At 60.3% G+C, this 57,226-nt stretch carries 52 protein-coding genes, 1 tRNA gene and 1 pseudogene (2 of these 54 cut by a window edge); 20 read left to right on the forward strand and 34 right to left on the reverse strand.

Annotated features, from left to right (window positions below; genetic code table 11):
• The 3 genes from mmsB to chvE form a co-directional block, all read right to left on the reverse strand.
• Nucleotides 1–577, reverse strand: partial view of a multiple monosaccharide ABC transporter permease gene (gene mmsB / locus MUU55_RS05595; protein WP_244759756.1) — the beginning only. The gene continues 632 nt to the left of window position 1, outside the view; only the first 577 of its 1,209 coding nucleotides appear in the window; it begins with the start codon at nt 575–577; the stop codon falls past the left edge of the window.
• Nucleotides 577–2,112, reverse strand: coding sequence for a multiple monosaccharide ABC transporter ATP-binding protein (gene mmsA / locus MUU55_RS05600; protein WP_244759757.1), 1,536 nt, complete (start codon nt 2,110–2,112; stop codon nt 577–579). The genes mmsB and mmsA overlap by 1 nt, the downstream gene beginning before the upstream one ends.
• Nucleotides 2,113–2,233: 121 nt before the next feature.
• Nucleotides 2,234–3,307 carry a multiple monosaccharide ABC transporter substrate-binding protein gene (gene chvE, locus MUU55_RS05605; protein WP_244759758.1) on the reverse strand — a complete coding sequence of 358 codons (1,074 nt, stop codon included), beginning with the start codon at nt 3,305–3,307 and terminating at the stop codon, nt 2,234–2,236.
• Between the two features lie 250 nt (nt 3,308–3,557).
• Between chvE and MUU55_RS05610 the strand changes: the two genes are divergently transcribed.
• The gene (locus MUU55_RS05610) at nt 3,558–4,565 is read left to right on the forward strand and encodes a LysR family transcriptional regulator (RefSeq protein ID WP_244759759.1); all 1,008 of its coding nucleotides are present in this window, start codon (nt 3,558–3,560) and stop codon (nt 4,563–4,565) included.
• A gap of 15 nt (nt 4,566–4,580) precedes the next feature.
• A complete protein-coding gene (locus MUU55_RS05615; protein WP_244759760.1) occupies nt 4,581–5,081 on the forward strand; it encodes a hypothetical protein in 501 nt (166 codons plus the stop codon).
• Here the strand turns inward: MUU55_RS05615 and MUU55_RS05620 are convergent.
• Genes MUU55_RS05620 through MUU55_RS05640 form a run of 5 tightly spaced genes read right to left on the reverse strand, consistent with a single transcriptional unit; the run spans nt 5,078 to nt 8,836 of the window.
• Entirely contained in the window at nt 5,078–5,299 is a 222-nt protein-coding gene (locus tag MUU55_RS05620; RefSeq protein ID WP_244759761.1) for a hypothetical protein, read from the reverse strand. The two genes, MUU55_RS05615 and MUU55_RS05620, sit on opposite strands and share 4 nt — an antisense overlap.
• 60 nt (nt 5,300–5,359) lie before the next feature.
• The gene (locus tag MUU55_RS05625) at nt 5,360–6,154 is read right to left on the reverse strand and encodes a 3-methyl-2-oxobutanoate hydroxymethyltransferase (RefSeq protein WP_244759762.1); all 795 of its coding nucleotides are present in this window, start codon (nt 6,152–6,154) and stop codon (nt 5,360–5,362) included.
• Nucleotides 6,155–6,174: 20 nt separating this feature from the next.
• Nucleotides 6,175–7,398: an NAD(P)/FAD-dependent oxidoreductase gene (locus MUU55_RS05630; protein WP_244759763.1), complete on the reverse strand. Its 1,224-nt coding sequence runs from the start codon at nt 7,396–7,398 to the stop codon at nt 6,175–6,177.
• A 9-nt stretch (nt 7,399–7,407) separates the two neighbouring features.
• Nucleotides 7,408–7,722: a MocE family 2Fe-2S type ferredoxin gene (locus MUU55_RS05635; protein WP_244759764.1), complete on the reverse strand. Its 315-nt coding sequence runs from the start codon at nt 7,720–7,722 to the stop codon at nt 7,408–7,410.
• A gap of 28 nt (nt 7,723–7,750) precedes the next feature.
• Entirely contained in the window at nt 7,751–8,836 is a 1,086-nt protein-coding gene (locus MUU55_RS05640; RefSeq protein WP_244759765.1) for a fatty acid desaturase family protein, read from the reverse strand.
• Between the two features lie 161 nt (nt 8,837–8,997).
• Between MUU55_RS05640 and MUU55_RS05645 the strand changes: the two genes are divergently transcribed.
• The 6 genes from MUU55_RS05645 to iolG all read left to right on the forward strand — a co-directional run bounded on the left by MUU55_RS05645 (nt 8,998) and on the right by iolG (nt 16,005).
• The gene (locus tag MUU55_RS05645) at nt 8,998–10,029 is read left to right on the forward strand and encodes a LacI family DNA-binding transcriptional regulator (protein WP_244759766.1); all 1,032 of its coding nucleotides are present in this window, start codon (nt 8,998–9,000) and stop codon (nt 10,027–10,029) included.
• Between the two features lie 162 nt (nt 10,030–10,191).
• The gene (locus MUU55_RS05650) at nt 10,192–10,998 is read left to right on the forward strand and encodes a TIM barrel protein (RefSeq protein ID WP_244759767.1); all 807 of its coding nucleotides are present in this window, start codon (nt 10,192–10,194) and stop codon (nt 10,996–10,998) included.
• Nucleotides 10,999–11,252: 254 nt separating this feature from the next.
• Nucleotides 11,253–12,182 carry a sugar ABC transporter substrate-binding protein gene (locus MUU55_RS05655; protein ID WP_244759768.1) on the forward strand — a complete coding sequence of 310 codons (930 nt, stop codon included), beginning with the start codon at nt 11,253–11,255 and terminating at the stop codon, nt 12,180–12,182.
• A gap of 104 nt (nt 12,183–12,286) precedes the next feature.
• The gene (locus MUU55_RS05660) at nt 12,287–13,825 is read left to right on the forward strand and encodes a sugar ABC transporter ATP-binding protein (protein WP_244759769.1); all 1,539 of its coding nucleotides are present in this window, start codon (nt 12,287–12,289) and stop codon (nt 13,823–13,825) included.
• Nucleotides 13,826–13,888: 63 nt separating this feature from the next.
• Complete coding sequence (locus tag MUU55_RS05665) at nt 13,889–14,908, forward strand: ABC transporter permease (protein ID WP_244759770.1); 1,020 nt, start codon at nt 13,889–13,891, stop codon at nt 14,906–14,908.
• 104 nt (nt 14,909–15,012) lie between these two features.
• The gene (gene iolG, locus MUU55_RS05670) at nt 15,013–16,005 is read left to right on the forward strand and encodes an inositol 2-dehydrogenase (RefSeq protein WP_244759771.1); all 993 of its coding nucleotides are present in this window, start codon (nt 15,013–15,015) and stop codon (nt 16,003–16,005) included.
• A 67-nt stretch (nt 16,006–16,072) separates the two neighbouring features.
• Here iolG and MUU55_RS05675 read toward each other — a convergent pair whose 3' ends face one another.
• The 4 genes from MUU55_RS05675 to MUU55_RS05690 form a co-directional block, all read right to left on the reverse strand.
• The gene (locus tag MUU55_RS05675; RefSeq protein WP_244759772.1) at nt 16,073–17,005 is read right to left on the reverse strand and encodes a M10 family metallopeptidase C-terminal domain-containing protein; all 933 of its coding nucleotides are present in this window, start codon (nt 17,003–17,005) and stop codon (nt 16,073–16,075) included.
• Nucleotides 17,006–17,751: 746 nt separating this feature from the next.
• On the reverse strand, nt 17,752–18,687 hold the full coding sequence (locus MUU55_RS05680) for an HNH endonuclease (RefSeq protein WP_244759773.1): 936 nt from the start codon (nt 18,685–18,687) through the stop codon (nt 17,752–17,754).
• Between the two features lie 63 nt (nt 18,688–18,750).
• Nucleotides 18,751–20,751, reverse strand: a complete 2,001-nt coding sequence (locus tag MUU55_RS05685) for a DNA cytosine methyltransferase (protein ID WP_244759774.1) — start codon at nt 20,749–20,751, stop codon at nt 18,751–18,753.
• A gap of 132 nt (nt 20,752–20,883) precedes the next feature.
• Complete coding sequence (locus MUU55_RS05690; RefSeq protein ID WP_342346046.1) at nt 20,884–21,381, reverse strand: very short patch repair endonuclease; 498 nt, start codon at nt 21,379–21,381, stop codon at nt 20,884–20,886.
• 310 nt (nt 21,382–21,691) lie between these two features.
• Here MUU55_RS05690 and MUU55_RS05695 point away from each other — a divergent pair, with 310 nt between their 5' ends.
• The gene (locus tag MUU55_RS05695) at nt 21,692–23,335 is read left to right on the forward strand and encodes a DUF6119 family protein (RefSeq protein WP_244759775.1); all 1,644 of its coding nucleotides are present in this window, start codon (nt 21,692–21,694) and stop codon (nt 23,333–23,335) included.
• 257 nt (nt 23,336–23,592) lie between these two features.
• The gene (locus tag MUU55_RS05700; protein ID WP_244759776.1) at nt 23,593–24,162 is read left to right on the forward strand and encodes a tyrosine-type recombinase/integrase; all 570 of its coding nucleotides are present in this window, start codon (nt 23,593–23,595) and stop codon (nt 24,160–24,162) included.
• Between the two features lie 28 nt (nt 24,163–24,190).
• On the opposite strand, the gene MUU55_RS05705 is transcribed toward MUU55_RS05700, so the two are convergent.
• The gene (locus MUU55_RS05705; RefSeq protein ID WP_244759777.1) at nt 24,191–24,598 is read right to left on the reverse strand and encodes a DUF4158 domain-containing protein; all 408 of its coding nucleotides are present in this window, start codon (nt 24,596–24,598) and stop codon (nt 24,191–24,193) included.
• Nucleotides 24,599–24,689: 91 nt separating this feature from the next.
• Here MUU55_RS05705 and MUU55_RS05710 point away from each other — a divergent pair, with 91 nt between their 5' ends.
• The gene (locus tag MUU55_RS05710) at nt 24,690–25,283 is read left to right on the forward strand and encodes a hypothetical protein (RefSeq protein ID WP_244759778.1); all 594 of its coding nucleotides are present in this window, start codon (nt 24,690–24,692) and stop codon (nt 25,281–25,283) included.
• A gap of 326 nt (nt 25,284–25,609) precedes the next feature.
• Complete coding sequence (locus MUU55_RS05715; protein ID WP_244759779.1) at nt 25,610–26,278, forward strand: HNH endonuclease; 669 nt, start codon at nt 25,610–25,612, stop codon at nt 26,276–26,278.
• Between the two features lie 34 nt (nt 26,279–26,312).
• On the opposite strand, the gene MUU55_RS05720 is transcribed toward MUU55_RS05715, so the two are convergent.
• The 4 genes from MUU55_RS05720 to MUU55_RS05735 form a co-directional block, all read right to left on the reverse strand.
• Complete coding sequence (locus tag MUU55_RS05720) at nt 26,313–26,918, reverse strand: hypothetical protein (RefSeq protein WP_244759780.1); 606 nt, start codon at nt 26,916–26,918, stop codon at nt 26,313–26,315.
• A gap of 52 nt (nt 26,919–26,970) precedes the next feature.
• Nucleotides 26,971–27,816: a hypothetical protein gene (locus MUU55_RS05725; RefSeq protein ID WP_241605453.1), complete on the reverse strand. Its 846-nt coding sequence runs from the start codon at nt 27,814–27,816 to the stop codon at nt 26,971–26,973.
• Nucleotides 27,817–28,141: 325 nt separating this feature from the next.
• Nucleotides 28,142–28,918, reverse strand: coding sequence for a DUF2958 domain-containing protein (locus tag MUU55_RS05730; RefSeq protein WP_244759781.1), 777 nt, complete (start codon nt 28,916–28,918; stop codon nt 28,142–28,144).
• Between the two features lie 312 nt (nt 28,919–29,230).
• Nucleotides 29,231–29,677 carry a hypothetical protein gene (locus tag MUU55_RS05735; protein WP_244759782.1) on the reverse strand — a complete coding sequence of 149 codons (447 nt, stop codon included), beginning with the start codon at nt 29,675–29,677 and terminating at the stop codon, nt 29,231–29,233.
• Nucleotides 29,678–29,832: 155 nt separating this feature from the next.
• Here MUU55_RS05735 and MUU55_RS05740 point away from each other — a divergent pair, with 155 nt between their 5' ends.
• Nucleotides 29,833–30,534 (forward strand): endonuclease NucS domain-containing protein, encoded by a 702-nt coding sequence (locus MUU55_RS05740; protein ID WP_244759783.1) that lies wholly within the window; start codon nt 29,833–29,835, stop codon nt 30,532–30,534.
• A gap of 130 nt (nt 30,535–30,664) precedes the next feature.
• Complete coding sequence (locus MUU55_RS05745; RefSeq protein ID WP_244759784.1) at nt 30,665–30,892, forward strand: sunset domain-containing protein; 228 nt, start codon at nt 30,665–30,667, stop codon at nt 30,890–30,892.
• A gap of 5 nt (nt 30,893–30,897) precedes the next feature.
• Here MUU55_RS05745 and MUU55_RS29460 read toward each other — a convergent pair whose 3' ends face one another.
• On the reverse strand, nt 30,898–31,875 hold the full coding sequence (locus MUU55_RS29460; RefSeq protein ID WP_437441361.1) for a flagellin: 978 nt from the start codon (nt 31,873–31,875) through the stop codon (nt 30,898–30,900).
• A 135-nt stretch (nt 31,876–32,010) separates the two neighbouring features.
• Nucleotides 32,011–32,577 (reverse strand): annotated as a pseudogene (locus MUU55_RS29465) (flagellin N-terminal helical domain-containing protein); the annotation flags it as partial.
• 271 nt (nt 32,578–32,848) lie between these two features.
• Between MUU55_RS29465 and MUU55_RS05755 the strand changes: the two are divergent.
• On the forward strand, nt 32,849–34,507 hold the full coding sequence (locus MUU55_RS05755) for a recombinase family protein (RefSeq protein ID WP_244759786.1): 1,659 nt from the start codon (nt 32,849–32,851) through the stop codon (nt 34,505–34,507).
• 10 nt (nt 34,508–34,517) lie between these two features.
• On the opposite strand, the gene MUU55_RS05760 is transcribed toward MUU55_RS05755, so the two are convergent.
• From MUU55_RS05760 to xylF, 5 genes are all read right to left on the reverse strand, one after another.
• Nucleotides 34,518–35,903, reverse strand: coding sequence for a tyrosine-type recombinase/integrase (locus MUU55_RS05760; protein WP_244759787.1), 1,386 nt, complete (start codon nt 35,901–35,903; stop codon nt 34,518–34,520).
• 279 nt (nt 35,904–36,182) lie between these two features.
• Nucleotides 36,183–36,259 (reverse strand) — tRNA-Arg (locus MUU55_RS05765).
• A 169-nt stretch (nt 36,260–36,428) separates the two neighbouring features.
• Nucleotides 36,429–37,217: an ATP-binding cassette domain-containing protein gene (locus MUU55_RS05770; RefSeq protein WP_244759788.1), complete on the reverse strand. Its 789-nt coding sequence runs from the start codon at nt 37,215–37,217 to the stop codon at nt 36,429–36,431.
• A 14-nt stretch (nt 37,218–37,231) separates the two neighbouring features.
• Nucleotides 37,232–38,545, reverse strand: coding sequence for a sugar ABC transporter permease (locus MUU55_RS05775; RefSeq protein WP_244759789.1), 1,314 nt, complete (start codon nt 38,543–38,545; stop codon nt 37,232–37,234).
• Between the two features lie 173 nt (nt 38,546–38,718).
• Nucleotides 38,719–39,762 carry a D-xylose ABC transporter substrate-binding protein gene (xylF, locus tag MUU55_RS05780; RefSeq protein WP_244759790.1) on the reverse strand — a complete coding sequence of 348 codons (1,044 nt, stop codon included), beginning with the start codon at nt 39,760–39,762 and terminating at the stop codon, nt 38,719–38,721.
• A gap of 243 nt (nt 39,763–40,005) precedes the next feature.
• Between xylF and MUU55_RS05785 the strand changes: the two genes are divergently transcribed.
• Complete coding sequence (locus MUU55_RS05785; RefSeq protein WP_244759791.1) at nt 40,006–41,226, forward strand: ROK family transcriptional regulator; 1,221 nt, start codon at nt 40,006–40,008, stop codon at nt 41,224–41,226.
• Nucleotides 41,227–41,232: 6 nt separating this feature from the next.
• Here the strand turns inward: MUU55_RS05785 and MUU55_RS05790 are convergent, their stop codons facing one another.
• On the reverse strand, nt 41,233–42,141 hold the full coding sequence (locus MUU55_RS05790) for an AraC family transcriptional regulator (protein ID WP_244759792.1): 909 nt from the start codon (nt 42,139–42,141) through the stop codon (nt 41,233–41,235).
• Nucleotides 42,142–42,238: 97 nt separating this feature from the next.
• On the opposite strand from MUU55_RS05790, the gene MUU55_RS05795 reads away from it, so the two are divergent.
• Entirely contained in the window at nt 42,239–42,982 is a 744-nt protein-coding gene (locus MUU55_RS05795) for an SDR family oxidoreductase (protein ID WP_244759793.1), read from the forward strand.
• 58 nt (nt 42,983–43,040) lie between these two features.
• On the opposite strand, the gene MUU55_RS05800 is transcribed toward MUU55_RS05795, so the two are convergent.
• The 4 genes from MUU55_RS05800 to MUU55_RS05815 all read right to left on the reverse strand — a co-directional run bounded on the left by MUU55_RS05800 (nt 43,041) and on the right by MUU55_RS05815 (nt 48,179).
• Complete coding sequence (locus MUU55_RS05800; RefSeq protein ID WP_244759794.1) at nt 43,041–44,603, reverse strand: GumC family protein; 1,563 nt, start codon at nt 44,601–44,603, stop codon at nt 43,041–43,043.
• 174 nt (nt 44,604–44,777) lie between these two features.
• Nucleotides 44,778–45,821, reverse strand: a complete 1,044-nt coding sequence (locus MUU55_RS05805; RefSeq protein ID WP_244759795.1) for a glycoside hydrolase family 5 protein — start codon at nt 45,819–45,821, stop codon at nt 44,778–44,780.
• Nucleotides 45,821–46,876 carry an acyltransferase family protein gene (locus MUU55_RS05810; protein WP_244759796.1) on the reverse strand — a complete coding sequence of 352 codons (1,056 nt, stop codon included), beginning with the start codon at nt 46,874–46,876 and terminating at the stop codon, nt 45,821–45,823. Before MUU55_RS05810 ends, MUU55_RS05805 begins: the two co-directional genes overlap by 1 nt.
• A gap of 46 nt (nt 46,877–46,922) precedes the next feature.
• The gene (locus MUU55_RS05815) at nt 46,923–48,179 is read right to left on the reverse strand and encodes a hypothetical protein (protein ID WP_244759797.1); all 1,257 of its coding nucleotides are present in this window, start codon (nt 48,177–48,179) and stop codon (nt 46,923–46,925) included.
• A gap of 273 nt (nt 48,180–48,452) precedes the next feature.
• On the opposite strand from MUU55_RS05815, the gene MUU55_RS05820 reads away from it, so the two are divergent.
• Entirely contained in the window at nt 48,453–52,004 is a 3,552-nt protein-coding gene (locus tag MUU55_RS05820; RefSeq protein ID WP_244759798.1) for a putative Ig domain-containing protein, read from the forward strand.
• 47 nt (nt 52,005–52,051) lie between these two features.
• Here the strand turns inward: MUU55_RS05820 and MUU55_RS05825 are convergent, their stop codons facing one another.
• The 3 genes from MUU55_RS05825 to MUU55_RS05835 form a co-directional block, all read right to left on the reverse strand.
• Nucleotides 52,052–52,606 (reverse strand): dual specificity protein phosphatase family protein, encoded by a 555-nt coding sequence (locus MUU55_RS05825; RefSeq protein WP_244759799.1) that lies wholly within the window; start codon nt 52,604–52,606, stop codon nt 52,052–52,054.
• A 61-nt stretch (nt 52,607–52,667) separates the two neighbouring features.
• Nucleotides 52,668–53,351, reverse strand: a complete 684-nt coding sequence (locus MUU55_RS05830; protein ID WP_244759800.1) for a GNAT family N-acetyltransferase — start codon at nt 53,349–53,351, stop codon at nt 52,668–52,670.
• Nucleotides 53,348–53,842 carry a MarR family winged helix-turn-helix transcriptional regulator gene (locus tag MUU55_RS05835; protein ID WP_244759801.1) on the reverse strand — a complete coding sequence of 165 codons (495 nt, stop codon included), beginning with the start codon at nt 53,840–53,842 and terminating at the stop codon, nt 53,348–53,350. Before MUU55_RS05835 ends, MUU55_RS05830 begins: the two co-directional genes overlap by 4 nt.
• A gap of 132 nt (nt 53,843–53,974) precedes the next feature.
• On the opposite strand from MUU55_RS05835, the gene arsC reads away from it, so the two are divergent.
• Nucleotides 53,975–54,397, forward strand: coding sequence for an arsenate reductase (glutaredoxin) (arsC, locus tag MUU55_RS05840; protein ID WP_244759802.1), 423 nt, complete (start codon nt 53,975–53,977; stop codon nt 54,395–54,397).
• A gap of 6 nt (nt 54,398–54,403) precedes the next feature.
• On the opposite strand, the gene MUU55_RS05845 is transcribed toward arsC, so the two are convergent.
• Nucleotides 54,404–55,381: a glycosyltransferase family protein gene (locus MUU55_RS05845; RefSeq protein ID WP_244759803.1), complete on the reverse strand. Its 978-nt coding sequence runs from the start codon at nt 55,379–55,381 to the stop codon at nt 54,404–54,406.
• Between the two features lie 464 nt (nt 55,382–55,845).
• Between MUU55_RS05845 and MUU55_RS05850 the strand changes: the two genes are divergently transcribed.
• The gene (locus MUU55_RS05850) at nt 55,846–56,862 is read left to right on the forward strand and encodes a LacI family DNA-binding transcriptional regulator (protein WP_244759804.1); all 1,017 of its coding nucleotides are present in this window, start codon (nt 55,846–55,848) and stop codon (nt 56,860–56,862) included.
• A 2-nt stretch (nt 56,863–56,864) separates the two neighbouring features.
• On the opposite strand, the gene MUU55_RS05855 is transcribed toward MUU55_RS05850, so the two are convergent.
• Nucleotides 56,865–57,226: the 3' portion of a Gfo/Idh/MocA family protein gene (locus MUU55_RS05855; RefSeq protein ID WP_244759805.1), read on the reverse strand. Its footprint extends 682 nt past the window's final position; the window shows 362 of its 1,044 coding nt (coding positions 683–1,044); its start codon lies off the right edge, out of view — the gene reads right to left on this strand; it ends in the stop codon at nt 56,865–56,867.

Raw genomic sequence — 57,226 nt, forward strand, 5'->3', positions numbered from 1 at the left:
CGAGCGCGACATAGTTCTTGATCAGGCTGGTCGAGGGATCCGTGATCGACAGGAAGTCCGGCACGAAGCCCGTCGACAGAACCTGGAATTCCTTCGGGAACGGACCGACCGGGCGACCCGACAGCACGACATAGGTCATGCCGCGGAAAACCAGCATGCCCGCGAGCGTCACGATGAAGGACGGGATCTTCTGGTAGGCGACCCAGTAGCCCTGCGCCGCGCCCATGATGGCGCCCATCAGGATGGCGAGCGGCACGACGACGATGGCCGGCAGCCCCCATTTCACCAGCATGATCGCCGACATCGCCCCGATGAAGGCGACGATGGAGCCGACGGACAGGTCGATATGTCCCGCCACGATGATCAGCAGCATTCCCAGCGCCATGATGACGATGAAGGAGTTCTGCAGCACGAGATTGGTGATATTGACGGGACGGAACAGCACGCCGTTCGTAATGACCTGGAAGAAGATCATGATCACCACGAGTGCGACCAGCAGGCCGTATTCGCGGATGTTCTTCTTGAGATATTCCCCCACCGAAGGCTGGGTCGTCTTGGTCGCGGTATCGGTGGACATTAGTGTTTCTCCCCGGAGCGCATGATGGCGCGCATGATGGATTCCTGGCTTGCTTCCGCCTTCGAAAGCTCGGCCACGATGCGTCCTTCGTTCATGACATAGATGCGATCGCAGGTCCCGAGCAGTTCCGGCATCTCTGACGAGATCATCAGGATGCCCTTGCCCTCGGCGGCAAGCTGGTTGATGATGGAATAGATTTCGAACTTGGCGCCGACATCGATGCCGCGCGTCGGTTCATCGAGGATCAGCACCTCGGGATTGGTGAAAAGCCACTTGGACAGCACGACCTTCTGCTGGTTGCCGCCCGAAAGATTGACCGTTTCCTGATAGATCGAATGCGAGCGGATGCGCAGCTTCGAGCGATAGTCGGAGGCCACCTTGGCTTCCTGCCGGTCGTTGATGACCATGTTCGACGACACGCCATCGAGATTGGAGAGCGTCGTGTTGTGCATGATGTTGTTGATCAGCACGAGGCCGAGATGTTTGCGGTCCTCGGTGACATAGGCGAGGCCGGCATCGATCGCCTTGGGGATCGTGCTGACATCGACAGGCTTGCCACGCATGGAGACGTCGCCGGTGATCTTGTGGCCCCAGCTCTTGCCGAAAATGCTCATCGCCGTTTCGGTGCGGCCGGCACCCATCAGGCCGGCAATGCCGACGACTTCGCCGGCGCGCACCGTGAAGCTCACGTCATGCAGGAACTGGCGGTCGCGGTGATGCTGGTGATAGACGTTCCAGTTCTTCACCTCCAGCAGCGTCTCGCCGATCTTCGGCTCGCGCGCCGGATAGCGGTCTTCCATCTCGCGGCCGACCATGCCCTTGATGATGCGGTCTTCAGAGATATCCTCGTGATGACAGTCCAGCGTTTCCACCGTGCCGCCGTCGCGCAGGATGGTGATCTGGTCGGCGACCTTTTTGATCTCGTTCAGCTTGTGCGAGATGATGATCGAGGTCATGCCCTGCGTGCGGAACTCCATGAGCAGCTTCAGGAGCGCGTCGGAGTCCTTTTCGTTGAGCGAGGCGGTCGGCTCATCGAGGATGAGCAGGCGCACCTTCTTGGACAGCGCCTTGGCGATTTCCACCAGCTGCTGCTTGCCCACACCGATATCGGTGATCAGCGTTCCCGGTGAGTCCTTGAGACCCACCTTGTCGAGCAGTTCCTGCGTGCGGCGGAAGGTCTGCTTCCAGTCGATAACGCCCTTGGTGGCGACCTCGTTTCCGAGGAAGATGTTCTCGGCAATCGACAGAAGCGGCACCAGCGCCAGCTCCTGATGGATGATGATGATGCCGAGATGCTCGCTGTCGGAGATCGTGGAAAAGTGACGGACCTGGCCGTCGAAATGGATTTCACCCTCGTAGGAGCCGGCCGGATAGACGCCGCTCAACACTTTCATGAGGGTGGATTTGCCGGCGCCGTTTTCACCGACAAGGGCGTGAATCTCGCCTTCGCGGACCTTCAGGTTGACGTTGTCGAGCGCCTTTACGCCCGGGAACGTCTTCGTGATGCCACGCATTTCGAGAAGGGTCTTGCTCATATACCAGTTTCCAGCGGCCAGTGATCGCCCTTCGACAGGGAGACTGAGCCTATTCGCTCTGCGATCCGGAGAAAAGAGGGTTCGCGCTCTCGGCGCGAACCCCGGAGAGATTTGAGAACGATTAGTTCTTCAGCTGGTCAGCCGTGTAGTAGGCCGAGTCCGTGACGAGGATCTTCTCGGCATTGGACTTGTCGACGGCAACCGGCTTCAGGAGGTAGGACGGGATGACCTTGACGCCGTTGTCGTAGGTCTTCGTGTCGTTAACTTCCGGTTCCTTGCCCTCGAGGATCGAGTTGACCATGCTGACAGTGACCTTGGCGAGCTCGCGCGTGTCCTTGAAAACAGTCGAATACTGTTCGTCAGCGAGGATCGACTTGACGGACGGCAGTTCGGCGTCCTGGCCGGTGACGACAGCCATCGGCTGGTCGCCCGAGCCGTAGCCGACGCCCTTCAGAGCAGACAGGATACCGATGGAGAGACCGTCATAGGGCGACAGAACGCCATCGACGCGGCCGTCGGTGTAGGTCGAGGACAGCAGGTTTTCCATGCGGGCCTGGGCAACGGCACCGTCCCAACGCAGCGTGCCGACGGTTTCCATGCCGGTCTGGCCGGACTTGACGACGATCGCACCGCTGTCGATCAGCGGCTGAAGAACCGACATCGCGCCGTCATAGAAGAAGAAGGCGTTGTTATCGTCCGGCGAGCCGCCGAAGAGCTCGACGTTCCACGGCTTGGTGTCCGGGAACTTCGCCTTCAGGCCGTCGACGAGGCTGGTGGCCTGGAGAACGCCGACCTGGAAGTTGTCGAAGGTGGCGTAGTAGCTGACATTGCCCGAATCGCGGATGAGGCGGTCGTAAGCGATGACCTTCACGCCGGCGTCGGCAGCCTTCTGCAGGATGTCGGAGAGCGTCGTGCCGTCGATGGCGCCGATGACGAGAACTTTGGCACCCTTGGTGACCATGTTTTCGATCTGGGCCAGCTGGTTCGGGATATCGTCGTCAGCAAACTGCAGGTCCGGCGTGTAACCGGCTTCCTTGAACAGCTTTTCCATCGTCTCGCCGTCGGAAATCCAGCGGGTCGAGGTCTTGGTGGGCATGGAGATGCCGACCATGCCCTTGTCCTGGGCGAAAACCGGGGCGACGAACGACGCGACGCTGATGGCAGCGGCCGCGAGAAGCGAGGTGATCATTTTCATAGAAAGGTCTCTCCCTTGTGCGCACTGGCCGTTGAGCCAGGCATTGTTCTGTGCACGGGCGGGGTCGCTTTCAGGCGACGGCCTGGACTGGTGAGCAAAAGCCCGCCGGTCCCCACTCCCAAGGACCCCAGCGCACATCGGCGAAACCTCTACCGAATTGCCATAACTGTCAAATGCAATGAGCTTCTAATTCGATACCAAAATTGGTATAGAGGGGCAGATATGTAATATTTTTACGACCGAGGGTGCGATGCGTTTGCACAATGATATCGACGAGCCGCTTTTTCCCGACGAGGGCGCCGACAATCTGCAGGGCGTCGGCCTGCTGCGCAGCGGCCTGAAACTCAACCATCTGCGCATGATCGTCGCCATCGAGGAGCACAAGCAGGTCAGTGCTGCGGCGGATGTGCTGAACATCACGCAACCGGCCGCCTCCCGCATGCTGACGGAAATGGAGACGATCCTCAAGGCGCAGCTCTGCGAACGCGTGTCGCGCGGCGTGGCGCTGACGGCCTTCGGCCGGGCCTTCGCGCGGCGGGCGCGCACCATCCTGCTCGAACTGCGCGAGGTCGACCGCGAGCTTTCGGCGCTGAAATCCGGCACCGGCGGTTCGGTCTATCTGGGTTCCGTCACCGCACCGGCGATCAGTCTCGCCGTGCCGGCGATCCAGCAGGTCAGCGCCGCCTATCCGGGCATCGAGGTGAATGTGCGCGTCGAGACGAGCAACGTGCTCGCCCGCGAACTCTTGGCCGCCCGGCAGGATTTCATCATCGCCCGCGTGCCCGACGACCTCAATCCGCGGCTGTTCAACGTCACAGAGATCGGCATCGAAAAGGCCTGTCTCATCGTGCGCAAGGGCCATCCGCTGACGGAAAAGCCGGTCGTGGGCCTTGCGGATCTGCCGCATTTCGACTGGGTGTTCCAGCCCGCCGGCACGCTTCTGCGCCGCCGCATCGAGGAACTGTTCATCGCCGACGGCGTGCCGCTGCCCTCCACCGTCGTCAACACCTCGTCGATCCTGCTGACCACCGCCATCGTCTGCGGCTCGAACGCCATTGCGCCCGTCGCCCGCGACATGGCTGTCTTCATCGCCGATGTCGGCGCGCAGGCCGGCGAGATCAGCATTCTCAACACGGATTTCGATATCGACATCAAGCCCTACAGCCTGATTTCCGTGAAAGGCCGGGCGCTCCCCCCGAGCGCCAAATTGCTTTATGATCTCATCCTGCAACGCAGCCGGATGCTTTCACCGGACTGAACGGAGAAAGACACCATGTTCGGCATGACCGTTTTCGAATCCGTGCTGGAAAGGCTGAAGGCCGAGGCGCGCCAGGCCGAGGAAGATGCAGCCGATGAGGCTGCGGACGACGACGGCCCTGGCGAGATTCGCGGCCTGACATCTGGTTTTGCCGGTATCGGCACGGGTGGCACCTTCGTCTCCGGCTCGCAGGCAGCCGCCGCCTATCTCGACCTCTACGAGGAGCCGCGCCCCGTGGAGCCCGAACCGCAGCCGGCCCCCGAGCCGCCCGCTGCCCCGCCGCATCTCCTGCGCGTCGCGCCGGAAGAGATTGCCGAGGACCTTGCACTCAACGGCAAAGAAGGTGTGGACGACCTTCTCGCCCGCCGTCGCAGCTTTGCCCGCGAAAACCATCCCGATCGGGCGCCGGAGGACCTGCGCGCCAACGCGACATTGCGCATGAAGGTTGCCAACATGCTGATCGACGAGACAATCCGGAGGCTAAAAGTGGAAGAGAGCCTTGGGCTTTCGCGCTAGCTCTTCGTTTCCTCCGGCGGCTTGGCGGCCGGGTCGGAGGGCTTGAAGAACAGGATGAGGTTGGCAAAGGCGTAGGCGGTCACGACGAGGAAGATCGTCGCCCAGGTCTGTTCGCCATTGTAGAACTCGACACCCGTCCACGCCGCGCAGGACCCGACCAGCAGCAGCCGCCGCCAGAGCGGACGGTAGAACGGGTGGTCGGGGTCGATGAATTTCATGAATGTCTCCTCACGCCTTCAGGCCTACATAGGCGGTTTTCCAGCGCGAGGAAACCGGCTTCATGATGGAAGGCGATCAAGAAAAGCGGCAAGCTCCGGAGGCTCAATCCCGACAAGGTGGCCTTTCTCCGGATAGGCGCCAGAACGCACATCATCGGCATATTCGCGGAAGGCGGCGATGCGCTCCTGCTGGAGGCGATCATATTCCGCCGCGAAATTGCGGTAAACCTTGGCATGGCGCGGGTAGTGGCCGCGATTCTGGCCGAGCACATCATCGGCAAAGAGATATTGCGCATCGCAGCCCGTGCCAGCGCCCATGGAGAGCATGAAGAGCGACGTCCTGGCGCTGATCGCCGCCGCGATCTCGCCCGGCACGACCTCGATTTCGGCGGCAAAGGCCCCGGCCTCCTCCAGCGCCTTCACCTGCCGGAAGATTTCCAGCGCACTGTCCGCCGTCTTGCCGACGGCGCGAAAACCGCCGGTCCAGGTGGCTTTGGAGGGAATGAGGCCGACATGGCCGCAGACCGGAATGCCCTCCTCACGCAGGCGCCGCACGGTGGAAAGGCCAGCCGCGCAATAGACGGCATCGCCGCCTGCCCGCATCGCCTGGAAGGCGCCGCGCAGATAATCGTCGGCGGTGATGAAATCGCCGTATTCGAGGCCCGGAAAGGCAAAGACAGTCGGGGCCGCCTCGCGAAAAGCCGGCCCGAGCAGAACGGGCGGCACGGAGACGAGGTCGATGCCCGCCTGTTCGGCGGCTTCAGCCTCTTCCAGCGTGACGACGCGCAGCATGGTGAGCTGGCGCTTGCCCTTCATCGCCTGGATATCGGCAACGGTCGGTCTTTTGGTCTTCATGATGTCCTCCGGGACGCCGTTTACGCGGCGAGCAGTTTCTTGAGCTTGGTCTCCGGTGCGGCGAGTTCGGCCGGATCGGGATGGATGCGGGCGGCGATCAGCATTTCGGCGAGACGGATGTCGCGGGCGACCGCATTGCCCGGCCCGATGCCGCTTGCCGCAATCAGCCGGCCCTCGGCATCGAGATGAAAGAGAATGAAGGCGCCCTCGCCCATGTCGCGGCGGACCGTGCTGACGGCACCATCGGCAAGGCCAGCGATCTGCAATGTCATGTCGTACTGATCCGACCAGAACCACGGCACGGCGGCATGGACATCCGCACCGCCCAGCATGTTGGCGGCAGCAAGCTGACCCTGCTCCTGCGCATTGCGCCAGGATTCAAGCCGGATTCGGCGATCACCATAAAGCGGTAGCGGATAGGACGTGCAGTCGCCCGCAGCAAAAATATCGGGATCGGAGGTGCGCAACAGGCCATCGACGGCGATGCCGTTTTCCACCGTCAAGCCCGCGGCTTCCGCGAGTTCCGTATTCGGCACGGCACCGATGCCGACGACGAGCAGATTGGCACTGACGACGCTGCCATAGCCCAGCGAAATCAACACCTCGCCTGCCCGCTCCTCGACACCGGCCACCTTGGCGCCACAGAGAATGTCCACGCCCTCGGCGGCATGACGGCTGGCGACGATTTCGGCGATCTCGGCCGGCACGCCACGGGTCAGCACGCGCGGCAGGCCCTCCACCAGCGTGACGCGCGCCCCCAGCTTGCGGGCGCTGGCGGCAAGCTCCAGCCCGATGAAGCCACCGCCGAGAATGGCGACATGGCTCCCCTCGACGAGATGTTCGCGGATACGCGCCGCATCGTCATGACTGCGCAGCGCAAGGATGCGCCCGCCATGGGCCGCACCCGGCAGGGTGCGCGGACGTGCGCCGGTGGCCAGCAGCAGCCTGTCATAGGGAACGACCGTGCCATCGCCCAGCACTACACGCTTCGCGTTGCGGTCGATCTCGGACACCGTGCGGCCGAGCAGCAGGTCGATACCAGCTTCGACATAGCGGCCGGGCTCGGCGACGAATTTCGGGCCAGCGCCGGCGACGAGCGCCTCCTTGGAGAGCGGCGGGCGCTCGTAGGGCAGATGGGGTTCGCTGCCGATCAGGGTCAGCGTGCCGTCAAAGCCCTTTTCGCGCAGGGCAAAGGCTGCGCGCGCGCCGCATTCGCCGGCGCCGACGATCACGAAATTCGCCATGATGGTTTCCTAAATTCCGATAAAGACCGTGCCGCCCTCGACCTTGACCGGATAGGTCCTGAGGTCGACGCAGACGGGGGCGCCCTTGGCCTCGCCGGTCTTGTAGTTGAAGCGGCCGTTGTGCTTAGGACATTCGATGATGTGATCCATCACCAGGCCATCGGCGAGGTGGATCTTCTCATGCGTGCAGAGCCCGTCCGTCGCGTGATAGGTGTCCTCGGGGCTGCGGTAGATCGCGAAGGTGCGACCCGCATGGTCGAAGCGGATGACATCCTCCTCGTCGATGTCGTCGGCTGCGCAGACTTCGATCCAAGTGTCGCTCATGGGTGTCTCTCCTCCAGGAAATCAGATGTTATTCGGCGGCGGCGAAGGCCGGTTCGGCGTGGAACTCTTCCTTGTAGGGTCGCGCCGTCTCGGGCAGGTCACGCTTGAGGAAGTAATCTTCGTTGCGCAGCTGGCGCAGGAAGGCCGGCAGCATTTCGCGGTAGCCGTGCCACATGGACGGGTTCGGCGCCGGCAGGTCATGCCTGATCATGGCGTGCAGCCGCGGCAGGGCATGATAGGGCACCATCGGGAACATGTGATGCTCCACATGGTAGTTCATGTTCCAGTAGATGAAGCGGCTCACCGGGTTCATGTAGACGGTGCGGCTGTTCAGGCGATGATCGATGACATTGTCGGCAAGGCCGCCGTGCTGCAACAGGCCGGTCATGACATGGTGCCAGGCGCCGTAGAGCCGCGGCAGGCCGATGAACATGGCCGGCAGGATCGAGCCGAAGGCGAAGCACGCAGCGATCGTCGCGAGATAGATGACGAGCCAGATACGGGCGATGCGAATCGCCTTGCCCTGCTCCATCTCGGGAACGAAGGTCTTTTCGGCTTCGCTCATGACGCCGGCCGCATTGCGCACCATGTCGATGACGGCATGCCAGGCATCGAGAATGCCGAAGAAGTTCAGCACGAGACGCAGAAGATCCGGCGGGCGCATGACGGCGATCTCGGGATCGCGGCCGACGATGACCGTATCCGTATGGTGGCGCGTATGGCTCCAGCGCCAGGTCACCGGATTGCGCATGATCATGAAACAGGCGATCTGGTAGACGGCGTCGTTCATCCACATCGTCTTGAAGGCCGTACCGTGGCCGCATTCGTGCCAGCGGCTGTCCGAGGCCGAGCCGTAGAGCACGCCATAGATCAGGAAGAATGGTACGGCGGCCCAGCTGCTCCAGAACCACGCGCCTAGCGCACCGGAGACGACCATGGCACCGAGCCAGATCGCGGTGTCGCGAATGGCGGGTCCATCGCTGCGCTGCATCAGCGCCTTCATCTCCTTGCGCGCAACATCGGTGTGGTACCACTCGGCCGCAGCCAGACCATTGGCAACGGCCGCTTCGGCGTCGCGCCCCAGAAGGCTATAGTCCCGCTTCGTCGGCTTCATCGCTGTTCCTCCCGCAAGGCGCTGTCCGAGGACCCGCCGTATCTGATGGGCAAACGATAGCGCTGCTGCTTGCATCTCTCAATCCTGCCATGATAGAATGCGTCAAATTACATCATTAGCTATCATTCAGTACTGATGGAAAGATTTCACGGAGGAGAGCCATGGCATCGCGACCGACGATTTCGGATCTTGCGCAGGCGGCTGGCGTCAGCGTCGCAACGGTCGACCGGGTGCTGAACGGCCGCCACAAGGTGCGCGAGGAGACGGCGCGCCGGGTCTATGAAGCTGCCAATGCCATCGGCTATCACGCGCTCGGCCTCATCCGGCAGCGCGTCTTCGAGGACCTGCCGCAATATCGGCTCGGCTTCAGCTTCCAGCGTCCCAACCAGGCCTTCTACCAGAACTTCGCCCGCGAAATCGAAATCGCCTGCAATGCGTGCACCGTTGCCCGCATCGTGCCGCAGATCGAGTTCATCAATGCGCAGACGCCATCCGCGATGACAGAGATGCTGCGCCAGCTTTCGACACGCAATCAGGCCCTTGCCGTCGTGGCACCCGACTATCCCGCCACGACAACCATGGCGGAAGACCTGAAAAACCGCGGCATTCCGCTGTTCTGCCTGCTCTCCGATTTCGCCATGGACATCCGCCAGGGTTATATCGGCCTCAACAATATGAAGGTCGGCCGCACCGCTGCCTGGATGATCGCGCGCGGCGCAAAGCGTCCCGGCAAGGTGGCGATCTTCGTCGGCAGCCATCGCTTCCATGGCCATGAACTGCGCGAGATCGGCTTCCGCTCCTTCTTCCGCGAGAAGGGCCAGGGCTTCGAGGTGCTGGACACGCTGGTCAATCTCGACACTAGCGAGATCACCCACGAAGCGACCGCCAACCTGCTCGCGCAGCATCCCGATCTTGTCGGTCTCTATGTGGCGGGCGGCGGCATGGAGGGCGCGATCTCGGCGGTGCGTGAGGAAGGTTTTGCCGGCCGGATCCAGCTCATCGTCAACGAACTCACGCCGGAATCGAAGGCCGGCCTTGCCGATGATGTCGTGACCATGGCGATCAGCACACCCCTGCCCGCGCTCTGCCGCGAGCTCGTCTCGCTGATGGTGACGGCGATCGAAAAGGGTGAAAATGCCGTGCCCGGCCAGACCTTCCTGCCCTTCGATCTCTTCACGCCGGAAAATATCTGACGCTCTTTTGAAAGAATTCCATCACGGCGTATTGCTAATCTTTCAGCAATGAGGGCGGCATCGCCACCTTGGCCTTTGACGACCGTCAAGCGCATCCCGATCCTCACATGTGCATGCGAGGCCGCCCTGTCGGTGGCCCCGAGACCGGAGGACACCCATTCCATGCCGACTTTCGCCATCAACCACATGACGGCGCCCGCCCTCGCGCTCGACGCCTTCTTCGCGCTCGCCGTCTCGCTCGGCACCAGCGCCGTCGAAATCCGCAACGACCTTGACGGCAACGCCATTCTCGACGGCACGACGCCCGACGAGGTGAAGGCGCTTGCCGAGCGCCACGGCATCACGATCATCTCGATCAATGCCCTGCAGCGCTTCAACGAGTGGACGCCCGCCCGCGCCGCCGAGGCCCGGGAACTGATCGACTATGCCGCTGCCTGCGGCGCCAAGGCACTCGTGCTCGTGCCGAAGAACGACGGCACCGGGCAGGCCGATGGCGAGCGGCAGGCTAACCTTGGCCAGTCCCTGACGGAACTCAAGCCGCTGCTCGATGCCGCCGGCATCATCGGCCTCGTCGAACCGCTCGGCTTCGAAATCTGCTCGCTGCGCTCCAAGCGTGAAGCCGTCGAGGCCATCAAGGCTGTCGGTGGGGAACAGACATTCCGTCTGGTGCACGACACGTTCCACCATCATCTCGCCGGCGAGCCCGAACTCTTCGCCGATTTCACCGGCCTGGTGCACATTTCCGGCGTCGAGGACCCGGCAGTATCGGTTTCCGATATGCGCGACGGCCACCGCGTGCTCGTCGGCCCGGCGGACCGCCTGGCAAATACCAGTCAGATCAAGGCCTTGCTTGCCGCCGGCTATACCGGCCCGCTCTCCTTCGAGCCCTTCTCGCCCACCGTGCACGGTGTCGCCGACCCCAAGGCCGCCATTGCCGAAAGCATCGCCTTCATCCGCGAAAACATCTGAAAATCCGGGGTGGCGGGGCTTGCCGCCGCGCCTTTTCCCCAGCTTCGGCGGAAATCCCGTCCTGCAAAATGGAACGGGCTTGACGCCATGAGCAGAAAATGGAATAAACATTCCGCAATACGGAATTCGCGGTTTGTTTATTCTGTTTTGGCTTTCGCCTCCCGGGAGGAGCGACGGCCGGGCCGCCCGCAAGGGTAGCCATCCGGATTAAGTGAGTGGCGCGGCCGGACGCCACGTTGAGGAGGAGAACGAACATGAAAAAATTGATCCTGAGCTCGGCACTTGCCGTGATGATGTCCACCGCCGCCCACGCTGAAACGATCGGCGTTTCGATGGCGCTGTTCGACGACAACTTCCTGACCGTTCTGCGCAACGGCATGACCGATTATGCCAAGACGCTCGACGGCGTCGAGCTGCAGATCGAAGACGCCCAGAACGACGTCGCCAAGCAGCAGAGCCAGATTCAGAACTTCATCGCATCCGGCGTCAGCGCCATCATCGTCAACCCGGTCGATACCGATGCGACGGCCGCGCTTTCGAAGGCTGCCGCAGACGCCGGCATTCCGCTCGTCTACGTCAACCGCGAACCGGCAAACATCAACGAACTGCCGGAAAAGCAGGCTTTCGTCGCCTCCAACGAAGTGGAATCCGGCACGCTGGAAACCAAGGAAGTCTGCCGCCTTCTGAACGGCAAGGGCAAGGTCGTCGTCATGATGGGCGAACTGTCCAACCAGGCCGCCCGCGTTCGCACGCAGGACATCAAGGACGTCATCGCGACCGACGAGTGCAAGGGCCTGACGATCGTCGAGGAGCAGACCGCCAACTGGTCGCGTACGCAAGGCGCCGACCTCATGACCAACTGGCTCTCCGCCGGCCTGGAATTCGACGCCGTCATCTCCAACAATGACGAAATGGCGATCGGCGCCATCCAGGCCTTGAAGGCCGCCGGCCGCTCGATGGACAGCGTCGTCGTCGCCGGTGTCGATGCCACGCAGGACGCCCTTGCCGCCATGGCAGCCGGCGACCTCGACGTGACGGTGTTCCAGGATGCCGCCGGCCAAGGCAAGGGCTCGGTCGATGCCGCGCTGAAGCTCGCCAAGGGCGAAAAGGTCGAGACCAAGGTCTACATCCCCTTCCAGCTCGTGACGCCGGCAAACATCGCCGACTTCCAGGCGAAGAACTGATCGGCCCAAGGGTCCAAACCAGCTAGACTAGGGTATGCAGGACGCGCGCACGCAGGCGTGCGCGCGTCCGATCCGTTTCAGATTGCTCCGGGAGGGAGGGGACGATGGTCAGTCCGACCACCATGGCCGCGGTTCGCGCAAGCGGCGCCATTCCGAATGCTGAATATCTCCTGTCCGCGGAAGGTGTCCGCAAGGAATTTCCGGGCGTGGTCGCGCTCGACGATGTGCAGTTCAAGCTGAAGCGCGGCACCGTGCACGCCTTGATGGGCGAAAACGGCGCCGGCAAATCCACGCTCATGAAGATCCTTGCCGGCATCTATACGCCGGATCAGGGCGAAATCCTCCTGAAGGGCCAGAAGATCCGGCTGCAATCGCCGCTCGACGCGCTGGAAAACGGCATCGCCATGATCCATCAGGAACTGAACCTGATGCCCTTCATGACGGTGGCGGAAAACATCTGGATCCGCCGCGAACCGAAGACCCGCTTCGGCTTCGTCGATCACGGCGAGATGCGTCGCAAGACCGCCGAACTCTTCAAGCGCCTCAACATCACCATAGACCCGGAAACGCAGGTGCGCGACCTCTCCGTCGCCAACCGCCAGATGGTCGAGATCGCCAAGGCCGTGTCCTATGAGAGCGACGTGCTCATCATGGACGAGCCGACCTCCGCGCTGACCGAGCGCGAGGTGGAGCACCTCTTCACGATCATCCGCGACCTGCGCTCGCAGGGCATCGGCATCGTCTACATCACCCACAAAATGAACGAGCTGTTCGAGATCGCTGACGAGTTCTCGGTGTTCCGCGACGGCAAATATATCGGCACCCACGCCTCGACCGACGTGACGCGCGACGACATCATCCGCATGATGGTCGGCCGCGAGATCACCCAGATGTTCCCGAAGGAAGAGGTGCCGATCGGCGATGTCGTTCTCTCGGTGAAGAACCTGACGCTCAAGGGCGTGTTCCACGATGTCTCCTTCGACGTTCGCGCTGGCGAAATCCTCGGCCTTGCCGGCCTCGTCGGCTCGGGCCGCTCAAATGTCGCCGAGACGATCTTCGGTGTGACGCCTGCGACCTCGGGCACAATTGCGATCAACGGCAAACAAGTCAGCATCGACAGCCCGAACACAGCGATCAAACACCGCATGGCCTTCCTCACGGAAGACCGCAAGGACACCGGCTGTCTTCTGATCCTCGATATTCTCGAGAACATGCAGATCGCCGTTCTCCAGGACAAGTTCGTCAAGAACGGCTTCGTGGCCGAGGGCGAGCTGACCAGGGTCTGCGAAGAGATGAGCAAGAAGCTGCGCGTCAAAACGCCCAACCTGTCGGAGCGCATCGAAAACCTGTCGGGCGGCAACCAGCAGAAGGTGCTGATCGGCCGCTGGCTGCTCACCAATCCGCGCATCCTCATTCTGGATGAGCCGACCCGCGGCATCGATGTCGGCGCCAAGGCGGAAATCCACCGCTTCGTCACCGAACTCGCCCGCGACGGCGTCGCCGTCATCATGATCTCGTCGGAAATGCCGGAGGTTCTGGGCATGAGCGACCGCGTCATGGTCATGCACGAGGGCCGCGTCACCGGCATTCTCGACCGGGCGGAGGCAACGCAGGTCAAGGTGATGGAACTGGCTGCCCAGTGAGATGAACCCAGAGATGGGTCCAACAGGATTTAAGGCCGCCGGGCGGCCGCAAGGGAGGTAATCATGAGCACGAATTCCGCCGCGCAGGCCCAGGCCGCTGCGCAGAAATCTGCCCGCCGGCTCCCGCCGGAACTCAACATCTTTCTCGTCCTCGTCGGCATTGCGCTGGTCTATGAAATCCTCGGCTGGATCTTCGTCGGCCAGAGCTTCCTGATGAACCCGCAGCGCCTGACGATCATCATCCTGCAGGTTTCCGTCATCGGCATCATCGCCGTCGGCGTGACGCAGGTCATCATCACCGGCGGCATCGACCTCTCGTCCGGCTCGGTCGTCGGCATGACGGCGATGTTCACCGCCTCGCTGGCGCAAGCCTCCACCTGGCCGCGCGCGCTCTATCCGTCGCTCACCGACATGCCGGTCATCGTGCCCGTGGCACTCGGCATCGGCGTCGGTCTGCTTGCTGGCTATATCAACGGTCAGCTCATCGCCAAGACGAAGATCCCGCCCTTCATCGCCACGCTCGGCATGATGGTCTCGGCGCGCGGTATCTCCAAGTGGTACACGAAGGGCCAGCCAGTCTCGGGCCTGACGGAACAGTTCAACTTCATCGGCACCGGCATCTGGCCCGTTGTCATCTTCCTCGTCGTCGCTGTGATCTTCCACATCGCGCTGCGCTACACCCGCTACGGCAAGTTCACCTATGCGATCGGCGCCAATGTGCAGGCCGCCCGCGTCTCCGGCATCAATGTCGAAGCCCATCTTGTGAAGGTCTATGCCATTGCCGGTGCGCTCGCTGGCCTCGCCGGCGTCGTCACCGCCGCCCGCGCCCAGACCGCGCAGGCCGGCATGGGCGTGATGTACGAACTCGATGCGATCGCCGCGACCGTCATCGGCGGCACCTCGCTTGCCGGCGGTGTCGGCCGCATCACCGGCACGGTCATCGGCACCGTCATCCTCGGCGTCATGACCTCGGGCTTTACCTTCTTGCGCGTCGATGCTTTCTACCAGGAGATCGTCAAGGGCGTGATCATCGTGGCCGCCGTCGTCGTCGACGTCTACCGCCAGAAGAAGCGCAAGACGTAACCAAACCCTCGCGGTTCGCCGCGGCGCTTTTGCGGGGCGAGCGTATCGCCCCGCCCCTCCTCCCGCATGGTCCCCAAGCATGCGGCTTATTTGAGAGAATGAAGATGACTGTGAGATTTGGTCTTCTCGGCGCCGGCCGCATCGGCAAGGTCCACGCCAAGGCCGTTACCGGCAATCCCGACGCCGTGCTCGTCGCCGTCGCCGACGCCTTCCCCGCCGCCGCCGATGCCATCGCCAAGCAGTATGGCTGCGACGTCCGCACCATCGAGGCGATCGAAGCCGCCAGGGATATCGACGCCGTCGTGATCTGCACGCCGACCGACACCCATGCCGACCTTATCGAGCGTTTTTCCCGCGCTGGAAAAGCCATCTTCTGCGAAAAGCCGATCGATCTCGATGTCGACCGCGTACGTGCGTGCATGAAGGTCGTCGAAGAGACCAAGGGCAAGCTGATGGTCGGCTTCAACCGCCGCTTCGACCCGCATTTCATGGCTGTGCGCAAGGCGATCGACGACGGCAAGATCGGCGACGTCGAGATGGTCACCATCACCTCGCGCGATCCCGGCGCCCCGCCGGTCGACTACATCAAGCGCTCGGGCGGCATCTTCCGCGACATGACGATCCATGACTTCGACATGGCCCGCTTCCTGCTCGGCGAAGAGGTCGTCTCGGTCTCCGCCACCGCCGCCGTTCTGGTCGATCCGGAAATCGGCAAGGCCGGCGACTATGACAGCGTCTCGGTCATCCTGCAAACCAAGTCCGGCAAGCAGGCCGTCATCTCCAATTCGCGCCGCGCCACCTACGGCTATGACCAGCGCATCGAGGTGCACGGCTCCAAGGGCGTCGTCTCGGCCGAGAACCAGCGCCCCGTCTCCATCGAGATCGCCAACGGTGACGGCTACACCCGCCCGCCGCTGCACGATTTCTTCATGACCCGCTACACCGAAGCCTACGCCAACGAGATCGCCGCCTTCATCGCCGCGGTCGAAAAGGGCGCCACCATCACGCCATCAGGCGCCGACGGCCTCGCCGCCTTGGCGCTTGCCGACGCCGCCGTGAAATCCGTCGAAGAAAAGCGCCAGATCTCCGTCGCCTGACGGATCAAAGCTCCCAAGGCAACTGGCCGGGCGACGATGTCGCCCGGTCTTTTTTGTCAAAATCGTTCTAGGCCAGGAAATCCAGCGCGGTCAGTTCCAGGTTGTTGGAAAGCTTGATCTGAAGATCAACAACGCCATCCCCATCAACGTCGCCCTGAATATACGTCCCTCCCTTTTTCGAGATGAACGAACGCAATTCACCCGGCGTATCGCTGAAGGCGGACGTCCCGATGAAGGTGAATGCCTGATCACCGGATAATTCGGCGTCCGCATCGATCTTCGCCAGGTCGATGATGTCGTCGGCGCGGTTGAACTGGATGATGGTGTCAAAAGCAGACACCGTGCTGTTGGACACACGGTCGAAGATGAACGTGTCCTTTCCGGAGCCTCCCGACAGGATGTCTCGGCCGCCACCACCATAAAGGCGGTCGAGCCCCGCACCGCCATAAAGCTTGTCATCCCCCAGACCGCCATGCAGAAAGTCATTGCCATCGCCGCCAAAGAGCTCATCCCTGCCGGCCCACCCCAGCAAGGAATCATTGCCGCCATTGCCGGAGAGTACGTCGTCTCCTCCATATGCTCTTACGACATCTCGTTTCTGCCCCCCTCCGAACGTGTCGTTCCCCGAGAAAATGACGGAAAAAAGAAGCGCGTCATCCATCGTTTCTTTGCTGACACCGGCATCAAAGACGGCTTTCGCCGAAACCCTGAAACCCGTCATGTCCTCAGTATTATAAATATTCCAATCCAGTAATTCCAAATCATACGAGTGATATTCCGTAAAATATCCGCCAACAATCCGTCCTTTCGAGTCGTATTTCAAATCCACGCCGGAAAAAGAACTACGCCCTCCAGTTTCATCGTAGTAGGTTGCGAGGCCGTATTCGGTGCTCGTTCGTATTACGGTCGTGTATGGCCCATTGTTTGGCTCCTTGAAACCACCGAACCAGACATGCGGAGTCACGATCCGAGCATTCCCATCCGCCAAATAGGTCACCATATCAGCCCCCTTTCATCTCCCCTTCAGCAGCCACAATGTCGCCGAAGCACTTACGGTCACGCTGGATCGTATTCGCGGCATATGACGTAATTTTCACACTGATCCGGTGCGGAAATACCGACGACGGTGCCGATCACGTTTCATATCCATGGATGGCTCGCTTGCCCGCATTACCCAGCAATCCTCGACGCGTCAGGAGACTTTTCAAGGAGGTTGAAGTCGGGGCAGCAGCTGCAGCAGGCAGCACAGGCCCACCCCCGTCACAGGGCACAGCCAGACAGAGGTGGCATGATCATTTCAAAAATGCGTGCTTAAATGGCGCACCCGACAGGATTCGAACCTGTGACCTTTGGAATCGGAAATGGTTATCCATGGTTCTAAGCTATTGTTTTATATGATGTACGCTCGAAACTGGACTGGAACTGCGCTACCTTGCGCTCCTCTGCGGTCAAGAGGAAATTAGCTCAGTGGAGAAATTTTTAGCACGGCAAATCCGCGTCATCGGAATTGGTTGTCCATGGTTCTAAGCTTTTGTTTTCACCGAACTTAGATCAATACTGGACTAGGAATGCGCTACCTTGTGCGCCAGCACCGGATCGGAAACTAGCTCAGCACCGGCGACTGAAAATGGCCTGAAAGCCGGTCGCGCGTTAGCTGTGATCGGAACTGAAAGACAAGGCCTCGAAGTATTTGAAATATAATAGCCTGAATCAGCCGTGTGCTGCATCTGTGCTACCTTCGAGCGCTCAATTCGGTAGCCAATCGTATTCGAGAGGGTAATAATCTCGCCGCGCCTTAATCATAGCTCCCCTTGGCCGACTCTCTGCCTGTTCCGGAACAATAAGTTCGCTTAAGGTCTGGTCGATGAAGCGTCTGGAGCTTTCGTCGTCGTGCGCGGCCGCTAAGAATTCGGGTTTGATGTGTATGCGATACTCGTTGTCGAACCATAGCTGGTGTGCATCATAAGCAGCATGATGATTGTGACATAAGGGAACTCCGTTCCATACCTCATCTTCAGATCCTGGCGCGGAAACAGGGTAAATGTGTGCGCCCGCCAATAAGCCTAGCTTAAGGCCACACATCGCACACCTGTGGCCGTAGGCCTGCTTAACCTTTTTACTGAAAGCAGCGTCTCTTACGTATGAAGAAATGGTACGGCGAGCGCGCTCTCCGCTTTCAGCGTCGTTTTCTTCGATAACGCCCGCTGCTTTCGCTGCATCAGAAACCTGGGCGGTGGGAATTATAACGTGGTTATCCAGCATCTCCAGCAGGGCCGGAAGCAGCCGCGGTCGAAGCGCAAATATCTGTTCTCCCGTGTTCGAGGTGTATTGGCTCCACCCATTCTGACTAGCTTCCTGAACAATCCGATGATTGAACAAGATAGAAAATCTGGCCGTTCTCCCGACTCGTGACGTCCCGTCAACAACCACAAGTATTTGCTGCCCGGTTGTCTCATCGATGCCGATCAGTAGGGGTTTGTGACCCTCAGGTTCTTCAACTGCCTGAGAATTTGCAGGATTTTGAAATCGCCATTCATAATCCTTGCGGTTATGCGAACTGGTTTTCGAGAGATGTGCCGCTACAGGCCGGTCACCTGTTGAAGTTGTCACGGTGAGCCGTGAGGGCCAGCCGTCGCCCAAATTTGTTATGGCGGCTACTTCATGGCCGACGGCGGCGGCCATGGTGCTAGCGAGGTCAGCTCTTGACATGGAAACCCGATAAGTGATGCGGCTTGGCAAGCTGATTTAGCTTGCGACAGCTACCTTATCTTTGGTTGTCTGTGCGTCAATCAACTGCACGCGGCTTTCCACAAGAGCGCGTGGAGATAGCAACGGAAACGGATACGTGCACAAAGTGCGTTCGGCACCTATGATCGCATGCGTTCTCGAGGTTCGAACATCGAAACGAACTTCTCGCAACTTTGAGACGCAATCGCGGAACTGCTGGGAATTCATTCCCACTGACGACTGAAGTTGCTTGAGATTATGAAAATCTCCGCAATTTTCAGTCTTACTAAAGAAGTTCAGAAGCTCCAAGCTTTTGTTGTCAATCAACAAATTCCAGTCCGCGTTGATTGAAACTGTGTCTCCGCGGTTCGCATAGTGACCATAAATGTCAATCAGACTGAAAAAACGCGACCGTGCGATTAGTGCATCTTCTACTGCGGCCCAAACGTGAAACACGTCAACGAGAGATTCAACCTGGGCTGTCAGTCTGAGCGTGTCGTAATTGGGCAGATACTTCCTTAATCCGGAGATCTCCACGATTGAGACCCTGTTCGTCTTCGCTGGCCCGCGAAATTCCATCTCGATATGCGGACCCAAATCGGAACATTCTATCGAATATGCTCGTTCGCCAGATATTTTCTGGTCTGCAGCGTGCTTTGTTCGATCAAAGAGGTTCTTGGGTGCTAACCTGTACGATTCCCTCTCTGCAACTGCAGATGGCTTATTGTGGGTGGCTGAAGCGGGATATTGCGTCGCGATCGCTTCCTTGGCAACTTCGGCGAAGCGAGCGCTTCGCAGGCGTTGCCTTTGACGAAAGGTGGATTTGAAGTTCGCCGGGCGAACTGCGAACGTTAAGTCCTGCGTGCTTTCAAGTAGCTGCTCCCTTACTGATACAGCAAGCGCATAGGCTAGGCGCGGAGGAACGGAATTGCCGATTTGTTCCAAGACCTTGGCGAAGCTTCCGACGATCTCGTAGTTATCGGGGAAGCTCTGCAATCTCTTTAATTCTGGCACGGTAAAGTGGCGGTTCTTCCAATGAAATGGCCCCGTGAACTTTCCCGGTTGTGCCTTGATCGTTCTACATGGCGCATTTCGTTCGACCTTATACAAAAGGTCATGAAATTTCGATCGCCATGCGAAAACCGGCGCGGGATGTCCCATCTCGGCGGTGAAATATGCGTAATTGAGACCCTCTGGAACAAATGGAAGTAGGTGCCCGTACAGGCCGCCGAGATTATCGTGATATGGTTCATTCTCTTGTTGGAGATCGGCAATCGCGGTTTCCACAGAAACGAGCGCCTTTCCATTTTTTGCATCTGGTCCATGGGTCGGGAGCGGGAAGGCGAACTTGCCCCGCTTGTGGCCAACTAGGATCAATCGCTCTCGGTGCTGTGGCACGCCATAGTCTGCAGCATCTATGACTTCCCAATTAAGTTCATAGTCCCGTTGCGCAAAGGCTTCATGGATCTCTCGCCAAGCCGCTCCACCATTCGCTCCTGGCAGCCCATAAACATTCTCGAAAAGGAATACTTCAGGTTGCAGCTCGTCTAGAATTCGGCAATACGCTTTGAAGAGTTGCCCTCTATCATCATCAATACCGATAACCCCACCGGAACGCCTACCTGCGGCTGAAAACGTCTGGCACGGCGGTCCGCCGATGACGCATCTAATTCCCATGCCACGAAATTTCGTGGCGTCGAAGTCGCGGATATCCTGTCGGAAAACCTTCGTTGCCGCCCCATAGCTGTTGTGGCGGCCAACGTTTGCTTCAAGGGTGTCGCAGTATGAATTTTCAATTTCGACACATGCTCTGATATCGAACCCAGCTTGGAGAAAGCCTATGTCGAGACCGCCAGCGCCGGAAAACAAGCTCAGCGTAGGGATCAAGCCTGCTTGATTTAACCGGTCAGTTTTGGCTTCAGTACGGGGGGAAGGACCTTTTGGTGCCATATGTATCATAATTCCTTGGTCAAGCACCCGAATCGGGCGCACCCGTAACCCGCTGAAAAAGAAGGACAAAAGCCGCCTCCTCAGTCGCGCTACCATGCACGGCCTATCGGAATTTCGCAAGTGAGGAGAAAATCATCACACAGATTTTGAATATGTGTTGCTAATTTGTTCCTATCGGTTCAGCCCTCACAGGTGTTTGCATCAGCTACCCAAGAATTCGCTAAGCAGCTTCGCGAGCCCCGAACCTCTTTTGATTTGGCACTCCCACAGCACTAAAATATCCCACCCCCTAGCCATGAGCAGTTCTTCGTTTTTCCGGTCTCTCTCTTTGGTTCTGGCCAGCTTGGGCTGCCAGTAGTCAATTCGAGACTTTGGAAGCTTTGAGAGACGGCACCGTTCGTCATCATGGCTATGCCAGAAGCAACCGTTTACAAAAATCACTTTCCGGCGCCCGCGAAAGACCAAGTCCGGTTTCCCTGGCAGGTCTTTAGCGTGCAATCGGTACCGATAGCTCATCGAATGAACGAGCTTTCGGATCACCATCTCAGGTGCCGTATCCGTACTCCGGATGCGGGACATGATCCAGCTTCGATGGGTAGGGGGACCAATCATATTCTTGGTTGTCACCTCGAATGGTATCGCAAGAAGAAGCGTCGCCACCAAACAGCCACGCGATTTGCTGTTGCGCATTGCTCCCATTTTTACCTAGCAAAATGCACATATCCTGACGTTCTGGAAAGAGACGAAACAGATAGCCTTAATCTCGTAGGGCAACACTTCCTCAGCACAGGCTAAAGTGTCTCCGCTGATTCGCAGCACAGCCTTCAGTATAAAGACGCTGTTTTTGCAAACTTGGGACGAATCGAAGTCGCCCCTTGATCGGTGCGAAATTTAATCGGCTGATCGCTGAACTGTCAGAACGTCGTCAAGCCGGCTTTCAAAATCAGTAGTTGCCTTTATGGGCACAACGCCACATTGTATTCGTGTGGAGATGCGGATTGGGGGAGTGATGGCAAGGAAGTCATACACGCTGCATTTGGCCAAGCCTGATGTCGAGGACTTTGCTCAGTTGTTGTCGGAGGTCGCGGCCGGCAAAATCGGAACTCCATTCTTACACGCAGTCATCCGGGAAGACTTCGCGGAAGGGGCATGTCTTTATGTCTTCGACTCTCGCGAAATGCCGCCGAAGTGGCTGCGGGAACTGCGTGGTGAATTTCAGATACCGGGAAATATCCAAACGAACTCGGCATGTGCAATTCTTGCCTTTCGCGTATCCGAACGGATCTTTGCTGCAACCTTCGCGCATGGATGGATGTATCTTGCGGAGGAAAATTTCGAGGGTGATTTTGGTCTGCGCGCGGCGATCAACGCGTTGGATGATGGTAAGCTCAAGCGGCTTGAGCGCGCTAACCTTGGCGACGCCATGAGAGGAGTGTCGCTCTCTCCGTTCCAACGTGATCTGCGCTCTTTCGGGCTCGATGATGCGCTAGATCTTGTTCGCAAGGTAAGCGGGAAGACACGAGACGATGCTTTAGCAGATTCGCTGGCGGGCGCTCGCTCGCTCAAGGTCACGGGGGAGTATGATCTCAATGATCTCCCCCAGATCGCGGCCGAGGCGCTCGAGCTATTCACGGCGACGCGGTATCAGGAGACTGCCTTCCAAATACTCGATGTCGTCACGCCGATCGCGGACAGCCGTCTCATAACCACATTGGACAACTTAGCGGCCGAAAGCATTAGGCAGGGTCAGGCAGACTTTGAACTCGGGCTGCCAGCGAACCACGATGACGATGGAGTCGCTTATTGTTTTTCTGGCCCACGATTGCGTGGCAGATTTCCTGATCTTCTGATGCGACACTACATATCGGCTTTGGGAGCGAGGATTGCCGACGTAGACGCGCAAACCCTTAGGGATCATAGGATCATAGCTGAATTCGAGGATGACGCGCGGCCAGATCAAAAGTGGTCAATCCGCAAGGCACTCGTCGGCTCGATGGTTCACGATGGTGGGCGATATGCGGCAAACGAAGGTGAATGGTATAGGATCGATGAGATTTTTAAGACGGCGATCGAGGATACTTACAGCAATCTCGTCGTGGAATGGGACAACCCACCGGTACCTCTCCGCAAAGAGTACGATGAAGACGGGAATGGCCGGTATCAGACAGAGGCAAGCTATAACGCGGAGCGTGCGGCAGCGCTTGGCTATGTTTTACTGGACACCCGAAGCGTGAACATTCCCGGTGTCCAACGCTCAGATTTCGAGCCGTGCGATATACTCGATATCATCGACAAACGTTTTATCCATGTGAAAAAGAGTTCAAGGCGCTCAAGCGTCCTTAGCCACTTTTTCAAGCAGGGATCGAACGCTGCGCAGAATTTCAAGCGCTACCCTGCAGCTTGGGACCAACTCATTGCTCTAACCGCCGAGATTTCCGGGGCAGATGCGTCAGATAGGCTGCGGATCGCGCTGGCGGATGTAGAGAGGCCTTGGACCGTCGAATTTTGGATCGCCGATACTCCGCGGGCGAACGGCGCGTTCAATATTCCGTTCTTCAGTAAGATTTCGCTCCGGGACGAAACTTCTCGACTTACCGCGATGGGCTACGGTGTACGCATTCGCTTCATTGGTTTGGAAGCCGTCGCCATCTAACTCGGGACGGCGGTGTTGATGAACACGATCATTGGACGCCATTTTGTGCGGGCGAGCCGCGAATATCCGAAGACTCAATGAACGATCATGTGATGGACCAAACCTAAGAAAATTTACAAATCCTGATGTTCGGAAGTGAGACAGTAGGAAAGCCTTGATCTCGTAGAGTAATTTTCAGTTGGCGTCAGGGTCTCGCCCTTGCTGCTCATCGGCAACATAACGAACGGCATGGAAAAGCTGCCTTTCGTGAGGTTTTGATGAAACAAGCTCGGGTTTTAACGGATGCGGAATTCAAGCGGCTGCTGGCGGTGGTCGCGCAGATGAAACATGCGGGACGTAACCGGCTGGCGCTGATGCTGTCGCATTTCGCTGGATTGCGCGTCGGTGAGATTGCCGCGCTGACCGTGCGAGATGTAATCGACGGCGATGGCAAGGTGCGCGAGCAATTGCGTCTGAGCGCGGAAGTCACCAAGGGCGGGCATGCGCGTGTCGTATTTCTGAACGACAAGCTCCGCCGGGAGATCGAAAAACACCGAGGCGAATGGTCCGAAGACCGGGCAGCCGACATGCCGTTGCTGCTAACACAGAAACGCACGGCATTTTCCGCGAACACGCTCTGCCAACTGTTGGGACAGCTTTACCGGAGTGCCGGTCTCGACGGGGCGACCTCGCATAGCGGTCGCCGCTGGTTCATCACCCGGCTTGCACATTCGGGTGTCAGTCCGAAGGTCATCATGACACTCGCGGGACACCGCAACCTGACAACGACGCAGCGATACATAGACGTGCGCGACGAGATGATGAAGGCGGCTGTCGATCTGTTATAGCCGCAGTTGTCGTGAAACACGGCATAGGTCATGGCGTCACAACACGTCCACGCAGCAACCAACCGACAAGCCGCTGTATGAACGGTGCGGAGTTGGTAGAAGTCGGCAGGCGCTCTTGCGGTTTCTCCTCGGTCGTCTGGTGCCGTTTTAGCCAATCCAGCATGTCGGTGCGGTGCGTGCGGCAACGTTCGCGGCGCTCGGCTTCGGCGTTCAGCCGTAAAATCTCCACGTCATCGTCGAAAATAGCGTTGTGTAGTTGCCCGGCGAGAAACGTCATGACCTCATCCGGCACCTTTCTGTCTCGGGCGCTCATTGACGTGAGATAGCTTGGTCCCTTGCCGAGCATCCGCGCTGAAAAATCGGCCTTGCTTTGCACGAGCCCCACCTGCTGCATGCGCTCGCAGACGTTTTCCAGAAATTCGATGTCATTGTTCATTTCGCTCCCTCCTTCAATACCTGCGGTTCTGACCTGTTTGACGCAGAGTTCTGCTGCTGACCGCTAAATAACTGAGATATTTATCGGAACGATGCTGCTGAAGGAGCAGCAGGAGGACGGCATGGAGCATAACAATAAAGAACAACGTCGACGTCTGCGGGACGCCTATATGAAACTCGGGCTGCAAATGCAGCCGAATGCCTTTGTCACCCTGACGACGAATGACACGGCCAAGACCGACCCTCGCGAGAAGAAAGATCAAAAGAATGGACCACCCAAGGCGCTGACGTGGAGATATCAGGGCGAACCGAAGGTGTCGGAGATATCGAAGACGCTTGATATGACACGTTTGATCGGTGAATACCTCGCCATGATGGACAGGGCACTGCTCGGCCGGAATTGGAGCCAAGTTTCACCTGATCAGCGCACCGATGGTCTTTTCATCATCGAGCATACCAAAACGAATATCCACGCCCATGGGCTTCTACGCTTTCCGGCCGCGAAGTGCCACGATCTTGAAGTCCTGACGCTGATGAAGTGGAACCGGCTGACGCAATCCGGCGACACGGATTTTCAAGCGATCTACGATTTGGCTGGCGCGGCCGGGTACTGCATGAAAGAAATGGCTAGCGTGCAATTCAGCCCTGATCAGGCCGTCCTCGCCCGGCAGTTTCACACTACCTGACACATACGTTCGCAATGACACCACCCTGGCCTCGCCGGTGGTCCCTCGTGCGCACGGATTGGCATAACGATTGCTGCTTTCCCAGAGCGGCAGTTGAAAACCATGAGTAAATGACAAGGTTCAAGAGAACCAAAGACGTCTTCGAAATACATGCACAGACCCTGATACGGTCGAAGACGACAAAGACTCGAATATCAAGACTATCTAAAATCTCGCCGAATGATCCGTCCGGATCGAATTTCCCCCGAACTAAACGAAACTTTCTAACGTCTCATTAGCCTCCGGCATGCGAGGTTTTTTCCCGATGCCAATGGAGCAACGGGCGCATGAGCCTCCGAACGAAGCGCGTGCGCGCCTATAATGAACAGAATGGCCGCTGCTATTACTGCCAGTGGCCGATGTGGGAGCGTGCTTTCGAGCCAGAAGATCACGCGCTTAAACGCGTCACAGCCCTACGCAGTCACAAAACCGATCCCGTTTCCAATCTGCAAAGCTTCGAATGCACCGCCGAGCATGTCGTGCGACTAGCCGATGGCGGCACCGACGACAGCTCTAACATCGTTGCTGCCTGCCTCGCCTGCAACAGTGCGCGCAACCGCGCGGCTTCTGCCGATTGGCAAGTTGATCGCACAGCAGCTAACCAATTCGAGGACGCGGGCCAGGACAAAGGCTTTGATGATGCCTTTTACGAGATACCCGGTCTGACACAGCAATATCGCTTCAAATGGCATTACAACTTCTTTGTGGAGAAACCGCGCTGGGAGGTCGAAGTCGCAGCAATGAAGCTGGGCGACTTTTCAACGGTCGGCAACCGATACCAAACCGCCGATAGCATATCGCTGATCTATCCGGCGTTCATGGACGAGGACGACTTTGCGCGATCGGGTGAGATATTCGCGCAGCACCGGGTAATCCCCGGCGCTCAGATCATGCTGGAAAATCCCGCGCATGAAGCCGCGTTGAGGGCGGTGTTCGCAAACGCGGTCGTAAAATGAAAATAGCGGCAGGACCGAAGCCCTGCCGCTATTCTTACCATAGATCGTCCTGACGCTTCAGCCTGTCCAAAAGGAATGACCGGGTTTCGCCTTTCGGCTCTTCTTCCGGAGGTCCTTCAAGTTCACCGAACAGGTCTTGCAGATATCGCCGCTGGATTACCCGGCGATAGCTATCTTCTCCGAACTCACCCGTCTTTTTCAGGCGCGGTAGTGGAAACTCCTCGATGACCTCCCGCGCCGCCTGATAAGCTTCGTTGGCAGGGGCGTGGATATCGGCCTCATAAACTATGAAGGCCGCTTCATCAGGGGTTCCCTCTATACGCTCGCGGTAGCTTTCCACGAGCCGTTCGGCCTCGTTGACGAACTGCCGACGGGTTTCCGCAGACAGTTGCTTGCGATTGATCGCAAAGCCTATCCTGCGCATGAGGTCATCACGCTTGTCATTCCATTCTATAGCAGCCTTGGAAGCCGAAATGGAAAGATCGGTCTTGGCCTCCTCGTCGTAGGCGGCATAGCTGCTGCCGAGCAGGCGTTTCATGTCCGTAGAATGAACAGTCTGACCGCCAGCAAGTTCGTCTAGGGCGATGCTGGTACAGCCGGCGAGCAAGCGTTTGGCTACATATTGATTAAAATCAATCATTTGTTCCTCCGGGCCAAACAGAAAAAGGGGGCTTTCGCCCCCGATTTCATGTTCAAGCCGCTGCCTTCAGGTTCAATGCAGCAAGGAAGCCTTCCGGCAAATCTGCTGTCTTGAAGCGAGGATCAAGTTCAAAGGCATCCTTGACTTTCTCCCATGCCTTGGCAACGATTTCCACGAGGCCGGCTACATCGGTGGCTCCGAAGAGAATATCGCCGCCGCCGTCACTTGCCTTCCTGACGACCATCAGGCCGAGGCCGTTGCTATCGAAGGCAACGTCGGAGACGATTTCCTTGGAGAGCGTCGTGCGACCCTTCATGAAGTTGACCTTCACGGGGATTTCACTCGGCTTGTTGCCGCCACGCGCGCCGCCAGCTTCCCGGCTTGCGCGTTCGAGCTTGCGTAGCGCCTCGATCCCGGTGGTCTTCTTCCCGTTCGTATCGACATGGACGGCATTGTTGATCGCGTCCGTGATTTGATCGAGGGAGACCAGGGTTTCGTCTTTCAGCAACTGGGTCATCGGATAAGCGTAGTTCTCGAAGGAACGAAGCTTACCGCCCTTGTCGTGAAAGATCGTCCGCATGATCGGCAGAAGCATGTTACTCTGGCCGAGTTTGGATTTCTCCTTATCGGTCAGGTCCATGCCAGCGATCTTCTTAAGATCCGGTGGCATCTTGACGTCAAGGGCCTTCATCAGATTGATGAATTCCTTGACCTTCGCGATGTCGCCCAGCGTCTCGCGGACGAACAACGCGGTCTGTGCAAACAGACCGGCACTGTCGAGGTCGAGTTTGGTTTGTCTGTCAACCAGGCCTACGGCGGTAGCGGCAAGCACCTTGATACGTGCTGCTACGGTATCGGTAGGCTTGGTGATCAATGCGGTTTTCAAAAGTTCGCTCATTTGCAACGTCCTTGTTCTCGGTGGCCGAAGCCATCCAGTTGGATGTGACGCCCCGATCGGATGATCGAAGCCCGCAAAGCAACCCGGCGCACAGCGCCGTGAAAACAATTCAATTTGCAAAGAACACAGCCGGAGGGCTGTCGGAAAGCAATGCCTTCCTACGGGCGAAGAAATATCACAGGGATCACTATTGTAAAGCCGGAAGTATATTAATGGATAACGATAGATTAATATTGAGAGTGAAATTTTATTAAAATTATAATTATAAATTTCTTCATATATATGAAGAATATTTCTGATGATCTTCTGGCTTGCTCAACATAGCTTATTTCACATTGCTGCGATAGAGCAGATAGTCATCATAGATCGTACGTGAGCGCAATCCCGCTAGCACCGGATGTTCCCTGTGCGCTTGGTCGAAAACGCTGGCAACCGCTTTTGATGACGGCGGGGCATCGAGCCGGGACACATTGCCGGTCAGTGGCAGTTCGGCAAGCTCCGGCTCTTCGACAATCTTGCCGGTCATCACGCCAGCCTCCAGATATGCGCTGATCGGCATGGTGGCCGAGAATGCTTCGTCGCGGATGAGATCAATGCCGAGCATCGGGCGCAACGCCATTATGTCAGAGACCCAAAGCGGCTGAAACACCGGGCCAGCATCGGTTAGATTATGCAGGGCATCGACTGCATGTCCACAAAGTCGGGTGCGGGTCAGCAATAGGACGGCGTTGCCATTCGGATCGTAGAGCCGAGCGACCGGCGGGAAATTTGCATTCGGCCGCGCATGCCAACGCAGACAACGAAGCAGGGTTTCTGGGAACAACCGCCGATATCGGCCGGGGTGGTCCATCTCGTGGACGGTGATGATTTTGCCCTCGGTCAGCGCGAACAGCAGAATTGCTCGCCATGACAGCGCCGATAGGTAGCTACGCTGATGCAACTCGCCATCGACCTCGTAGCTCAGGTTCAGCGCCGTGCCTTTGCGCTTGATCTTGTAGAGACGTTCGGACCCCACATGCAGGTCGGTCATAAAGAGCATGGCAAGGTCGATTTGTGCCTGCGTGGGCTTGCTGTCGTGATCGTCGCTTGAAGGGGGCTGCATCTGGTCTCCGCTCGTTTTCGGCGGAACAAAATTCCAAATGGCGCAAAGAGCGAGTTCAAAGTGCAGCCGGGCGGAACAGTAACAGCGCGCGGGGGTTCCGGGGTGAGATTTGCGGCAACGTGCGTCAAACAGAAGCTCAGAAGCATCAAGGAATGCGGTCCGGCCCGGAAACATTGCGGCATAGCGTACCGACCCGGACGCGCGTCCGTGGCGCTCTTTGACAGCGTTCCGGCCTTGCCGGAACGCACGAAGGCCATAGGATCATTCATGATCCTATGGCCTTCGGATGCTTGCCCGCGAAAACTACGCGGTTTATTTCGGCTTGCGCAGCATCTGGCCGCGCTCGGTGGCAGCAGCGGTGAGTTGCGCGTCCAGTTCACCAGCCCGGACAGCTTCGACTAGCGTGTCGATGACCTTCGGCAGTGCCGAAAGCTCGCCAGCTTCGATGGCGTTCTTGTCCTTAGCGAAGTCGATGGCCTTGCCGGCATAGCGCAGTGCGAAAAACACCTTGCCGTTGCCGTCGGTGAACCAGCCCTGACGCACGCGCTTGGGAGCTTCGACGTCGACGCGGACACCTTCCGCGTTCTTCTTGCGCACGACATGCGTGGGCGTGAACGCCTGACCGGCGATCTTCGCCTCGGCCATCTGCTTCTGTTCGGCCAGCGCCGCGATCATCTTTTCCCGCGCACGCTGTACCGGATCGACGGCAGCGCGAACCGGGACTGCGGAGGTGAGCTTGAGAGCCTTGAGGTGGGACATGCTGTGATCCTTTCCGAGACCGTTGAACGTGTTTCCCGGATACAGCCGTCTGCCAAAAGGGCGAGCAAAGAATGGGTTTGGAGGCCCGTTGTAACCAAGAGGTAATCCGTTCCGGCTATCCCTCTGAGTTGCAAAGAATGGTGTAGGGGGCATTCATGGTTCAGCGGCATAGTGTGGTCATCGCGAAGGACGACGGCGGGCTTGAGGTCTATCCACTGAAACAATGGCTTCGGCAGAACCCCGACCATTTGCCGGCGGGCATGGATGGCGCTCGCAACACGTCGCATCAATTGCGTGCGGCACTTCGACAAGCCGGGTGGACGATGCAGGAAACGCCTGATGAAATCCGTATGATCTTTCCCGGACACTCAGCCCGCATCGATGCTGTCGATGAAGTCTTGGGTGGGACCGACGAACCGGTCGGTGAAAGCGATGAAGGCATTCCCTACTTTTCGCTGGAGTATCAGCTACGGGATTTCCTTGCCACGAACCTGTCGTCCATTGATTTCGGCGGGCGCAAACTGAGCGTCTATGTCGATCCGACCGGCAGGGATGGCGTTGAATATGCAACGGCGGTCGGGCCAATCGACATTCTCGCTGTCGATGAGACGGGCGCATTCTTCGTCTTCGAGCTGAAACGAGCGCAAAGTTCCGACCGCGCTTTGGGGCAGATCACCCGATACATGGGGTGGGTGAAACAGACTATCGGGCGCGACAAGGACGTGTCCGGTATCATCGTGTCGAAGTCCGTCAGCCGAAATCTGAAGTACGGCCGAACCGTCGTGCCGAATGTCTACCTGTTCGAATATGCAGTCAGCTTCAGCGTGGCCCCGGCTCACGACATCGACCCGTTATAGACACGCTTCCGATGACGGCGGGGCCCTTCCGTGCTGTGACAATTTTAACGTGTTTTTCAACGCGACGTAAAAGGGTGCAGCTTACTCGTGTTTCATGAGCAAGTTTCCTCTGATCGTCGCAGGCACTTGGATGACCGTATTCCTCGGAACCGGAGGCTACGCATTCGTGCCGCGATCCCTCTACGATCCGGCCTGTGACATCAAGGGCAATATCTCGATAAACTCGGGCGAACGCATCTACCATGTCCGTGGCCAGGAATATTACGACGAGACGGTCATCCGGGGGGAATATGGGGAACGCTGGTTCTGCACCGAGGACGAAGCCCGCAACGCGGGCTGGCGCAAAGCAGGTAGATAGAGCGACTACCGGAACAACTGCGCAACATTATCGGCATTGCCGTTGGCGATCTGCAACGACTGGATAGCAAGCTGTTCCTGTGTCTGGAGCGCCTTGAGCCGCGTCGATGCCTCGTTCATATCAGCATCGACAAGCCGGCCAATGCCCTTGTCGATGGATGCCATCAAGACTTGCGCGAACTCGGTCTGCATATCGATGCGGGTCTTGAGCGCGCCGAGGGTGCTGGCACCGGATATGACCTTCTCCAGCATGGCATCGACGCCGAACAGATAGTTGTCGAGATCGTTGGCGGGATCGGTGATATCGACGTCGAGAATGTCGAAATCCGGCGCGGGGCCGAGATTGTCGGTGACATTGCCGATCCTCATATAGGCCCGGCTGCCTGCGTTCGGATACAGCGTCTTGTCGATGTCGAAGACGATCCCGCCTGCTATCGATGTGGCATCCAGACCGTGTCCTTCCAGAGCATAATCGAGAAGTGCCGCAAAAGCTCCTTCAGACGGTATTCTGCCATCGGTCGTTCCAAATACAAGATCGACCATATCGCGCGTAACGGTGATCGTCGTCACCGGATCGCTCCCTACCTGAATGTCGAAGCTGAACTCGATATCGCGGTAGATCGTGAACGGTCCGCTGAAGCTGAAGCTCCATTGCGGATACTGGTTATTGAGTTCGGACAGCGGTGTGTTTTCGAGACCTGCACCGAAGCTGCCCGAGCCAAAGCTCGATGTGACGCCAGTAATTTCGATGCTCGATCCGGGCAGTGCTGTCGTTTCCGCGCTTGAGATACCCAACCTATTGCCACCGGCCCATCCGGCAGAAGCCGGGACAGCATTGGCAGTGAATACATGGTCGAGGATGGCACCATAGTCCTGCGCAGTCGCCACGATGCCATCGCTCGTGCCAAGCGCGGCATCGACAGCAGCCCGGTCAATCACCAGCGTATGGCTGACGCCCGGAGCAAGCGGGCTGTCATCGACCATGACGTCCAGCGTGATCGTATCGCTAGCCCCGAGTGTAAAGAGGCCGGTGAAGGCATAATAGCTTTGGGCTCGGCTGCTCTGCTGGTTGGTGTTCGCCCCACGAAAGCCGCCGATATCGCCAAGCGAACGGATATCCTTCTGCAAAGCCCCGCCGCCACCGACATTGAACAGGCTGAGATCAGCCATGTCGATTTCCGTCGTTCCGACATGCACATTACCGTCAGCGGAGCGGATGAAGGACGAGGTGATGCTGGTCGGCAATCCTGAGAGCCCGTTGATGTCCTGCGGAGCATTCGTGTTGAGCCAGTTGACGCCGTTGAAGCTGGCGGATGTTGCGATGGAAACAAACTGTTCCTTGAACTGATCAAGCTCGGTCTGGATCTTCGCCTTGTCCACGCCGTCTTCTTTGGCGGCGACCAGCTTTGCCCGGAACTCCCCGAGCACGTCTACGGTGGCGTCGAGGCCAGAATAGGCGACATCGATCTTCGCAGCACCGAGCCCGAGCGCATCGGATACGGCGGAAAGCGCCATGTGGTCAGAGCGCATGGTCGTGGAGATCGACCAATACGCTGCGTTGTCCGCTGCGATCTGCACGCGCAGCCCGGAACTGACCTGCCGTTGCGTCTCGGCCATGTTGCTGCCGATCATGCGCAGGGTTTGCAGCGCGGCCATTGCGGAGGTGTTCGTCAGAATGCTGGTCATGCAAGGAGCCTGCGGTGATGTTCTCCGTCAGCCGAACCAGCGTCCGCTCAAGTTGCAATGCACTCAACCCGCATTAACGCTTCGTTAACCATTGCGGCGTCACAACCAATGCTGAGAGCTGTGGTGATTTGCGTCGGCTTTCTTCCGATCCCGACACCTCCTTTCCGCAAGCCGCAGCCTTACGCCGGTGCAGCCATTTGCACCCCGCGCTCCCTCATGCTCGCCCGCCCGATAGCCCCATGTTAGCGGATCGCAACATGAGGAGGCCGTCATGGGCACCGAAGACACCAACAACAGCACCTTTCCGATCCGGGCTTACTCCTACGTCCGTATGAGTACTCGCAAGCAGCTTCGCGGGGACAGCCTGCGCCGGCAGCTTGAACGATCGAAGGCGTTTGCGGACGAACACTCTCTGCTTCTGGACGACAGCTTGCAGGACTTGGGCGTCAGCGCGTGGAAAGGCAGGAACTTCAAGACCGGCGCGCTCGGCCGGTTCCTGGCGATGGTCGAAAACGGGCAAATCCCCAAGGGCAGCTACTTGCTGATCGAAAGCCTCGACCGGCTATCACGCGAAGCCGTGCCGGATGCGTTGACGCTATTCATGGCGATCATCAATGCCGGCATTGTCATCGTGACGCTTGGCGAGGACCGGCAGGTTTACAGTCGCGACCGGCTCAACGGTGACTGGACCAAGCTTATCATCGGGCTTGCGGTGATGTCGCGCGGTCACGAGGAGAGCCAGACCAAAAGCGAGCGCATCAGCGCGGTCGCGAAACGGAAACGGGAACTGGCCCGCGAAGGCAAGGGCCATATCACCAGCATAACACCCGCATGGATCGATGCCCGAAGGATCGATACGAGCCGTTACGAGTTCACGCTGAACCACCATGCGGAAACGGTGAAGGCGATTTATGAGATGGCAACGCGGGGGCTCGGTGCGACGGTGATCGCTCGCAAGCTCAACGCAGATGGCATTCCCGCTTTCAAGAGCCAGGACGGCTGGTATCAGAGTGTCATCAAGGCGCTGCTCGCCCGCCAGGATGTCATCGGCATATTCCAGCCGCACAGGATCGTTGACGGCAAGCGCGTGCCGGACGGCGATCCGATTGCCGGCTACTTCCCTGCCGCGATCGACAAGGATTTGTTCCTGCAGGTGCAGGCCCTACGGAGCAATCCGGGCAAGCCCGGCCGCAAGGGCAACACCTTTGCCAATCTCTTCACCGGGCTTTGCCATTGCGCCCATTGCGGTGGGCCGATGACGATGAAGATGAGCCGGGTGAAGGGGAACGAGAACGGGCGTTATCTGGTCTGCGCGAACTATGTGCGCGGGCATCGTTGCACCGATGGCAACCGGCATTTCCGATACGAGCCGCTCGAGGCGGCTATCGTCGATCATGTCACAGAAATCAATCTTGCCGAGACGCTGCATGCGGCAAGGTTCGATGACACCGTGCGGGAGTTTGACGAGAGGATTGCCGAACTGGCCCTACAACTGGAAGAGCTTCGCAGAAAAGAACAGCGGCTAGCGCAGATAATCGAGGATGATAACGCGCCGCCAGATGCCGTGGTCGATCTGCTGAAGGCCCGGCAAAGCGAACGGAAGGCTGTCGAAGCCGAGCTACGGCACCAGCAGGCCGAAAGACAGCGCCGGTCAATTCGGCACGATAGCCCCATGGAAACATGCGACCTGATCGGCAGGTTGCGAGACGCGTGGGAGCAAGCTGACGATGCTGCCCGCTATGACCTTCGCTCGGAGGCGCATGCGGCCATCAGGGAGATCATCACGGAAATCGGCTTTGACAGTAGCGATTGCTCAACAACGCTGATCGTGGAAAACGGTATCGTCGTGCATCGGTTTGCCGAAGATCAAGCCTCTAGCCGACATCAAGTGTGGTATGCAGTGCCCCTCATGACAATGCCCGCCGCCTGATGCGGTCAGGCTATGAACGTTGTCCACCGTACCTTTGCGAAAGTTTGTCAGCGGTGCGCTCGGTGGTCGCCCCGGCTTTCAACTCGGCTAAGCGTTTTTCCAACAAAGCGATTTCGTCGTAGGTCTCGTCGTCAAGCAGCTTCGGTTCCTTCATCAAGTCCTCCTCGCCGGGGCGAAGGAAGTCTTTGATCTGCTCGGTATTGACCTGGGCATAGTGCTTGTCGATCATCGAAATCGAAGTGCGGGTGTTACGGGCGACATGGTGGATCGAGACATTGTTGGCGAGCATCTGCGAGATATAGAAGTGCCGGAATGAGTAAGCGGTTCGCTTGACGCCTCGGTGGTCACGCTCCAAGTCGGCCGCTTTGAGCAAGGCGTTCAAGCCGCGCTGGAACGACAGGATGGGTTTGCCGCCTGCATCCGCAAAGACAGGATCGTCATCAGTGGGCTCGCGACCGACCTCGCTTACAAACACGTTCCACAACATATGAAGCGCCTGGATTGCACCATGCAGAGGCACGGCATTGCCATGCTTGCTTTTTCCGTGGACTTGTAGCCGGGCGTCCTGCTGGAAAAGGGGAAGGTCTTTTGTATCGCGATAGCGGAGAATATTGCTCCACTTGAGGTTCTTTGCCTCCGTGGGGCGCAGGCCCGAACTGGCCATGAATTCGATATAGGCGTGCAGACGGATACGATCCGACCGCACGCGGCTGGTGAGCGTGCTTTGCGTCCAGACCCGACCGTCTTTCGCCTTGATGAGCCTGACTGATTGCTGAGGCTCGCTGATCCGCTCCAAGCTCTTTCCGAGCAGACGTTCGTATTCCTCCGGCGCGAACCCGGGACGGCGCGTGTCGGGTTTCTTTTTCGCTCTGACGGCCGGGATTATGATCGGCTTGCAATAGCCCCATTTCGCCGCCTGCTCGAATAGCTCGCGGATGATGACCATCTCGCCCTTGACCGTGCTCAAGGCTGCGACCTTCCGCGGTGCAGGGCGAATAAAAACCCGGCCATCTTCGCGTTCGCATCGGATTTTCTGAATGTGAATGCCGGGGCCCGTCGTCCAATAGGTCTTACGCCATTCCAGATATCGTTCGATGTCGGCGGTGGTGATCGTCTCGATGGCGCGGTCCCCGAAGTAACCCACAGGGAAACGGCGAATGATCGGTGGCCAATAGATCGGGTGATATTTGCTGCGTTCGTCGCGCTCGGCCTCTGCGACGACTTTTTCGATGAACTCTTCCGCCACCTCGACAAAGGAGCGGCTATCCAGCGAAAGGCCCTGCTTGTTGCGAAAGCTCTGCTCGTGCCAGATTTCGTAGGCGCGTTGCAGCGCCTCTTCCTGGTTCGCGGTTCCCAGCGTCCTTTTGTATTGCTTGCCGCCGAGCGAATATCGCATCGACCAGTTCCGCGTGCCTTCTCGCTGGAAGAGCGAAAACGGGGTCTTCTTCGTTGAGGCCGGGCTTTGCAGCATAACGTGGGGCACCTTTCGAGTTGCTATGGTCGGTGCGCTGCGCTGAAACTGCGCTAGCGACGTGTCCAAGCCCCGGAAAGCTACCTTGAAATCATTGAAGAATTCCCAAGCGCATGCGCTACTGGGCTAGGACTGAGCTAGCTTATTTCCAGTCCGCATGAGGACAAGCTAAGACTGATAAATCAATGATTTCAAGTAGTTCGGTGGCGCACCCGACAGGATTCGAACCTGTGACCTTTGGAATCGGAATCCAACACTCTATCCAGCTGAGCTACGGGTGCATCCGTAGGCGATGACTCGCCTGTCCGATGGAAGGGTCTTAGCCCAGGTGGGGGCGGGCTTCAATCGGGAAATTGTTGAAAGGGCGCTGTTTTTGCTTTGTGGGCGGTTGCCCTGGCATGAAAGAGCCGCCGGGGGTGCCGGCGGCTCGCTTTGGATCTGGCGGCTTGATCAAGCCGTCTGCATGGCGCCGGGGCCGGGTATGGCTTTGGGGGGCACCTTGCCGAGGATGATCATGCCGAGCACTTCGTCCTTGGTCACGTCCTCGGTGCGGGCGTGGCCGACGACCTGGCCGTTCTTCATGACCGAGACGCGATCCGCGAGATCGAAGACGTCATGAATGTCGTGGCTGATCAGGAAGATGCCGATGCCTTCCTTCTTCAACTGCTTGATCAGCTCGCCGACCTGCGCCGTCTCCTGCGGACCGAGCGCTGCCGTCGGCTCGTCCATGATCAGGATGCGGGCATTGAAGAGGATCGCTCTTGCGATTGCCACCGACTGGCGCTGGCCGCCGGAGAGCGCTTTCACGGGCTCCTTGAAGCGTTGGAAGTTCGGGTTGAGGCGGCCCATCACTTCGCGGGTCTTGGCTTCCATCGCGACGTCGTCGAGCGTGCCCCAGGGGGTCCTGAGCTCGCGGCCGAGATAGAGGTTGGCCGCGGCGTCGACGTTATCGGCGACAGCGAGCGTCTGGTAGATCGTCTCGATGCCGTATTTCTTGGCGTCGCGCGGGTTGTTGATGTCGGCAGGCTCGCCATTGATCAGGATTTCGCCGCCATCGCGCTTGTAGGCGCCGGACAGGATCTTGATCAGCGTCGACTTGCCGGCGCCGTTGTGGCCGAGAAGCGCCACGACCTCGCCGGGATAGAGATCGACCGAGGCATTGTCCACGGCATGAATGCCGCCGAAGGAGATGGAGATGTTCTTCAGCTCCACGAGGGGCGTACGGGTGGTGTCCGTCATTGGTCCAACTCCTGTTACTTGGCGCGGGCCCGGTAGACCGTGTCGAGCCAGACGGCGACGACGAGGACCATACCGACCACGATGCGCTGGAACGGGGTGTCGATGCCGACCAGCACCATGCCCGATTGCAGCGATTGCATGACGAGGGCGCCGAGCATGGCGCCAGCGATTGTGCCCATGCCGCCCGCCAGCGACGTGCCGCCGATCACGGCGGCCGCGATCGTGTAGAGCTCGTCGAGTTCACCCTGCGCATTGGTTGCGGCATTGAGGCGGGCGGTGGAAATGGCGGCGGCAATGGCGCAGAGAATGCCCATCAGCGCGAAGATCTTGACGGTGACCCAGCGCGTCTTGATGCCCGCAAGTTCCGCTGCCTCGGGGTTGCCACCGAGTGCGAAAACGTAGCGGCCGAAGCGCAGGCGCGTCGATATGAAGGTCATGACGATGCCCACGACGATGGCGATCAGCACCGGCACGGCGATGCCATGCGGAATGAACAGCCCGCCGTCCGGCCAGGCGATGCCGTTGGCATCCGCGAACTTGCGGGCGATGGCAACGGGCCAGGGATAGGAATTGACGATCCCGACGGCGCCGAGCACCAGCGCGCAGCCGATGGCGACGAGGAAATATTCCGCCCACATCGGGCGCAGCGGGAAGCCGAAACGTTTGCGCTGCTTGCGGGAGTTGGCAATCGTCGCGACGATGGCGGCACAGGCAAGCGCACCGACGATCCAGCTGGCTTTGGCACCGATCGAGCCCTCGGTGCCGCCGCCCATCAGGCGGAAGGTGGCATCCATGGGGGCGACGGTGCGGCCGCTGGTGACGAACCAGGTGGCGCCGCGCCAGACGAGCAGGCCGCCGAGCGTGACGATGAAGGAGGGCACGTTGAGGAAAGCGATGATCGAGCCGTGCAGCGCGCCGATCGCGGCACCGAGCAGCAGGCCGCAGAGCAGCGTGATAACCCAGATGGCCGGATGATTGAAGCCGAGCAGCTGTGGCAGCAGTTCAGCCTGCAGCACGCCCATGCTCATGCCGACGAAGCCGAGGATGGAGCCGACGGAGAGATCGATGTTGCGCGTGACGATGACGAGCACCATGCCGGTCGCCATCACGGCGACGGAGGCGGTCTGGACCGAGAGGTTCCAGAGGTTGCGGGGCGTGAGGAACAGGCCGCCGGACATGATGTTGAAGCCGATCCAGATGATCAGCAGGGCACCGACCATGCCGAGCAGGCGCGTGTCGATTTCGGTGGCGCGGAAGAAGCGCTTCACCGGGTTCTCGCTTGCCGATCGCGCGCGATTGGCAGATGCGGTCGTCGTGATGTCGGCCATGGTTTGCCGTTCCCCCACTTTTGTTGAACGTGTCGTCCGGGCGTCCAGATCTCTCCGGTCCGAGGATATGGCGTCGCATCATCCTCCGCCCGCTGCCCATCTTGCGCAAGCGCCGCAACGGAAGCCGCTGCGGCGCTTGTCGATGGTCAGGTCAGTACCGGATGGTCGCTAACTCAGTTGCAGGCTGCAACGGAGCCGGCGGCAACGCCCTGGCAAGCCGTTTCCTTCGGGATCCAGCCGGCGTCGATGACGACGTTCAGGTTGTCCTTGGTGATCGGCAGCGGTGCGAGGAAGACCGACTTCATTTCGACGCCCTTCGGGCCGCCGTTGAAGGTGGTGACGCCTTCGATCTCGTCCATGGTCTTGCCGCTGGCGAGCGTGGCTGCGATTTCTGCGGCGCGCTTGCCGAGTTCACGCGAGTCCTTCCAGACGGAAACCGTCTGGGTGCCGAGCGCGACGCGGTTCAGCGCGGCGTGGTCGGCATCCTGGCCGGAGACCGGCACGGTGCCGGCGAGGCCCTGAGCGGAAAGCGCCGCGATTGCGCCGCCGGCCGTGCCGTCGTTGGACGCAACGACCGCGTCGACCTTGTTGTCGTTCGCCGTCAGGAACTGTTCCATGTTCTTCTGGGCAAGCTCGGGCTTCCAGCCGTCGGTATAGGCTTCGCCGACATTCTTGATCTTGCCGGCATCGACCGCTTCCTTCAGCACTTCCTGCTGACCTGCGAAGAGGAAGTCGGCATTCGGATCGGACGACGAGCCCTTGATGAAGACGTAGTTGCCTTCCGGCTTCACCTTGAGCACTTCGCGGGCCTGCATGCGGCCGACTTCCTTGTTGTCGAAGGTGATGTAGAAGGCCGCCGGGTTTTCGATCAGGCGGTCATAGCCGACGACCGGAATGCCTTCAGCGGCAGCCTTTTCGATGGCCGGGCCGATGGCTTCCGAATCCTGGGCGAGAACGATGATGGCGTTGGCGCCCTGGGCGATCAGCGACTCGACGTCGGTCAGCTGCTTGGCGGCAGACGACTGGGCGTCAGCGGAAATGTACTTGTCGCCGGAGGCTTCGAGAGCAGCCTTGATGGCGGCTTCGTCGGTTTTCCAGCGCTCTTCCTGGAAGTTCGACCAGGAAACGCCGACCACCAGATCCTTGGCGTGCGCAATGCCGGAATGCAGGGAAACGATGACGGCAGCCCCTGCCATCAGCTTCAAAACGGACTTCATATTATCCTCCCAAGTGAACACCGGCCGCCTGGACGAACCTCCCGCCCAATCAACGACCAGCCACGATAACACTGTCTAGATGCCCCTCCCGGCGTGCCAGGACTTTTTTCTCGACAGTCGAGAAAATAAATGTCAGAACTTTTCCAGGCTGTCAACACGGCTTGAAAGGCCTTGAATGACGGCGTGACTGATGCTTTGGGAGGGGCATGGGTTGCAGCCTGTGAAAGCGAGCGGAAACAACAGATGCTGGTGAAATCGAGCACGGAGCTTGTGCGTCAGCAGAACAGCGCGCTCGTGCTCGCCTCGCTGCGCCGGCACGGGCCGCTCGCCCATACCGATATTTCGCAGCACACCGGGCTTGCCTCCGCGACGGTCTCGGCGATCACGACGGAACTCGAAAAGGCCGAGGTGCTGGAACGGCGCGAACAGCAGGCGTCGGCGTCGCGCGGGCGGCCGCGCGTGATCTTCGGGCAACGACGGGATGCCGGCTATCTCGTGACCGTGCGTATCTCCTCCGACGTCGTGCAATATTCGCTGGCCGATTATGGCGGCACGCTGCTCGATCGGTTCGAGGAGCCGCGCAACCACGCCGACACCGCCACCCAGCCCTTTGCGGACGCCTTCGTGGCAGCGCTGGAAAAGCTGGTGGCGCGCTCGCGCATCACACGGGAGCAGGTTCTCGTCGTCTCGATCAGCAGCAAAGGACTGGTCGACCCGGCTGCGGCAAAACTCGTCTGGTCGCCGGTTTTTGGCGCGCAGCAGGTGGATTTTGCCGCCCTGCTCGCACCGCACTGGCAGGCGAAGATCCTCATCAGCAACGAGACCCTGCTCGTCGCTCATGCCATGGCGCTGCGCATGGAAAAGGCAGGCGCGAAGAACCTTCAGGCTGTCGCCGCCCTCTCGCTCGGCCACAGCATCGGGCTTGGCATCGCCCGTTTCGAACGCACGGGCGAACTGACCGTCACCGCCCCCAATTTCGGGCATATGCTGAACTCGTCGGACGGCAAGCTGTGTCGCTGCGGTTCGCAGGGCTGCATCGAGGCTTCCGCCGGCTTTTACGGTATCCTGCGCACCGCCTTCGAAGTGCCGCCGGATACGATCCCGGCGAAATTCGTGCCACTATCCGAGATGGACAAGATCGCGCTGCGCGCCCGCCAGGGCCATCGCATGTCGGAATATGCCTTCCGCCAGGCCGGCCTTGCGCTCGGCCAAGGCCTGTCGCGCATGGTGAGCCTCTATGAAAACATGCCGATCGCCATCACTGGTCCCGGCACGCGCTATTTCGATCTCCTCCAGCGCGGCCTTGAAGAGGGCCTTGCCCAGTCGCAGCAGGTGCGCCTCTTCGGCGCGCCGCCGATATCCGTCGTGCCGGAGGAAGCAACGCTGGTGCTGGAAGGCCATCTCGACCGAGCGCTGGCGGAGATGGACCACGACATCATCGCGGCCCGAACGGCCGGCGACTGACCGGCATCACGCGCGCATCGAAGCCCCTTTGGCATAGCGCCCCGGCGGCTGACCGACATGGCGAGTAAAGGCGGTGCTGAAGGTACTGGCCGAGCCATAGCCGACACGCTCGGCGACCTCTGCGATATCGGCCTCCCGGCGGCGCAGAAGGTCCTTGGCAAGCGCCATACGCCAGCCCATGAGATACTCCATCGGCGCCACGCCGACATGGCGCGAGAAGCGCTCGAAGAACGAGGAGCGGGAGAGCGCCGAGGCCTTGGCAAGCTCGGCCATCGTCCAGGCGCGGGCGGGGTCGCCATGCATCTGACGGAAGGATTCGGCGAGCCGCGCATCGCCAAGCCCACGCAGCAGGCCGGCCGGCGCATCCCGTGACGGCGCGAGCCGCAGCGCCTCGACCAGCACGATTTCGACCAGCCGGCTGAGCACGAGGTCGCGGCCCGGCCGATCCGTGGCCGCCTCCTCGATGAGCAACCTGACCAAAGTCGACAGGCGATCGATGCCACGCACATGCACCTGCCCCGGCAGGAGCGAGATCAGCAATTCGGCATCCTCGCCCTCGAAGACAAAGTAGCCGCCGAGAATGCGCACATCGGGCGGGCCGTCCTGCCGGTCATGGCGCACTTCGCCGGCCGCACGTGCGGCAGCATGCGGGTCGATGACCTGCGGACGGACGGGTTCGAACCCCGTCATGGTAAAACCCGGCGTCCTCGGCAGGAGGACAAAATCCCCAGCCTGAAGGATCAGTTCGGGCTGACCATCCACGGCGAGGCGACAGGCGCCTTCGATCACGATGGCAAAACTCGGATTGCCGAAATCCGTGTAACGCACGCCCCAGCGCCCTGCCCCACTGATGCCCTTGGTGAACACGGCCTGGGGACGGAGCAATCCGATGATTTCGGAGAGTGGATCGACCATTTTCGGACTTTAACAAACGAAATATGGATCATCAATCGTATTTAGTCCGGATGCGGCACGCTAGATTGGGATCATCAACACAACAGGAGACGACCCCATGAAAACCATCCTGATCACCGGCACCTCGTCCGGCTACGGCCTCGAAACAGCCCGCCACTTCCTCGCGCGCAACTGGACCGTCATCGCGACCATGCGCACGCCGCGTATGGACATCTTGCCGGCCTCGCCCAACCTGCGCATCCTGCCGCTCGACGTAACGGATACGGCCAGCATCGCGGCTGCCATCGACGCCGCCGGCCCCATCGACGCGCTCGTCAACAATGCCGGCATCGGCGTCGTCGGCGCCTTCGAGGCGACGCCGATGGCCCATATCCGTAAGATTTTCGAGGCCAACACCTTCGGCGCCATGGCGATGGCGCAGGCCGTCATCCCTCGGATGCGGGCGCGCCGGTCGGGCGTCATCGTCAATGTCACGTCGAGCGTGACACTGGCACCGATGCCGTTGGCCGCCGCCTATACGGCGAGCAAGCAGGCGATCGAGGGTTTTACGGGCTCACTTGCCCATGAGCTCGCGCATTTCGGCATTCGCGCCAAGCTGGTCGAGCCCGGCTATGCACCGACCACACGGTTCACCCAGAATACATCGGTCAAGGTCGAGGACCTGATCCTGGAAGCCTATGCCGACTTCGCCGCGCCGATCTTTGCACAGTTTGCGAAACCCGCGCTGACGACGAAGGAAACCGACGTCGCGGAAGCCGTCTGGGCCGCCGTCAATGATACCACTGACACGCTGCGCTTCCCGGCCGGGCAGGATGCGGTGGCGCTTTTCCAGGCCGCGTGACCCAAGCCAAGGCAAAACAAAAAGGGCGGCCCCATAGCCGCCCTTTGCATTTCAGACGTCATGCCTCTCGCGTCATCTTCGAGAGGTTGGCGCGCAGGCGGGGATTGCGGACCATCGTCCTGACGAGCGCGATGATCAGGCCAAGACCGAAGCCGGCGATACCTCCGGCAACGAGGCCCGCGACAAGCAGAATGCTACGGCCGGGACCGTCGGCCCTCTGCGGCGCCGACGCTTCGGAGAGAACACGGATGTTGCTGCGGGCGAGGTTCTTTTCCTCGCTGGTCTCACGCACACGCTTCAGCACGGCCTCGTAGATCTCGCGGGCAGCCGTCGCACGGCGCTGGAGATCGTTGAGACCCACCTGGCGCTGCTGCGTGTTGTTCTGCAGCGATTTCTGGACGGCGAGTTCCTTGGCGACCTGCTGCTCGGACTGCTGGGCCTGCGCAAGATCAGCGCGGGCGCGAGCGAGGTTGCGCTGCAGTTCTGCCTGGATTTCCGTCTGGAGACCCTTCAGGGACGCCTTGGCGGCAAGCAACTGCGGATGACGGGCACCGAGCGCGCTTTCGAGACTACCGACCGTCGCGGACTGCTGGGCATACTGGCGGCGAAGGTCCGTCAGCGCTGCCGACGTCTGTTGCTGCTGGCCATTGGTCGAAACGGCGTCTTCGAGCTTAAGGTTTACCGCCGCATCCACCCGCGACTTGGCCTCGATCGACGCCTTCTGCGCCGTCGTCAACAGTTCGTTGAGCTGCACCAGTCGCTTGTCGGCGATCAGATTGCCGTCAGCCGTGACCATGTCGTTGTTGGCCTTGTAGTTTTCGACAGCCTCTTCCGCCTTCTGCACCTCTTCGCTGAGTTCGCGCAGACGGCTGTCGAGGGCGGAGTTCGTGCGCTGATAGATCGAGGAATAGGCCTGGTTCTCTTCCTCTAGGAACGCATCCACCAGACCGTTCGCCACCTCGGCGGAAACGCCGCCATCCGCCGTCGTCACCGACAGCGTCACGACGTAGGAGCTGGATTCCAGCGCCACCGTCGCGGATTTTTGCAGCGTCGCGACAATCGCCGCCTTGCGCGAGGCCGGGTCGCCGGTAATGCCGGAAAAAAGCGCGCTATCCGCGAGGTTCAGCCTGTCAACCACCTGGCGGATCGCCTTCGGCGACGTCAGGATCTTCGACTGGCTGTTGATCATCGACACGATGACCTCGGAAGAAGCACCGCTCTGAGAATTGGTATCGCTGAGCTCGATCTGGCGCGGGTCGAAATAGATGCTGGTCTGCGCCGTGAATTTGCGGGGCATCGTCGGCACGAAGAGACCGCCGAGCACCGCAAAGAGCGCCATAAAGGCAAGGATGAGCAGGCGGTGGCTCCACACGGCACGCAGCAACGTACCGATGTCGAGCAGCGGCGCATCTCTCCCGGGCTCTGGCCCAGCCGGCACAGCCATCTCGGTTTCGTGGACAGGCGCGCGTGCCGCGCGCGGCAACGGCTCCGCTTCGGCGGCGGAAAGCGCGGCCTCGGAGACCCCTGCCCGCCGCACCGTAACGGCTTCATCCCGACCGCGAAGCGTGTCGGCGGCATCGGAGGCAGGGCTGCGGTGCAAGGCCGGATGAATCGACAGCACGGGGCTGCCCCGGCGTCTGCCCGGAAGCCCATTCAGGTCGTCGTTTTTTCCAGCTCGGCTCATCAAAAATCCAGTCGATTCGTCGGCATGGCCGAGTCGCGATCCGGTCTGGAATCTATTGCCTTATGGTTAACGAGGCGTAACTCGCGCGGCTCTGAATGATCAAGGCGCCCGTCAGGCCGGCGGTATGGTCGCACAGGCCGCTGCATCCGGCTTTCTGCCGGGTTTCAATGGCAGCCCCGAGAGCTGTTTGCGGTCGCCCTTCCCCGTCGGCTGAACGTTGTTGATTTCGGTTTCGGGCCACCATTCGCCGGCCGCCCAGTAGCTGAACCCCAGCCAGGCGTCGGCATTGTCGTCGAGCACAGCCGTCATCGCCTTCAGGCCGACGACGCAGGCTTGGTCCTGCGAACCGCCGAACTCGCCAAGAAAACCCTTTTTGCCGGTCTCGCGCAGCCAGGCCGTGACGTCGATGAGCGCCGCGGTGGCCGCGTCGGCCGCCGCGCAACCACCCTTCGTTCCGGACGAATCGGGATCCATATATTGGTGGAACTCGTAGGCATAGTTGTCGATCGGATCCTTGACGCCACGCATGACATCGGCATTCGAGCCACCGGGATCGTCGGCCCGCCAGCCATGCGCACCGCTCCATCGCGTGCCGGGCACCAGCACGAGGTTGCGCGCACCGACGCTGCGGATACCGGAAATCGCACCATTGGCCATATCGAGCCATTCGGTGGCAGGAATATCATAGGGCTCGTTCATCAGGCCGAAGAGGACGTCAGGCTCGTTGGCGAATTCCGCCGCGAGACGGATCCAGAGGTCGGCGAAAGCGAAGGCCGGCGCCTCCGGTGTGCCGAGACGCGCCTTGTCGTAATAGCCGAATGAGTGCGGATCGAGCAGCACCGTCATGCCGTGATCGCGCAACCGCAGGACGGCCGCCTTGAGCCGATCGAGCTCGACGGCGCTCAGCGGACTGTTCAGCGTCGGCTGCAGGCGTTCCCAGGAAAAGGGAAGCCGGACGATATTCATGCCCTTGCCGGCAAAGTAGGCGACGGTCTTTTCCGACGGATAGGTGAAGTTCAGGTTTTCGACACCGTCGCGATCGCCGTATTCGGCACCGGAAAGATTGACACCCTTGTAGCACACATCCGCGGCCGCCGGTTGCGTGGCGGCGACGACAGCGACCAGCGCCGCAAACAAGGATCGCATGGTCGACATCAGGCAGGCCTTACCGGAGACAGTTGCGCCGGCGCCTGGCGGCGGCTGCGCAGGAAACGATCCAAAGGTTTTTCGAAGAGAAGGTGCAGCAGCACGGCTGCGACCGACGAGGCGACAAGGCAGAACACGACGAAGAGCGCCTCGTTGCGCATCCAGTCGAAGGGCAGCTTGCCGTAGATCATGCGCGCACCGGCCAGCACGAAGATGTGGCTGAGATAGAGGCTGAAGGAGGCGTCGCCGAGAAGATTGAGCCAGCCGACCACCGGCTTGCGGGAAAAGTCGACGAGCGCCACGCAGCCGACGACGATGGCGGCGGGCACGCCGACCGAAAACAGGCGCGGCACATCCCATTCCATCCAGTCGTTATAGACCATGACGGCGCCGGCAACGGCGATGAGCGGCCAAGCGACGGCCCCGCCAAGGCGACGGCCATCGAGATAGACCTTGCCGATCAGCACGCCGAGCACGAATTCGAAAATAACGGAATCGCCGTAGAAGCGCGCGGCCGTCACATCCTGCGGCAGCAGCCGGCAAAGAAGGAAAATGGCGAGAAGCAGGCCCGCCAGCGCATAGGGACGGACCGCCTTCGTCAGGCCGAGAAGCGCGCCGAACAACAGGTAGAAATACATCTCGTAGTTCAGAGTCCAACCCGGCACGATGACGGGTGCGATCATGTATCCGGCCGGGTCTGCGGGGTTGATCCAGGGCAGGAACAGCAGCGTCGCGACGACGTGCGGCAGATCGAAGACCGTGGATTTCAGGATGGACGGGACGACGAAGGCGACGAAGGCCGCCAGAAGCGACAGCGCCCAGTAGAGCGGCACGATGCGGACGATGCGGCGGGTGTAGAATTCGCGCGCGCCGATCGCCTTGTCGGCCGTGGTGATCCACATGACAAAACCGCTCAAAACGAAGAACAGATCGACGCCGCTCTTGCCGAAAAGCGCGCCGTTCAGCAGCGCGTCCGGCTGGACGTTGCGGAGCTGGAGGATGGCGTGGAAATAGACCACCATGAGGGCGGCGATCGCACGCAGATACTGGAGCTGTACAAGCATTGCCTATCCTGAGCGGGCCGGACGGCGCGCAACCGGCCGCTTGGCCCTACGTCTGCTTGCGGACCGAGGCGGCACCTGCCTGCAACGCGGGCGTTCGGTCATGGCTTTCGCGGCCGCCCGGCGCAAATTTGAGGTAGCCGGCCAGGAACCAGAGCAGCGCTGCCACCTTGATCGAGAACACGGCGTTTCCGCCGATCATCATGTTCACGAAAAGAAAAATAGAAAGTAAATGCGCAAACCGACGCTGCTCGGCCGTCTGACCCGCCGGGAAGAGGCAGACGAAGAGCCAGAAGAGCAGGAGGCCGAAGATCGTCCCCGCATAGACGGCATAGACATAGCCGCTGTCGGCGAACTGCGCCGCCTTGGCGGCCTCGAGGCCGAGCACCGCAAAGACGTCGATCTCCATGATGTGCTTGACCGTCAGCACGACGCGCCCGTCCAGCGTATCGCCATCGGCTCCGGGACGCAGGAAATAGACGACGAAACCGAGCATCAGCACCAGCGGCATGTAGATGAGCGTCCAGGCCGTCGGCATGCGCGGAAAGAGGAAGTATCCGATGAGGCAGACGAAGGAGAACATCAGCATGGTACGGGAATCGTTCGTCAGCAGGATCAGAACGATCGTACCGAAGAACAGCAGCCGCTCGCCGCGTTTGAGGTTGCCCCAGAACGTGGTGAGGAAAATGAGCAGAACGCCGCAGAAATTGGCGAGCGACACCTGTTCGAGGAAGATCGAGGCCGCGCGATGATCGATGATGCCGAAGGAGAAGCGGCCGGGAATGCGCAGCACGTTCTGAAACAGCTTGCTGCCGTCGAAAGAGATCTGTTCCAGGCCGCGCGTGTTCTCGAAATAGCTCATCGGGTAAAACAGCGTACCGTAGAGATCGAGCAGGAAAATCTCGATCACCAGGCCGCCGAGCACACACCAGCACGACCATTTGAATGCGGTGCGCACCGTTCCGCGGTTCGCCCACGTGCCGAGGATGGCAAAGCAGAAGATGATGAGCACGTTGCGGAAATAATCGATGAAGACCGTCCGGTTGACGGCCGACATATAGGCCGCCATCGCCAGCGTGAAGACCGCGAAGAGAAGAACGCCGATATCCTCCTCGTAGAGCCCCTTGCGCAGGATGAAGACGAGGCCGGCGAAAAGAATGAGGATTTCCGTCAACGCGACATGGGCAAAGCCGAGCCGCATCACGTTCGCGTTGATCATCGCGAGCACGCAATTGTAGAGCACGGAAGAAAGCACGACGCCGATCACATAATAATCGCGCGTCTCCAGGGTTCTGTTGTTTGTCACTGCGCCCGATGCCGACGAATCGCTATTCGGGGAAGATAACAGAGCAGCGCACAGGGAAAAAGCGACGCCCGAGACGAGATAAACCGCAACCCAAAACAACCATCACGCTTGTATTCACACAGCAGGATTGCGAACATCTACGCAAGATGGTAGCTGTTTAGGCGCGCCACACGGGGAAGGCGCATACTGCACCAGAACGGGAAGGACACGAGCCTGGCGGCCTTACCGCCGGGACGGGAGCATGCGGCGCGATCTTGCCTTTGGGGACAGGACATGACGGTCGCCAGCACGGATGAAATGCTCGTCAACACCTTTGTGGAAGGCCCCCAGAGCGGGGCACGCATCGCCGTGCTGAAGAATGGCGGCTGGGTGGTGATATGGATGTCCGACGGCCAGGACGGGTCGGACTTTGGCGTCTACCAGCAGGCCTTCTCCGCCGCCGGCCAGCCGATCGGCTTCGAACGCCTGGTGAATACCACGACGGACCACAAGCAGTGTGAGCAGCAGGTCGCCGCGCTCGAGGGCGGTGGATGGGTGGTCATCTGGCAATCCACCTCGCAGACCGGCCCAGGCAATGATATCTACCAGCAGATTTTTGACGCTGCGGGCAATCCAACGGAACCCGAGACCCGTGTCAACACGATCACGACCAACAATCAGGCCTTGCCGCAGATTGCCGCCCTTCCCGGTGGCGGCTGGGTCATCAACTGGCAGTCCTATGGACAGGACGGCTCCAGTTGGGGCGTCTACCAGCAGGTCTACGACGCCAACGGACAGACGGTCGGCACCGAGACGCGTGTCAATGTCGCAACCCCGGGCGGTCAGTCCGATGCCCGGATCGCCGTTCTCCCCAATGGGAGCTGGGTGGTCATATGGCAATCCGAAAGCCAGAACCAGGGCGGTTTCGACGTCTTTCAGCGGGTTTTTGCCGCCGACGGCAGCGCCCTCACCTCCGAAATGCGCGTCCATACTGCCAGCGCCGGACACCAGACGAATGCGCAGGTCAAACTGCTTTCGGATGGCGGATGGGTGGTCATCTGGCAGTCGCCGGGTGCCTCAGGGCTCGACATTTTCCAGCGGGCTTTCAACGCCGACGGAACCGCGCGCACCGCGGATATCCGCGTCAGCAGCTATGACTCCGGCGATCAGATCCTGCCGCAAGTCACGGCACTAGACGACGGATGGGTCGTGACATGGCAATCCGGCGGCCAGGACGACCCGCTCAGCGTGGGCATCTACCAGCAGGTTTTCGACAGTCAGGGCAGCGCGCTGGGCGAGGAACGGCAGGTCAACATCTATACACCCGGCGATCAGGCCGAACCGAAGATCACCTCGCTTTCGAACGGCGGATGGGTGGTCACATGGAATTCCTTCTACCAGGACGGCGACTTCTCGGGTGTCTATCAGCAGGCCTTCGACGCAAACGGCGAGCCCGTCGGCGGCGAGATTCGCGTCAATATCCAAACGAGCGGCACCCAGTTCCTGCCCGAGATAAAAGCGCTCGAGAACGATGCCTGGGTCGTCGCCTGGGAGTCCGGCGATCAGGACGGTTCCAACCTGGGTATCTACCAGCGCGTCTTCTGGATCAACGATGCCCCGACAGCGGAGGCCATCCCGCAACAGACCGCGCCTGAGGACCAGCCGTTCAGCTTCACCCTGGCGGCCGATACTTTCAAGGACCCGGATACGTTCGACAGCTTCACCCGCAGTGCAAGGCTGGAGAACGGTGCACCGCTTCCTGCCTGGCTGCACTTCGATCCGGCGACGGGAACATTTTCCGGCACGCCGGGCAATGACGATGTCGGCACGCTTCTCATCCGCGTGACGGCGACCGATACCAGCGGCGCGACCGGATCAGAAATTCTCACGCTGGTCGTCCAGAATGTGAATGACGATCCACAGGTTGCGGTCGCCATTCCGACGCGGGCGGCGACGGAAGACCAGGCCTTCAGCTACACCGTTCCCATCGGCACCTTCATCGATCCCGACATATCCGACACGCTGACCTACAGCGCGAAACTCGCCAATGGCGCCACCCTGCCGACATGGCTGACATTCAACGCCGCCACGCGCACCTTTTCGGGGACGCCCGGCAATGACGCCGTGGGTACACTCGCCATCCGGATGACGGCGGCCGACACCAGCGGGCGGACAGCGCACACCACCTTCACGCTCAACATCGCCAACGTGAACGACGCCCCGCAGGTATCGGCTGCCATCCCTGCCCAGACGGCGACCGAAGACAAGGCTTTCACCTATACCGCACCGTCCGGCCTGTTCACCGATCCCGACAAAGGCGACACGCTGACCTACAGTGCCACGCTCTCAAACGGCAGCGCCCTGCCCGCCTGGCTGAAGTTCAATGCGACAACGCACACCCTCACCGGTACGCCAGACAACGATGCGGTCGGCACGCTCGCCGTCCGCCTGATCGCCACGGACACCAGCGGGAGAACGGCGCAGACCACCTTCAATCTGACCGTCGCCAATGTGAACGACGATCCACGGGTGACAGCCCTCATTCCGGCCCAGAAGGCAACGGAGGACAAGGCCTTCACCTATTCCGTGCCGTCCGGGCTCTTCATCGACCCCGACAAGACCGACATCCTGACCTACAGCGCGAAGCTCGCAAGCGGCGCCACTCTCCCCGGCTGGCTGAAATTCAATCCGGCAACGCGCACCTTCTCCGGCACGCCCGACAACGACGCCGTGGGTATCCTCGGCATCCGCCTGATCGCCACGGACACCAGCGGGCGAACGGCGCAAACAACCTTCAATCTCACCGTAGCCAATGTGAATGACCGACCAACACTGCCCGCGACCACCGCTGCTGCGACCTTCGAAAACACCCCGCTCTCCATCAATGTCCTTTCCCGCGCGCATGACGACGACGGTGACGTCCTCAAGGTGACGGCCGCGTCCGTACGCTCCGGTTTCGGCACCGTTTCCATCGCCGCGGACGGCCGGCTGCGCTATGATCCGACCCTGGCCGCCAACCAGAATATCGGCGCTGGCGAGGCAAAGACCGTCGTCCTTCGCTATACCGTTTCCGACGGCAAGGGCGGCACGGCGACGGCCGACGTCACCCTCACCGTCAAGGGCATCTCACCGGATATCTTCAAGGGCGGCTCCGGAAACGACATGATGCGCGGCAGCAAGGACGGCGACATTCTCTACGGCTATTCCGGCCACGATACACTCGATGGCGGCACGGGTGCCGACCGTCTGTATGGCGGGGCCGGCAACGACACCTTCATCGTCGACAATCTGAAGGACGTGACAGGCGAAAACGCCAATGAGGGTATTGACCTCGTCAAGTCCTCCGTCCACTGGACCCTCGCCACGAACACGGAGAACCTGACGCTGACAGGTGCGGGACGGATCAACGGGACGGGCAACACCCTCGCAAACAAGCTTGTCGGGAACACCGGCAACAACGTGCTGGACGGACGCGCCGGCGACGACACGCTGACGGGCGGGCGGGGCGCCGACAGTCTCCATGGCAGTGCCGGCAAGGATGTCTTCGTTTTCCTCGCCGCCACCGACTCCACGGTAGCAACGGCGGGACGCGACACGATCTTCGACTTCACCAAGGGGGACAGGATAGACCTGCGCCCTATCGACGCGAACATCAAGCTCGCCGCCGACCAGGCCTTCACCTTCATCGGCACGGAAAAATTTCACAAAAAGGCGGGGGAGCTGCGCTACGACAAGGCGCTGTCCGATACGTATATCTATGGCGACACGAATGGTGATGGCCTCGCCGACTTCGCCATCCACCTCGACGACCCGATCATCCTGGCGAAGGGCGACTTTCTGCTCTAGGTTTCGATCTTGACCATGAGGCCGCCGCCGGTTTGGCGGGAGAAACTCTAGGTACCGGCCGTTTCCAGCGCTTCCCAGCTTTCGTCCATGGCATAGGTCGGCGACAGCAACGGAATGCCGATATGCCCATAGCGCACGGAGAGCTGGCGCTCGGCCGTCGCCTCGTCCACCTTGGCGACCTTGGCGAGGTAGATGACGGAGGCCAAGCCCGTACGGTCCGCCCCGGAGCGGCAATGAATGAGGATCGGCCGTGGAGCGTCCTTCAGGATCGCGATAAGACGCGCGGCGCCCTGCGCATCCAGGCGCTGATCGGCCACCATCGGGAAATCGACGAGGCCGATTCCCAGGCGGCCTGCGGTCGCCACCTCGTCCTCGTACCAGGCCGCATTTTCCTGCCGCCCCCGAAGATTGATGATCGTGCGAATGCCGTAGCGTCCGGCATAGGCCGAAATATCGGCCGCCGTCGGCTGGTTCGAGCGGTAGACCTCGCCGGGCACAACGGCTGCAAAATTGCCCGTCAGCTGAATGGTGACGAGATAGGCGCCGAGCGTTGCGGCGGCGAGGCCGAAGAAAAGCGCCGCCGTTTTGAGAAGTCCATTCATGTGCATCATCCTGCCGTAGATGGCGGCAGGATCGGTCACGCGGCTGACAGGGCGCTGAACGTCAGTCCGGTCGGCGCAGGGCCGCCACATACATGGACCGGCGCTGCGAAAATCCGATTGTCTCGTAAAGCCCGATGGCCGCCGCGTTGCTGGCATAGGCGTGAAGATACGGCTGGGCACCGCTCTCGAAGATGCGGGCGGCAACGTGAAGCGACAGGCGTCGCGCATACCCTTTGCCGCGATGATCGGGATGGGTGCACACGCCGCTGAGTTCGGTATAGCCCGGCTGCTTCATACGCTCGCCTGCCATGGCGACGATCCGCCCGCCCTCACGCACACCCCAGAAACGGCCGAGCGCCTGCGATTTCAGCGAGAAAGGCCCCGGCTTGGTGAGGATGGCAAGCGCCAGCATCTCCTCGGCATCCTCCTCGCCGAGCGCCACGATGGCCTCGTCCGACGCAACGACGGCGCCGGCCTGCGCGATCATCTGCACGGCCTCCGCCGCCACCAGCACCTCGAAGCCTGTTGGCGGCAGAATGGGATCGGCCTGGAGAAAGTAGAGGGTTTCGCCGGGACGGGAGAGCGCCGCGAAGTCAGCCATCGCCTGTGGCGTATCCGTCTCCGTCCCGGCGAGGGCCAGGAGCCCCGGCCGGTAGCGGCGGGCAAGGCCGGCGCATTCGCCGAGCGCGGCATGAGCGGTTGCAAGTGCGCTCCAGATCGGGCGGTCGAGCACGGCGTTCCTCATAGGCGGGCTCCTTCCCTATCGAGGGCGCGATTGTGGAGCGGCCTCTCCCGAAGAGCGTCCTCCAGCTGGTCGAGGCGGTCGAGAAGGCTGCCGTCGAGGGTATCGCAGACATTGCGCACCGCCGCTTCGATCACCGGCCAGATTTCCCGTTTCGAGCGGGCGACCAGCGCCTCACCTTCCGGTGTCAGCGAAAGGCGGCGGATGCGCTGGTCAGCCTTTTCCTTGCGTGCGGTGACGTAACCGGCCTCCGCCAGAAGACCCGCCGCACGGGTCACACCCGGCTGCGTCACCCCGAGGGCCTCCGAGAGCTCGCCGACCGACAGTGGCCCCAGCCGGTCGATAGCGGCCAGCAACGGGTATTGCCCGGCCTGCAGGGTCACGTCCAGACGCTCCATGATGCGCTGGGTATCCGCTTGCACCTGCTCTCCGATGCGCTTGAGGCGACTGCCAAGGCAGAGGTAGCCGAGCGCGCGCACGATATCATCAGACATTAATTACATCCCTTGTTATATAACGCGTTATATTTATGCCTGCGCGTTCCGTCAAGGAGCGATGCGGCTTGACGATTGGCGTGCGATGCGTATGCCCGTCTCCACACCCACGCTTGGATAAGGGCCGCAGACATGGACGCAACCATCTATCACAACCCGAAATGCGGCACTTCGCGCAACACGCTGGCGCTGATCCGAAATGCGGGTATCGAGCCCAAGGTCATCGACTATCTCGCCGCTCCGCCGTCAAAGGCCGAACTGGCCGCGATGATCGCCGCAGCCGGGCTTACCATTCGCGAGGCACTGCGCGAGAAAGAAACGCCTTATACAGCGCTCGGCCTTGCCGACCCGTCGCTGTCGGACGAGGCTTTGCTCGACCACATGGTCGCCCAGCCGATCCTCATCAACCGTCCCTTCGTCAGAACGCCGCTCGGCACGCGCCTTTGCCGCCCGTCGGAACAGGTGCTCGATATCCTGCCAGACACGCAAAAGGGTCCTTTCGCGAAGGAAGACGGTGAGAACGTGATCGGCGAGGACGGCAATCGCCTCGTCTGAGATATCTCACGCCTCGGCCGGAACCGTTTTCGCGACGAGCCCCAGAGCCTCGCGCAGCCGCGCCTCGCTTTGGCGCGCGAAATCGTGGGCCATACGGCGCCCCCGCATCGCATCACGCGGCGGCAGGGGACCGGCAAGTCGCCGGGCGACACCCTCCGCGGTCGCTCCAGCATGCGGGATGTTTTCGACCGCGCACAGGCGATGCGCGAGCGACCCCTCCCGCACGAGGACGGGAATGCCGAGTTGCGCAGCACGGCCGAGAATTCCCGTGGCATGGTCACCGGCCGGCGGATACAGGCACCAGACAATATCGCTCGCCGCATAAGCACCGAGCAGTTCGGCATCCGAGATGACCCGGTCGACAGCCACCCCGCCCGCCGCGCGGAAGGATGCCGCATGACCGACAAACGCCGGCGCCACCCTGCCACAGGCGATGAAGCGGAAACGGTCTCGCAACCCCGCACAGCGCCCGTAGGCTTCGGTGAAAAGATCAAACCCCTTCCGCGCGCTCTGCCGGCCGAGCGATGTCAGGACCAGTTGATCACCCGGCCGCCGCTCGCGGCGCAGCAGATCCACCGCGTCATGCTGTGCATCCGTAAGATCCCAGAATTCGATGTCATAAATCCAGCCCCTCGCAACGAAAGCGGCGGCCGGCAGGACCGTGAATGGAAGGATCGTCAGAGTCTGGACCGCTTCGAACCGCTTGAGCCAGTGCAATATCGCCCGTTTGATGCGGCATTGCCAGCGGTTCGATACCACGAGCTGTAGGGGACGCAGAAGCAAGCCCGAGGTTCGACGGCCGACGACGGCGCGCAACAGGCAGACGACGACATAAAGGACGAACGCCTCCTCGATCATCAGGAAAAGGACCGGTGCGCGCGATACAAGCATCCCGCAGAGGCCTGTCCGCCGGGCGCCGAACAACCGCTCCAGCGCCCGCAGATATGCCGGCCTGCGTTCGGTTTGCGTGGCGCCATAGAGCAACGGTATCTGCCATTGTGGTCGCGGTTGCGCCTTGCGCCTCCAACGGAACCACCCCCTTGCCCCATTCCGTCCCGTATCCGCAGTCAGATCCGATCGCGCAGACGACCCTGCTGCGGCCAGCCCATCTGCGCCCGCCCGCATGACATTCCCCCGAAAATGATCGAAAGCTTTCCGAATCCATATGGTCGGAAAGAAGCATCAATTGCGTCAGCCCTTCCGGCCTGCGCCATACGGACTTCTCTGCGTATCGGCCTGGCGCTCAACCCGAGCACAACCTTGCCGTCATAAATATCACCTTAGCGTGCCAATTTGAGAATTCAAGCCAAGCCTCACAACCTGAGGAGATAATTTATCACCATGGCGTGCATCGACCGGATGGATGTCCTTAACCCTTCAGTCCCTCGCTTGCCGCCCCGTCGTGGAAGGTTCATAAAGACCGGCAACCCGGCCGTCAGGGACGAAGGATGAACCTCAAGGAATTTGCTGCCCGCATCGGTCTTTCCCAGACGACGGTGAGCCGTGCGATGAGCGGATATCCGGAGGTCAAGCCGGAAACGCGGGCGCGTGTTCTGGAGGCTGCCGAACGCCTGGGCTACAGGCCGAACATCAGTGCCCAGCGGCTGGCAACGGGCCGGGCCGGCGCGATCGGCATCGTCTTTCAAGGCGGCGGGCGCTTCGGGCCGCATTCCAGCGAATTCATGGGCGGACTGTCGACCCGCCTGCAGAAGGACGGGATCGATATCCTCGTTTCCACCGTCGAAACGGAGGAGGACGAAGCTGCCGCCTTTCGTCGGCTCGCCGCAAGCAAGAGGGTGGATGCGGTCATCCTCCATACGCCCGCCTGCACGGATGCGCGCATCACTCTTCTTCGGGCACTCCGTTTGCCTTTCATCGTGCATGGGCGAAGCGAGGCAAAAAAGCCTTTCGCCTATCTCGACATCGACAATTTCGGAGCCATCGAAACGGCGACCCGGCATCTTACCGATCTCGGCCACCGCCGCATCGCGCTCATCAACGGCGATACCATCAGCACCTATGCCCGCGACCGCGACGCGGCTTTTCGCGCGACGCTCGCAGCTTGCGGCCTGCCGCTTGATCCCGCCCTCACCGGCCATGGCGAGTTCACGGACGAGACGGGTTTCCGGCTGATGCAGGCTTTCCTCGCCTCGCCCGAACCGCCGACCGCTGTCATCGCCGGATCCATGATGTCGGCGCTCGGCGCCATGCGGGCCATCCGCATCGCGGGGCTCGCCGTCGGACACGACGTTTCCCTCATCGCCCATGACGACGTCTTTCCCTATCTGAGCCCCGACAACCTCGTGCCGGCGCTCACCACGACGCAATCGCCGATCCGCGCGGCTGGCGAGCGGATCGGCGACATGGTCTTGCGGATGTTGCAGGGAGAAGCAGTCGATACCCTCCAGGAGGTGTGGCCCGTCGAGTTCGTCGTCCGCGGCTCGACAGGTCCGGCGCCCGCCTGACCTCAGACCTTCATTTCCCGGCGTTCCTTTTCCGTCTCGATGGCGAGATCGAGGATCTTTTGCAGGTCCGCTGCATGGCGGAATCCAGGCTCGACCGGCTGGCCGGCCAAGACCGCGGCTGCGAAACGCTGATAGTTGGTCGGCACGGTACCAGCATCGATATCCCGCCAGATGGCCTTTTCGACATCCTCGCCCAGGCAGCCGCGCAGCTGTGAGCCCTCCGTCGAGTGGATGACCTCCAGCGCGCCCCTGTCGCCGTGCATACGCAGGCGAAGCTCGTTGAGATGGCCCGTCGCCCAGCGGCTGGAATGGATGACCCCGAGGGCGCCATTGGCGAAATCGACGGTCATGGTGAAGCTGTCAT

The organism is Shinella curvata (genome assembly GCF_022899935.1).
GTDB lineage: Bacteria > Pseudomonadota > Alphaproteobacteria > Rhizobiales > Rhizobiaceae > Shinella > Shinella curvata.

Coding starts and splice junctions, on each gene's coding strand:
- arsC (WP_244759802.1), top strand. CDS start 53,975: ATGGACGCAACCATCTATCACAACCCGAAATGCGGCACTTCGCGCAAC.
- MUU55_RS05660 (WP_244759769.1), top strand. CDS start 12,287: ATGGTCAGTCCGACCACCATGGCCGCGGTTCGCGCAAGCGGCGCCATT.
- MUU55_RS05825 (WP_244759799.1), bottom strand. CDS start 52,606: ATGAATGGACTTCTCAAAACGGCGGCGCTTTTCTTCGGCCTCGCCGCC.
- MUU55_RS05790 (WP_244759792.1), bottom strand. CDS start 42,141: ATGGTCGATCCACTCTCCGAAATCATCGGATTGCTCCGTCCCCAGGCC.
- MUU55_RS05850 (WP_244759804.1), top strand. CDS start 55,846: ATGAACCTCAAGGAATTTGCTGCCCGCATCGGTCTTTCCCAGACGACG.
- MUU55_RS05810 (WP_244759796.1), bottom strand. CDS start 46,876: ATGCTTGTACAGCTCCAGTATCTGCGTGCGATCGCCGCCCTCATGGTG.
- MUU55_RS05625 (WP_244759762.1), bottom strand. CDS start 6,154: ATGAAGACCAAAAGACCGACCGTTGCCGATATCCAGGCGATGAAGGGC.
- MUU55_RS05760 (WP_244759787.1), bottom strand. CDS start 35,903: ATGCGATATTCGCTCGGCGGCAAGCAATACAAAAGGACGCTGGGAACC.
- MUU55_RS05795 (WP_244759793.1), top strand. CDS start 42,239: ATGAAAACCATCCTGATCACCGGCACCTCGTCCGGCTACGGCCTCGAA.
- MUU55_RS05720 (WP_244759780.1), bottom strand. CDS start 26,918: ATGATTGATTTTAATCAATATGTAGCCAAACGCTTGCTCGCCGGCTGT.
- MUU55_RS05830 (WP_244759800.1), bottom strand. CDS start 53,351: ATGAGGAACGCCGTGCTCGACCGCCCGATCTGGAGCGCACTTGCAACC.
- MUU55_RS05650 (WP_244759767.1), top strand. CDS start 10,192: ATGCCGACTTTCGCCATCAACCACATGACGGCGCCCGCCCTCGCGCTC.
- MUU55_RS05680 (WP_244759773.1), bottom strand. CDS start 18,687: ATGGCCGCCGCCGTCGGCCATGAAGTAGCCGCCATAACAAATTTGGGC.
- MUU55_RS05635 (WP_244759764.1), bottom strand. CDS start 7,722: ATGAGCGACACTTGGATCGAAGTCTGCGCAGCCGACGACATCGACGAG.
- MUU55_RS05740 (WP_244759783.1), top strand. CDS start 29,833: ATGGTTCAGCGGCATAGTGTGGTCATCGCGAAGGACGACGGCGGGCTT.
- MUU55_RS05665 (WP_244759770.1), top strand. CDS start 13,889: ATGAGCACGAATTCCGCCGCGCAGGCCCAGGCCGCTGCGCAGAAATCT.
- MUU55_RS05725 (WP_241605453.1), bottom strand. CDS start 27,816: ATGAGCGAACTTTTGAAAACCGCATTGATCACCAAGCCTACCGATACC.
- xylF (WP_244759790.1), bottom strand. CDS start 39,762: ATGAAGTCCGTTTTGAAGCTGATGGCAGGGGCTGCCGTCATCGTTTCC.
- MUU55_RS05715 (WP_244759779.1), top strand. CDS start 25,610: ATGAGCCTCCGAACGAAGCGCGTGCGCGCCTATAATGAACAGAATGGC.
- MUU55_RS05620 (WP_244759761.1), bottom strand. CDS start 5,299: ATGAAATTCATCGACCCCGACCACCCGTTCTACCGTCCGCTCTGGCGG.
- iolG (WP_244759771.1), top strand. CDS start 15,013: ATGACTGTGAGATTTGGTCTTCTCGGCGCCGGCCGCATCGGCAAGGTC.
- MUU55_RS05610 (WP_244759759.1), top strand. CDS start 3,558: ATGCGTTTGCACAATGATATCGACGAGCCGCTTTTTCCCGACGAGGGC.
- mmsA (WP_244759757.1), bottom strand. CDS start 2,112: ATGAGCAAGACCCTTCTCGAAATGCGTGGCATCACGAAGACGTTCCCG.
- MUU55_RS05705 (WP_244759777.1), bottom strand. CDS start 24,598: ATGAACAATGACATCGAATTTCTGGAAAACGTCTGCGAGCGCATGCAG.
- chvE (WP_244759758.1), bottom strand. CDS start 3,307: ATGAAAATGATCACCTCGCTTCTCGCGGCCGCTGCCATCAGCGTCGCG.
- MUU55_RS05785 (WP_244759791.1), top strand. CDS start 40,006: ATGCTGGTGAAATCGAGCACGGAGCTTGTGCGTCAGCAGAACAGCGCG.
- MUU55_RS05745 (WP_244759784.1), top strand. CDS start 30,665: ATGACCGTATTCCTCGGAACCGGAGGCTACGCATTCGTGCCGCGATCC.
- MUU55_RS05640 (WP_244759765.1), bottom strand. CDS start 8,836: ATGAAGCCGACGAAGCGGGACTATAGCCTTCTGGGGCGCGACGCCGAA.
- MUU55_RS05820 (WP_244759798.1), top strand. CDS start 48,453: ATGACGGTCGCCAGCACGGATGAAATGCTCGTCAACACCTTTGTGGAA.
- MUU55_RS05710 (WP_244759778.1), top strand. CDS start 24,690: ATGCTGCTGAAGGAGCAGCAGGAGGACGGCATGGAGCATAACAATAAA.
- MUU55_RS05805 (WP_244759795.1), bottom strand. CDS start 45,821: ATGTCGACCATGCGATCCTTGTTTGCGGCGCTGGTCGCTGTCGTCGCC.
- MUU55_RS05630 (WP_244759763.1), bottom strand. CDS start 7,398: ATGGCGAATTTCGTGATCGTCGGCGCCGGCGAATGCGGCGCGCGCGCA.
- MUU55_RS05690 (WP_342346046.1), bottom strand. CDS start 21,381: ATGGGAGCAATGCGCAACAGCAAATCGCGTGGCTGTTTGGTGGCGACG.
- MUU55_RS05675 (WP_244759772.1), bottom strand. CDS start 17,005: ATGGTGACCTATTTGGCGGATGGGAATGCTCGGATCGTGACTCCGCAT.
- MUU55_RS29460 (WP_437441361.1), bottom strand. CDS start 31,875: ATGGTCGATGACAGCCCGCTTGCTCCGGGCGTCAGCCATACGCTGGTG.
- MUU55_RS05770 (WP_244759788.1), bottom strand. CDS start 37,217: ATGACGGACACCACCCGTACGCCCCTCGTGGAGCTGAAGAACATCTCC.
- MUU55_RS05775 (WP_244759789.1), bottom strand. CDS start 38,545: ATGGCCGACATCACGACGACCGCATCTGCCAATCGCGCGCGATCGGCA.
- MUU55_RS05735 (WP_244759782.1), bottom strand. CDS start 29,677: ATGTCCCACCTCAAGGCTCTCAAGCTCACCTCCGCAGTCCCGGTTCGC.
- MUU55_RS05655 (WP_244759768.1), top strand. CDS start 11,253: ATGAAAAAATTGATCCTGAGCTCGGCACTTGCCGTGATGATGTCCACC.
- MUU55_RS05615 (WP_244759760.1), top strand. CDS start 4,581: ATGTTCGGCATGACCGTTTTCGAATCCGTGCTGGAAAGGCTGAAGGCC.
- MUU55_RS05730 (WP_244759781.1), bottom strand. CDS start 28,918: ATGCAGCCCCCTTCAAGCGACGATCACGACAGCAAGCCCACGCAGGCA.
- MUU55_RS05835 (WP_244759801.1), bottom strand. CDS start 53,842: ATGTCTGATGATATCGTGCGCGCGCTCGGCTACCTCTGCCTTGGCAGT.
- MUU55_RS05695 (WP_244759775.1), top strand. CDS start 21,692: ATGGCAAGGAAGTCATACACGCTGCATTTGGCCAAGCCTGATGTCGAG.
- MUU55_RS05755 (WP_244759786.1), top strand. CDS start 32,849: ATGGGCACCGAAGACACCAACAACAGCACCTTTCCGATCCGGGCTTAC.
- MUU55_RS05645 (WP_244759766.1), top strand. CDS start 8,998: ATGGCATCGCGACCGACGATTTCGGATCTTGCGCAGGCGGCTGGCGTC.
- MUU55_RS05700 (WP_244759776.1), top strand. CDS start 23,593: ATGAAACAAGCTCGGGTTTTAACGGATGCGGAATTCAAGCGGCTGCTG.